This window comes from Nocardiopsis sp. LDBS1602 (genome assembly GCF_035818715.1).
Lineage (GTDB): Bacteria > Actinomycetota > Actinomycetes > Streptosporangiales > Streptosporangiaceae > Nocardiopsis > Nocardiopsis alba.
In genome coordinates, this window is record NZ_JAYLVW010000004.1 from 171,015 (window position 1) to 228,685 (window position 57,671).

45 protein-coding genes and 3 tRNA genes (2 of these 48 cut by a window edge) are annotated in these 57,671 nt (G+C 70.3%); 16 read left to right on the top strand and 32 right to left on the bottom strand.

The window, feature by feature from the left end:
• Together tig and U9J66_RS15955 are read right to left on the bottom strand one after the other, a co-directional pair.
• A protein-coding gene (gene tig / locus U9J66_RS15950; RefSeq protein WP_326338054.1) for a trigger factor crosses the window boundary here: on the bottom strand, positions 1-534 show its 5' portion. Its footprint begins 906 nt before the window's first position; the window shows 534 of its 1,440 coding nt (coding positions 1-534); the start codon lies at positions 532-534; its stop codon lies off the left edge, out of view.
• A 225-nt stretch (positions 535-759) separates the two neighbouring features.
• Positions 760-834: transfer RNA gene (locus U9J66_RS15955), tRNA-Pro, on the bottom strand.
• Positions 835-950: 116 nt separating this feature from the next.
• Here U9J66_RS15955 and U9J66_RS15960 point away from each other — a divergent pair.
• The 3 genes from U9J66_RS15960 to U9J66_RS15970 all read left to right on the top strand — a co-directional run bounded on the left by U9J66_RS15960 (position 951) and on the right by U9J66_RS15970 (position 3,966).
• Positions 951-1,024 (top strand) — tRNA-Gly (locus tag U9J66_RS15960).
• A gap of 470 nt (positions 1,025-1,494) precedes the next feature.
• Positions 1,495-1,998 (top strand): adenylyltransferase/cytidyltransferase family protein, encoded by a 504-nt coding sequence (locus tag U9J66_RS15965; protein WP_161110363.1) that lies wholly within the window; start codon positions 1,495-1,497, stop codon positions 1,996-1,998.
• A 105-nt stretch (positions 1,999-2,103) separates the two neighbouring features.
• On the top strand, positions 2,104-3,966 hold the full coding sequence (locus tag U9J66_RS15970) for an ABC transporter ATP-binding protein (protein ID WP_326338137.1): 1,863 nt from the start codon (positions 2,104-2,106) through the stop codon (positions 3,964-3,966).
• Between the two features lie 44 nt (positions 3,967-4,010).
• Here the strand turns inward: U9J66_RS15970 and U9J66_RS15975 are convergent, their stop codons facing one another.
• The 9 genes from U9J66_RS15975 to U9J66_RS16015 form a co-directional block, all read right to left on the bottom strand.
• On the bottom strand, positions 4,011-4,523 hold the full coding sequence (locus U9J66_RS15975) for a (2Fe-2S) ferredoxin domain-containing protein (RefSeq protein ID WP_161110364.1): 513 nt from the start codon (positions 4,521-4,523) through the stop codon (positions 4,011-4,013).
• A gap of 163 nt (positions 4,524-4,686) precedes the next feature.
• Positions 4,687-4,887 carry an antitoxin gene (locus U9J66_RS15980; RefSeq protein WP_014911582.1) on the bottom strand — a complete coding sequence of 67 codons (201 nt, stop codon included), beginning with the start codon at positions 4,885-4,887 and terminating at the stop codon, positions 4,687-4,689.
• Positions 4,888-5,008: 121 nt separating this feature from the next.
• Positions 5,009-6,349, bottom strand: coding sequence for a magnesium transporter (mgtE, locus tag U9J66_RS15985; protein WP_036567792.1), 1,341 nt, complete (start codon positions 6,347-6,349; stop codon positions 5,009-5,011).
• Positions 6,350-6,724: 375 nt separating this feature from the next.
• Entirely contained in the window at positions 6,725-7,828 is a 1,104-nt protein-coding gene (locus U9J66_RS15990; RefSeq protein ID WP_014912092.1) for a PP2C family protein-serine/threonine phosphatase, read from the bottom strand.
• A gap of 477 nt (positions 7,829-8,305) precedes the next feature.
• Positions 8,306-8,773 (bottom strand): ribose-5-phosphate isomerase, encoded by a 468-nt coding sequence (locus U9J66_RS15995; RefSeq protein ID WP_014909552.1) that lies wholly within the window; start codon positions 8,771-8,773, stop codon positions 8,306-8,308.
• A 105-nt stretch (positions 8,774-8,878) separates the two neighbouring features.
• A complete protein-coding gene (locus U9J66_RS16000) occupies positions 8,879-9,025 on the bottom strand; it encodes a hypothetical protein (protein ID WP_014912823.1) in 147 nt (48 codons plus the stop codon).
• Between the two features lie 125 nt (positions 9,026-9,150).
• On the bottom strand, positions 9,151-10,572 hold the full coding sequence (locus U9J66_RS16005) for an aldehyde dehydrogenase family protein (protein ID WP_017533764.1): 1,422 nt from the start codon (positions 10,570-10,572) through the stop codon (positions 9,151-9,153).
• 96 nt (positions 10,573-10,668) lie between these two features.
• A complete protein-coding gene (locus U9J66_RS16010) occupies positions 10,669-10,824 on the bottom strand; it encodes a hypothetical protein (protein WP_014911338.1) in 156 nt (51 codons plus the stop codon).
• A gap of 19 nt (positions 10,825-10,843) precedes the next feature.
• The gene (locus tag U9J66_RS16015; RefSeq protein WP_014908312.1) at positions 10,844-11,476 is read right to left on the bottom strand and encodes a mycothiol-dependent nitroreductase Rv2466c family protein; all 633 of its coding nucleotides are present in this window, start codon (positions 11,474-11,476) and stop codon (positions 10,844-10,846) included.
• Between the two features lie 207 nt (positions 11,477-11,683).
• Between U9J66_RS16015 and pepN the strand changes: the two genes are divergently transcribed.
• Positions 11,684-14,227 (top strand): aminopeptidase N, encoded by a 2,544-nt coding sequence (gene pepN / locus U9J66_RS16020; RefSeq protein WP_326338057.1) that lies wholly within the window; start codon positions 11,684-11,686, stop codon positions 14,225-14,227.
• A gap of 66 nt (positions 14,228-14,293) precedes the next feature.
• Here the strand turns inward: pepN and malQ are convergent, their stop codons facing one another.
• Positions 14,294-16,330, bottom strand: coding sequence for a 4-alpha-glucanotransferase (gene malQ, locus U9J66_RS16025; RefSeq protein WP_026124855.1), 2,037 nt, complete (start codon positions 16,328-16,330; stop codon positions 14,294-14,296).
• 161 nt (positions 16,331-16,491) lie between these two features.
• Here malQ and U9J66_RS16030 point away from each other — a divergent pair, with 161 nt between their 5' ends.
• The gene (locus U9J66_RS16030; RefSeq protein ID WP_014911636.1) at positions 16,492-17,895 is read left to right on the top strand and encodes an MFS transporter; all 1,404 of its coding nucleotides are present in this window, start codon (positions 16,492-16,494) and stop codon (positions 17,893-17,895) included.
• On the opposite strand, the gene U9J66_RS16035 is transcribed toward U9J66_RS16030, so the two are convergent.
• Complete coding sequence (locus tag U9J66_RS16035) at positions 17,792-19,231, bottom strand: amidase (protein WP_017533762.1); 1,440 nt, start codon at positions 19,229-19,231, stop codon at positions 17,792-17,794. The two genes, U9J66_RS16030 and U9J66_RS16035, sit on opposite strands and share 104 nt — an antisense overlap.
• A 212-nt stretch (positions 19,232-19,443) precedes the next feature.
• Between U9J66_RS16035 and U9J66_RS16040 the strand changes: the two genes are divergently transcribed.
• Both U9J66_RS16040 and ilvD read left to right on the top strand, forming a co-directional pair.
• Entirely contained in the window at positions 19,444-20,220 is a 777-nt protein-coding gene (locus U9J66_RS16040; RefSeq protein WP_014911421.1) for a nuclease-related domain-containing protein, read from the top strand.
• Positions 20,221-20,430: 210 nt separating this feature from the next.
• Positions 20,431-22,293 (top strand): dihydroxy-acid dehydratase, encoded by a 1,863-nt coding sequence (gene ilvD / locus U9J66_RS16045; RefSeq protein WP_014911384.1) that lies wholly within the window; start codon positions 20,431-20,433, stop codon positions 22,291-22,293.
• A 72-nt stretch (positions 22,294-22,365) separates the two neighbouring features.
• On the opposite strand, the gene U9J66_RS16050 is transcribed toward ilvD, so the two are convergent.
• The gene (locus tag U9J66_RS16050; protein ID WP_014909920.1) at positions 22,366-22,572 is read right to left on the bottom strand and encodes an FmdB family zinc ribbon protein; all 207 of its coding nucleotides are present in this window, start codon (positions 22,570-22,572) and stop codon (positions 22,366-22,368) included.
• A gap of 132 nt (positions 22,573-22,704) precedes the next feature.
• Positions 22,705-23,205: an HNH endonuclease gene (locus tag U9J66_RS16055; protein ID WP_014909715.1), complete on the bottom strand. Its 501-nt coding sequence runs from the start codon at positions 23,203-23,205 to the stop codon at positions 22,705-22,707.
• A 378-nt stretch (positions 23,206-23,583) separates the two neighbouring features.
• Here U9J66_RS16055 and U9J66_RS16060 point away from each other — a divergent pair, with 378 nt between their 5' ends.
• Positions 23,584-25,677 (top strand): prolyl oligopeptidase family serine peptidase, encoded by a 2,094-nt coding sequence (locus tag U9J66_RS16060; RefSeq protein WP_017533760.1) that lies wholly within the window; start codon positions 23,584-23,586, stop codon positions 25,675-25,677.
• A 163-nt stretch (positions 25,678-25,840) separates the two neighbouring features.
• Positions 25,841-26,263 (top strand): acyl-CoA thioesterase, encoded by a 423-nt coding sequence (locus U9J66_RS16065; RefSeq protein WP_017533759.1) that lies wholly within the window; start codon positions 25,841-25,843, stop codon positions 26,261-26,263.
• A 16-nt stretch (positions 26,264-26,279) separates the two neighbouring features.
• Here the strand turns inward: U9J66_RS16065 and U9J66_RS16070 are convergent, their stop codons facing one another.
• From U9J66_RS16070 to cobT, 8 genes are all read right to left on the bottom strand, one after another.
• Positions 26,280-26,828: a globin gene (locus U9J66_RS16070; protein WP_017533758.1), complete on the bottom strand. Its 549-nt coding sequence runs from the start codon at positions 26,826-26,828 to the stop codon at positions 26,280-26,282.
• A gap of 131 nt (positions 26,829-26,959) precedes the next feature.
• A complete protein-coding gene (gene ettA / locus U9J66_RS16075) occupies positions 26,960-28,624 on the bottom strand; it encodes an energy-dependent translational throttle protein EttA (RefSeq protein WP_014911447.1) in 1,665 nt (554 codons plus the stop codon).
• A gap of 100 nt (positions 28,625-28,724) precedes the next feature.
• Positions 28,725-29,870 carry a DUF4192 domain-containing protein gene (locus U9J66_RS16080; RefSeq protein ID WP_161110365.1) on the bottom strand — a complete coding sequence of 382 codons (1,146 nt, stop codon included), beginning with the start codon at positions 29,868-29,870 and terminating at the stop codon, positions 28,725-28,727.
• 87 nt (positions 29,871-29,957) lie between these two features.
• Positions 29,958-31,310 (bottom strand): GGDEF domain-containing protein, encoded by a 1,353-nt coding sequence (locus U9J66_RS16085; RefSeq protein ID WP_014910312.1) that lies wholly within the window; start codon positions 31,308-31,310, stop codon positions 29,958-29,960.
• A 418-nt stretch (positions 31,311-31,728) separates the two neighbouring features.
• Positions 31,729-34,365: a YfjP family GTPase gene (locus tag U9J66_RS16090; RefSeq protein WP_326338058.1), complete on the bottom strand. Its 2,637-nt coding sequence runs from the start codon at positions 34,363-34,365 to the stop codon at positions 31,729-31,731.
• A complete protein-coding gene (locus tag U9J66_RS16095) occupies positions 34,362-36,245 on the bottom strand; it encodes a dynamin family protein (protein ID WP_017533754.1) in 1,884 nt (627 codons plus the stop codon). The genes U9J66_RS16090 and U9J66_RS16095 overlap by 4 nt, the downstream gene beginning before the upstream one ends.
• 73 nt (positions 36,246-36,318) lie before the next feature.
• Positions 36,319-37,599 (bottom strand): uroporphyrinogen-III C-methyltransferase, encoded by a 1,281-nt coding sequence (gene cobA / locus U9J66_RS16100; RefSeq protein ID WP_161110367.1) that lies wholly within the window; start codon positions 37,597-37,599, stop codon positions 36,319-36,321.
• A 266-nt stretch (positions 37,600-37,865) separates the two neighbouring features.
• Complete coding sequence (cobT, locus tag U9J66_RS16105) at positions 37,866-40,292, bottom strand: nicotinate-nucleotide--dimethylbenzimidazole phosphoribosyltransferase (RefSeq protein ID WP_326338060.1); 2,427 nt, start codon at positions 40,290-40,292, stop codon at positions 37,866-37,868.
• A 492-nt stretch (positions 40,293-40,784) separates the two neighbouring features.
• On the opposite strand from cobT, the gene U9J66_RS16110 reads away from it, so the two are divergent.
• Together U9J66_RS16110 and U9J66_RS16115 are read left to right on the top strand one after the other, a co-directional pair.
• Positions 40,785-41,903, top strand: coding sequence for a peptidoglycan recognition protein family protein (locus tag U9J66_RS16110; RefSeq protein WP_326338061.1), 1,119 nt, complete (start codon positions 40,785-40,787; stop codon positions 41,901-41,903).
• Between the two features lie 168 nt (positions 41,904-42,071).
• Complete coding sequence (locus U9J66_RS16115) at positions 42,072-42,659, top strand: GNAT family N-acetyltransferase (protein WP_326338062.1); 588 nt, start codon at positions 42,072-42,074, stop codon at positions 42,657-42,659.
• Between the two features lie 24 nt (positions 42,660-42,683).
• Here U9J66_RS16115 and U9J66_RS16120 read toward each other — a convergent pair whose 3' ends face one another.
• Positions 42,684-42,971 carry a DUF6504 family protein gene (locus U9J66_RS16120; RefSeq protein WP_014912338.1) on the bottom strand — a complete coding sequence of 96 codons (288 nt, stop codon included), beginning with the start codon at positions 42,969-42,971 and terminating at the stop codon, positions 42,684-42,686.
• A gap of 324 nt (positions 42,972-43,295) precedes the next feature.
• Here U9J66_RS16120 and U9J66_RS16125 point away from each other — a divergent pair, with 324 nt between their 5' ends.
• Both U9J66_RS16125 and U9J66_RS16130 read left to right on the top strand, forming a co-directional pair.
• Positions 43,296-45,506 (top strand): serine/threonine-protein kinase, encoded by a 2,211-nt coding sequence (locus tag U9J66_RS16125; RefSeq protein WP_326338064.1) that lies wholly within the window; start codon positions 43,296-43,298, stop codon positions 45,504-45,506.
• 21 nt (positions 45,507-45,527) lie between these two features.
• Positions 45,528-46,493, top strand: coding sequence for a quinone oxidoreductase family protein (locus U9J66_RS16130; RefSeq protein WP_161110371.1), 966 nt, complete (start codon positions 45,528-45,530; stop codon positions 46,491-46,493).
• Positions 46,494-46,556: 63 nt separating this feature from the next.
• Here U9J66_RS16130 and U9J66_RS16135 read toward each other — a convergent pair whose 3' ends face one another.
• The 3 genes from U9J66_RS16135 to U9J66_RS16145 all read right to left on the bottom strand — a co-directional run bounded on the left by U9J66_RS16135 (position 46,557) and on the right by U9J66_RS16145 (position 51,312).
• Complete coding sequence (locus tag U9J66_RS16135) at positions 46,557-47,639, bottom strand: SPFH domain-containing protein (RefSeq protein ID WP_326338066.1); 1,083 nt, start codon at positions 47,637-47,639, stop codon at positions 46,557-46,559.
• Positions 47,640-47,840: 201 nt separating this feature from the next.
• Positions 47,841-48,323 carry an NfeD family protein gene (locus U9J66_RS16140; RefSeq protein WP_014913583.1) on the bottom strand — a complete coding sequence of 161 codons (483 nt, stop codon included), beginning with the start codon at positions 48,321-48,323 and terminating at the stop codon, positions 47,841-47,843.
• 154 nt (positions 48,324-48,477) lie between these two features.
• Positions 48,478-51,312, bottom strand: a complete 2,835-nt coding sequence (locus U9J66_RS16145) for a penicillin acylase family protein (RefSeq protein ID WP_199806166.1) — start codon at positions 51,310-51,312, stop codon at positions 48,478-48,480.
• A gap of 356 nt (positions 51,313-51,668) precedes the next feature.
• On the opposite strand from U9J66_RS16145, the gene U9J66_RS16150 reads away from it, so the two are divergent.
• Positions 51,669-52,175: a hypothetical protein gene (locus U9J66_RS16150; RefSeq protein ID WP_014912389.1), complete on the top strand. Its 507-nt coding sequence runs from the start codon at positions 51,669-51,671 to the stop codon at positions 52,173-52,175.
• A gap of 92 nt (positions 52,176-52,267) precedes the next feature.
• On the opposite strand, the gene U9J66_RS16155 is transcribed toward U9J66_RS16150, so the two are convergent.
• Both U9J66_RS16155 and U9J66_RS16160 read right to left on the bottom strand, forming a co-directional pair.
• Complete coding sequence (locus U9J66_RS16155) at positions 52,268-53,509, bottom strand: MFS transporter (RefSeq protein ID WP_326338068.1); 1,242 nt, start codon at positions 53,507-53,509, stop codon at positions 52,268-52,270.
• Between the two features lie 152 nt (positions 53,510-53,661).
• Entirely contained in the window at positions 53,662-54,609 is a 948-nt protein-coding gene (locus U9J66_RS16160) for a cobalamin biosynthesis protein (protein WP_326338069.1), read from the bottom strand.
• Positions 54,610-55,121: 512 nt separating this feature from the next.
• Between U9J66_RS16160 and U9J66_RS16165 the strand changes: the two genes are divergently transcribed.
• Positions 55,122-55,197 (top strand) — tRNA-Arg (locus tag U9J66_RS16165).
• Between the two features lie 149 nt (positions 55,198-55,346).
• The gene (locus tag U9J66_RS16170; protein ID WP_326338070.1) at positions 55,347-55,802 is read left to right on the top strand and encodes an NUDIX domain-containing protein; all 456 of its coding nucleotides are present in this window, start codon (positions 55,347-55,349) and stop codon (positions 55,800-55,802) included.
• A gap of 454 nt (positions 55,803-56,256) precedes the next feature.
• Here U9J66_RS16170 and U9J66_RS16175 read toward each other — a convergent pair whose 3' ends face one another.
• The 3 genes from U9J66_RS16175 to U9J66_RS16185 form a co-directional block, all read right to left on the bottom strand.
• Positions 56,257-56,703 carry a MarR family winged helix-turn-helix transcriptional regulator gene (locus tag U9J66_RS16175; protein ID WP_161110374.1) on the bottom strand — a complete coding sequence of 149 codons (447 nt, stop codon included), beginning with the start codon at positions 56,701-56,703 and terminating at the stop codon, positions 56,257-56,259.
• A 95-nt stretch (positions 56,704-56,798) separates the two neighbouring features.
• Positions 56,799-57,098 carry a YciI family protein gene (locus tag U9J66_RS16180; RefSeq protein WP_161110375.1) on the bottom strand — a complete coding sequence of 100 codons (300 nt, stop codon included), beginning with the start codon at positions 57,096-57,098 and terminating at the stop codon, positions 56,799-56,801.
• Positions 57,095-57,671, bottom strand: partial view of a Gfo/Idh/MocA family protein gene (locus U9J66_RS16185; RefSeq protein WP_161110376.1) — the 3' portion only. It continues 533 nt past the right edge of the window; the window shows 577 of its 1,110 coding nt (coding positions 534-1,110); its start codon lies off the right edge, out of view; it ends in the stop codon at positions 57,095-57,097. The genes U9J66_RS16180 and U9J66_RS16185 overlap by 4 nt, the downstream gene beginning before the upstream one ends.

Below are 57,671 nucleotides of genomic sequence, written 5' to 3' on the forward strand. Positions count from 1 at the left end.
GAGCTTCTCACCGTCGATCGAGGCCGACAGGTCGATGGACAGGTGGTCGCCGTCCTCGACGGGACGGTCGGCGCCCACGAGGGTCGAGAAACGCTCGCGCAGGGTGCCGATCTGCTCATCGACCTGCTCCTCGGTGACGGTGGCGTTGTCGACCGTCACCTCGATGCCCTTGTAGTCCTTCACCTCGAACTTGGGTCGGATGTCGACCTCGGCGGTGAAGGCGAGCTCCTCGTTGTCCTCCAGCTTGGTGACCTCCACGTCGGGCTGGCCGAGCGCGAAGATCTCCTCCTTCTGGATGGCTTCGTTGTAGAGCTCCGGAACGGCGTGGTTGACCGCTTCACTGATCACCGCGCCGCGGCCGACATAGCGGTCGATCAGCCGCGCCGGCGCCTTGCCCGGGCGGAAGCCCTTGATCCGAACCTGCTTGGCGAGCGACTTGTAGGTCACGTCGAAAGCGTGCTCGAGCTCCTCGAAGGGCACCTCGATGGTCAGCTTGACCCGGGTCGGGCTGAGCTCCTCGACATCGGTCTTCACGGGGCGGTACTCCTAGGTTTGCCGGCTGGTGTCCGCGTCGGCCCGCAGGCGCACCACACAAACGGCGAATGCACGCGCGCACCCCGGTCGGTGATGACACGTTCTACTGGGGTGCCCTGCGACGGGCTGGGACTTACAGTTTCCTGCTGATCGCACCAAGTCTAGGGCAGATACACAGGGGGCCACGGCGTCCGGCCGAGAGCCGGACGACCGAGGACGGTTTCGTCGGGGTGGCGGGATTCGAACCCGCGGCCTCATGCTCCCAAAGCATGCGCGCTAACCAAGCTGCGCCACACCCCGTGACCCGGCGCCGCCGCACCAATCCACAACGGATGTGCGACCAACGCCTTGGAGACTGTACTCTTGTCTCCATCGGCTCCACGAGTCTAGAGGAAACTCGAAGTCTCCGGCGCCATGCGGGCGTAGTTCAATGGTAGAACCCCAGCCTTCCAAGCTGGTCATGCGAGTTCGATTCTCGTCGCCCGCTCCACTCGAGGCGAGCTGTGTTCCTAGCGGAACCGGCTCGTTTCGCCATTTCAACCGGGGGACGACCCCCGAACCCCCACACCACTCGAGACGAGCCGTGGTCCTACCGGAACCGGCTCGTTCCACCACTTCAACCGGGAAATCGGCGGGCGGGTGTGACGCGGGGGCTCCATGTCCGCTTCCGGCCGTTCTCGACCCCACCCGATCGGCCCTCACACGTTCAGAGCCGGCCGGACGGGCATGGGGAAGGGCCGCCCCCTTCGAAGATCACGCGACGCACTCGTCTCCGTGATGGGACTCACGCTCCACCCATGCAACTCAAAGTGGCGCGCGTCACAATAACGCCGGCCCCTTACGGTTCCCGCGTCCCCGAAAGCGGAATACCCACCTCGAAGAGGTACGTTGACCTTTCGGGCGGTCCCGTCGGCCCGGTCGGGCACGGGCGCCTCTCGGGTTCGGTGAAACGGGGGCCAGATGACGGACACGGACGGGACGCACGAGGCGGGCCTGCCGCTCAGAGCGATCTGGTTCCGACGACCGGAGCCGCTGGAGGGCCCCGTCGTGGTCACGGGGGTCTTCGACGTCCTGCACGTCGGCCACGTGCGCTTCCTGACCTCCATCGCCGAACGCGGACTCCCCCTGGTCGTCGGGATCGAATCCGACGAACGGGTGCGCGCCTGGAAGGGCCCCGGACGCCCGATCAACCCCGCCGAGGAACGCGCCGAGACCATCGCGGCCCTCTCCTGTGTGAGCGGCTCCTTCATCATCGAGGGCCCTCCCTCGGTCGCCGACTGGGCCGCCTACGCCGATCTGCTGCGTCCGCTCTCCCCCGCCGCCCTGGCCTTCACCGCCGGCGATCGCTACACCCAGGCGAAGATCCGCGGCGCCGAGGCCCTCGGAGCCCAGGCCTGGGAGCTCCCCTTCACCCCCGGCCGCTCCACCACCGCGGCTCTGGGACGGCTGGCGCACTCCCTCTAGGCATCAGGCCTCCTCGGCTCATCACGGCCTCCCGCCTGGGAAGGCGCGCGCCCTCTCCGGTGTTGACCCATGCGTGGCGAACCGATGTACGAAACGAGGCTGCCGATGATGTCAGGGAGGCCCTCCTACAGGGCGCTGGTCAACGACGGGAGCGCCCGAGGCCAGGAACTCCCCCCGGGGATCCCCCGACGTGTCATGTCCTACGCGTCCCCGCACTGGCGCTCCATCCTGCTCTTCCTGATGGTGACCGCTGTGGGCGCGGGCATCGTCGTGGCCAACCCCCTGCTCCTGCGGGCCATCATCGACCAGGGCATCCTTCCCGGGAACACCTCGTTGGTGATCTGGCTGGCGATCGCCGCCGGGGTCCTGGCGCTCATGGAGGGCGTCATCACCCTCACCGGCCGGTGGCTCTCCTCACGGATCGGCGAGGGGGTCATCTACCTGCTGCGCACCCAGGTGTTCACCCACGTGCAGCGGATGCCGATCTCCTTCTTCACCCGAACACAGACCGGTTCCCTGATCAGCCGACTGAACACGGACGTGGTCGGCGCCCAGCGCGCCATCACCTCGGTCCTCCAGTCGGTGGTGTCCAACCTGATCAGCGTGGTCGCGGTGCTCATCACCATGCTGGCGCTGTCGTGGGAGGTGACCCTACTGGCGCTGGCCATGGTGCCGTTGTTCGTCCTGCCCGCGAAGTTCCTGGGCCGCAGGCTCGCGAACATCTCCCGCGAGGCGATGGACAACAACGCGGCGATGAGCTCCCTGATGACGGAGCGGTTCAACGTCGGCGGCGCCATGCTGGTCAAGCTGTACGGTCGCCCTGAGGAGGAGTCCCTGAACTTCTCCACGAAGGCCGCGCGCGTGCGCGACCTGGGGGTCCGTCAGGCGGTGATCGGCGGTCTGCTGTTCACTCTGTTGGCCACCATCACGGCGTTGGCCATGGCGATGGTCTACGGCGTGGGCGGTGTGCTCGCGGTGGAGAACGCCTTCGAGGTCGGCACCCTGGTGGCGCTGACCACCCTGCTGGCCAGGCTGTACGGTCCGATCACCACCCTGTCCAACGTGCACGTGGAGATCATGACGGCCCTGGTCTCCTTCGACCGGGTCTTCGAGGTGCTGGACCTGGAACCGCGGATCAAGGAGAGCCCCAACGCCCTGCCGTTGCCGAAGGGCCCGTTGAGCGTCGAGTTCGACCAGGTGTCGTTCCGCTACCCGGGAGCCGCGGAGTCCTCGGTGGCCTCCCTCGAGCTCACCCCGCACACGGAGGCGGCCGAGGAGACCCAGGTTCTGAGCGAGGTGTCCTTCCGGGCCGAGCCGGGCCGGATGGTGGCGTTGGTGGGCCCCTCCGGGGCGGGCAAGACCACCCTCACCCACCTGGTCTCTCGTCTGTACGACCCGAACGAGGGCGAGGTGCGTCTGGGCGGCCTGGACCTGAAGGAGGTGACCGGGGAGTCCCTGCGCGCCTCGGTGGGCGTGGTCACCCAGGACACGCAGCTCTTCCATGACACCGTGGGCGCCAACCTCCGTTACGCCCGGCCCGAGGCGACCGAGGCCGAGATGGAGGAGGCGCTGCGAATGGCGCGGTTGGGTCCGCTCCTGGAGCAGCTGCCGAACGGTCTGGACACCATGGTCGGCGACCGCGGCTACCGGTTGTCCGGCGGGGAGAAGCAGCGGCTGGCCATCGCCCGGTTGCTGTTGAAGGCCCCGTCGGTGGTGGTCCTGGACGAGGCCACCGCGCATCTGGACTCGGGTTCGGAGGCCGCGGTCCAGGAGGCTCTGGCCGTCGCCCTCCAGGGACGCACCTCGCTGGTGATCGCCCACCGTCTGGCGACGGTGCGTGAGGCCGACCAGATCCTGGTGCTGGAGGACGGTCGGATCCTGGAGCGCGGTACCCACGACGAGCTCTTGTCGGCCGGGGGCCTGTACACGGCCCTGTACCGGACCCAGTTCGCCTCCCAGGACCGCTGAGGGACTCGCGCGCGTCCCCGCTCGGGCGGGGGCGTGGCGCGGTCTCAGGCGGCCCCCGCCCCCTTACCCGCCTTCTTCTCGCGTTTCTCGGCCTTGGCCTTCTTCTCCTTCTCGCGCTTCTTGTCCTTCTTGCGCTTCTTCTTCTCGGCCTTGGAGTGCTTGGCGCCCTTGGGTTTCTTCGGCTTCTTCGCGTCCTTGGACGTGACGTGGTCGACGAGCGCCTCGGGCAGGGGCGCGAGTCCGGGGCCGCCCTCGAAGATCCAGTCGTCGATGGCCTCCAACAGCTCGTCGTCGGTGATCCGACCGAGCCAGACGGGGCGTCCGCCGGCCGCTCGCCCCGTTCCGGAGGGTTGGACCACCACCACGTCGGCCTGGAAGCAGATGCCCAGACACTTGCTGGTGCGCATCGGGACACGGCGGGCGGCGTGGTCGTCGATGGAGCCGAGGCGGGCCAGCTGTGCCTCGTGATCGACGCCCGGGACCTTCTTGCGGGTGCCGCAGCAGCATCCTCGGCAGACGGTGAGCCTGCAGGGCGCGTCGTCGATCGTCCTCACCACCCCGGGGTCCTGGGTAAGGTTCGCCTCACACGATCAGGATAGTCCTCTCGAAACCTATCCTCACCTGCGAATACACACTTTCTTCCGAGGCCGTCGATCGTGCTCGGAAGCACGGAGCGGAGGGGGATCTCCCCCTCCGCTCCGTGTGCCGGGTCCTCCCCGGTCAGGACTTCTTGTTCTCCTGGGCGCGCTTGCGCAGGTACTCGGTGGCCGCTCCGGCCCCCTTGTCGATCTTGTCGTCGTGGGCGCCTCCGGTGGCCTTCTTGGCGGCGTCCGCGGCCTTTCCGACGACCCCTTCGACCTTGTCGGCGTTGTCTCCGACGGCCTTCTTCAACCGGTCGAACGCCTCTCCGGTACCGGACATGGGAACCCCCCTGGATCGGTCCTGACTTCTGACGCGATACCCGCTTCACCCCCGGTTCATGCGGTGAGAGGAGACACGGAGATCACACGGGCATCGAAAGCGCCTCTGGGCTCTCTCTTTCCTAGATACCCAGAATCATCCGGGCGATCGAGAAGTAGATGAGCAGACCGGTGGCGTCCACGAGGGTCGCGACCATCGGCGAGGAGACCACGGCCGGGTCCACGCCGACCTTGCGTGCCAGCAGGGGCATCGACGAGCCGATGACGGCCGCCCAGGTGCAGATCGCGATCACCGAACATGCGACCACCACGGCGATGTCGGTCCCCACCAGGAGGGAGCCGATCACCAGGGCGATGCCCGCGAGCATGAATCCGAGCAGCAGCCCGACCCGGCCCTCCTTCCAGATCACCCCGGGCAGGTCGCGGACGCGCACCTCGCCGACGGCCAGGGCGCGCACGATCGCCGTCGCCGACTGGGCCCCGACGTTTCCGCCGGTTCCGATGAGCATCGGAACGAACATCGCCAGCGCCGTGACCTCCTCCAGGGTGGCCTCGTACACCTGCATCACGTTGATGGTGAGCGTGGCCGCGACGATGAGCAGCATGAGCCAGACCGAGCGGGCGCCGACCAGACGCAGCACCCCGACGGAGACGTAGTGGTCGCCGACCGGGCTGGCACCGGACTGACGGGCCATGTCCTCGGAGTCGGCGGCCTCGATGACCTCCAGGGCGTCGTCGAAGGTGAACAGACCGACGAAGCGGTCCTCGGAGTCCACCACCGGCAGGGAGACCAGGTTGGCCTCCTGGATCAGTCGGGCGGCGTCCTCGACCTGTTCGTTGGCGCGCACCCGGGGCGCGAGCACGTCGACCAGGTCCTTGAGGATCCTGTCGTCGTCACTGACGACCAGGTCGCTCAGGGTGATGGTGCCGACCATGCGGCGGCCGTCGCTGACCACCGGAAGGATGTAGATCGTCTCGGCGTCGGCCCCTCGGGCCCGCACCACCTCCAGCGCGCGCCCGACGGTGAGGTCGCGGTGCAGGATGACCGTCTCGGGGGTCATGTACCGGCCGACCGAGTCCTCCGGGTAGCCCAGGAGGGCTGCGGTCATCTTGCGTTCGGCGGGGCTCAGACCGGCCAGTGCCCGGGTGGCGATCTTGGCCGGGGCCTCACCGATGAGACGGGCCCGGTCGTCGGGCTCCATCTCCTCCAGCAGGTCGTGGAAGTCGGTCCCGCGCAGCCCCAGGAGGATGTTCTGTTGCTGACTCGGATCGAGTTCCTCGAACACCTCCAGCTCCCGGTCCTTGTCCAGGAGCCGGAAGGGGATGATCGCCTCGCGTCCCGGCATACGGGCCAGTTCGTCCGCGATCTCGTGGGGTCTGTGTTCGGCCAACCAGAGCCTGATCCCTGTCAGGTCGCTGTTCTCGACCAGATCGGTGAGTTCTTCAGCGCGCTCGCCGTCCATGCGAAGCACCCCCTTGCGTCTCCAGAGCCCGACGGACACGCCTGTCGGGCCGGCAAAATCCGGAAAGGTCCGGGACCTCGGGGATCCCGGGTCCGGCCCCTCGTCACTGGTGTGGTGGACCGTGCGGAGTCGGCGCCCAGGGGGCGGAGAGGGAGGGCACGGCGATCCTGGGACGTGTACGAACGACCTCGTACCGGGGTCGGGGAACATGTCGACCCTACCGGCAGGAAGGGCCGACGCGGCTCACCGCCGTCCCCGTAGGCGGGGTCGGCCCGGATCGGCGGGTCGCTCCGAGAGGTGTCGGGGCGGCCTCGGGGAGAGGCCTCCGAAGCGGGGAAGCGCCGGTCGGAGGGGTGGTGAGGGTTTCCTCCCGGCTCAGGAACGCCAGAGGACGACGAGGGCGCAGTCGTCGTTCTTGTCCTTGCTGAGTGTGTCGACGACCTCACCGGCCCCGGTGGCGAACCCCTGGGTGACCAGGATGTCGGCCGTGCCCAGGAGACGGTCGATCCCGGCGTCCAGGTCCTCGCCCGGCGTCTCGATGAGCCCGTCGGTGCAGAGCATGATGGCGTCTCCGGGCCGGAGCCTGCCCTCGACGAAGCCGTAGGTCATCTCGGGGATGACACCCAGGACGACGCCCTTGGCGTCGGTGGCGCTCCAGGAGCCCGCTCCACCGTCGTAGTGCAGGGCCGGCGGGTGTCCGGCGGAGGCGACCTGGTACTCGCCGGTGTCGGTGTCCACGCTCAGGTGGACGGCGGTCACGAACCCCTCACCGCCGCTGTTGCGCATGAGGTAGTCGTTGCAGTGGGCGAGGAAGTCCCGCGCGGGCACCGCGCCGATCAGTCCGCTGAAGGCACCGGACAGCATCAGGGCGCGGGTGCCGGCGTCCACCCCCTTGCCCGACACGTCCACCACCGCGATGTCGAGCCGGTTGCCGCGGAGTATGGACACGACGAAGTCGCCGCCGAAGGAAGAGCCGCCGGCCTGGCGCAGGACGGCGGTGCGTCCCCAGCCCTCGGGGAGTTCGGGGAGCCTGCCCTGGTGGCGGAGCCGGTCGCGCAGGTCCAGCAGCATCATCTCGCCGCTCAGTCCTTGGACGCCGAGGCGTTCGCGCACCCCGGACAGCAGGTAGGACAGGACGGCGGTGACCCCGATGGTGACCAACAGGCCGGGGCCCACCTGGCCGACGTCGAGGCGGGAGGCGACGAAGAGCAGGACCGCGGCGACCACGGCGAGCAGGAAGGCCAGGCTCTTACGTTTGAGGAGCAGCCCTCCGGCCAGGACGGTGAGGATGGTGGAGCTCGGTGGGAACCAGCCGGCCGGTCCCCACACGGAGCCCACACCGATCCCGACCGCCAGGGCGACGAGGGTGATGAGGACGAGCCGGTAGCGGAAGAGCACCTTGCGCTTGAGCACCGCGATGAATCGCTGCGCGGCGGAGCGCAGCATACGGGTGGCCTTGGCGGTCGGTGTGGGGTTCATTGATCCTCTGGCTCGGCGCGCCCGCTCGCCGGCGGGGGTCACTCCTGGTCGTCGTAAGGCGCACCGGTGCGGCCGGGGTCGCGTCGGGGCCTGTCCGTGTCGGCGGGCCGGACGGTGTGGGGACATGGTGGCCGGTGAAGAGGCGGCATCGCTGCGCCGCGGACGGCCATGGCCCGCCGCTGTGCACGAACTGTAGCGCTTGGAGTACCGACGTGGCACGTGCCACAGGTGCCGTTCCACCCCATAACCCCGGGTTTGGGTTCCGCCTAAACCCGCGCGGAAGCCCTGTTCACCGGCGTTCGGTGGACACGGCCGCGAGACATGATCCCCTACAACGGCCGGTCGCGCCAGGGTCTTCAGGCCCGATTCGTCACCTATTCCACTTTCAAGCACGACAAAGCCCCCGTACAACACGCACGGGGGCCTTGTTCCGTTCATGTCGGGAGAGGCCTCGCGACCCCGACCAGGACGGGAATGTTACGGAAGCGGAGGAAGCTCTCCGGTCCGCTCGTAGGTGGAGAGCATCGCGATACGACGGGTGTGCCGCTCTTCGTCACTGTACGGAGTCGCCAGGAAGAGCTCCACGAAACGCGTGGCCTCCTCCAGGGAGTGCATCCGCCCACCGATGCCGAGCACGTTGGCGTCGTTGTGCTCGCGCGCCAGCTTCGCGGTGTCCTCGCTCCAGGCCAGGGCGGCACGAACGCCCTCGACCTTGTTCGCGGCGATCTGCTCGCCGTTGCCGGAGCCTCCGATGACGATGCCCAGGGAACCCGGGTCCTTCGCCACGCCCTCGGCGGCGCGCAGGACGAACGGAGGATAGTCGTCCACCGCGTCATAGACGGCCGGTCCGGCGTCCACGACCTCGTGGCCCCGCTCCTTCAGCCAGGTGACGAGGTGTTCTTTGAGCTCGAAGCCCGCATGATCTGATCCAAGGTAAACACGCACTTCACCAGTGTGGCACCTTCGGGGCGCGAACGACGCCGCGCCCCGGCCCGGGAGCGGGCGGGGCGCGGTGAGAGCGCTGCGGTGTACGTCTCGGCGTCGACCTGATCAGGCACCGGCCGCGGCCGCGGCGACGCTCAGACCCAGGGCGGCGAAACCCACCGCGGAGAGGATCGCGATCAGGTTGTACACGATGATGGCCTTGACGTCCTTGCCGAGGGGACCTGCCTTGGAGACCGCGGGCTTGTTGCTCAACTCACACCTCGTTTGGGTTCGACCGGGGAATGACCAGTCGGAATCTTTCCACACCCCACAACGCCTCCGTCACCGGGGCCGATTCCTCGCCGATGAGCCGATCCCGGGTGATACCGAGCACAGGATCAGGTCTGCACGGCCTTGACCTCGCAGAACTCCTCCAGGCCGGGCAGCCCCCACTCACGGCCGTTACCGGAACGCTTGTATCCGCCGAAGGGCGCGCGGGGGTTCAGCGCACCCCCGTTGAGCCGGACCTGACCGGCCCTCAGGGCACGGGCCACGGCCATCCCCTGCTCCGGTTCCGCCGACCACACGGAGGCGCTGAGGCCGTAGACGGTGTCGTTGGCGATCCGCACAGCCTCCTCCACGGTGTCGTAGGGGATGAGGGACATGACGGGGCCGAAGATCTCCTCTCGCGCGATACGCATGTCGTTGCGTACGTCGGCGAAGATGGTCGGAGCGACGTAGTAGCCGCGCTCCATGCCCTCGACCGGGCCGGAGCCGCCGGTCACCAGACGGGCCCCCTCCTCCACACCGAGGTCGATGTAGGCGCGGACCCGCTCCAACTGGGCCGCGGAGACGAGCGGGCCCAGCCGGGTGGACTCGTCGGTCGGATCCCCGGGGACGTACTTGGCCGCGGCGGCGACGGCCAGCTCCACGGCCTCCTCGTAGGAGTCGCGGTGGATCAGCGTGCGGGTGAGCGCGTCACAGCTCTGCCCGGTGTTGCGCATGACGTCGGCGACCCCGCGCTTGATCGCCTGGGTCAGGTCGGCGCCGGGCAGGATGACGTCGGGCGACTTCCCGCCCAGTTCCAGGGCGACCCGCTTGATCGTCGCGGCGGCCACCTCGGAGACCCGCGTCCCGGCCCGCGTGGAGCCGGTGAAGGAGACCATGTCGACCTTCGGGTGCGCGGCGATCGCCTCTCCGACCACGGGCCCGGCGCCGCTGACCAGGTTGAACACACCGGGGGGCAGACCCGCCCCGTCGAACACCTCGGCCAGGGCGTAGGCGCTCAGAGGGGCGATCTCGCTCGGTTTGAGGACCACGGTGTTGCCCGCCAGCAGGGCCGGGACGGCCTTGAGCACGATCTGGTGCAGCGGATAGTTCCACGGGGTGATGGCGCCCACCACACCGACGGGCTCGTGCACCAGCAGGGAGTTGCCGACCCGCTCCCCCGTGAAGTAGCGCTCCCCGTGCTCCTCGACCAGGTCGATGTAGGTGCGGAACATCAACGCGGGCAGCCCGGCCTGGACCTTGCCGGAGAAGGTGACGGGGGCGCCCATGTCCCGCGTCAACAGGGCGGTGATCTCGTCGAGACGCGCGGAGAACAGCTCCAGCGCCTTGGCCAGATGGGTGACGCGCTGTCCGGAGGAGAGGGCCGCCCAGGCCGGGAAGGCGGCCGCCGCGGCCTCGACCGCGGCGTCGACGTCGTCGGTGGTGCCGGCCGGGACGCGATCGATGACCTGTTCGGTCGCCGGATCGATCACGTCCAAGGCCTCGTCGGAGGAGGAGTCTCGCCAGGTGCCGTCGATGTAGAGGGATCGCATGGGCCCACTGTCCCAGAGCCGCTTCGGCCTTGACCAGGGCATCGAGGAAGATCGCCCCGACGTCCGCGGGTCGCGGGCGCCGGGGCGGGGGGACGTTCAGCCCCAGTGCGGGGGCCGGTCGGCGATCAGCCGCGCGGTGGAGTCCTCGTCGGAGTCTCCCCACCCTTCGGAGCGTTCGTCACCGGTGATGTCGGGCAGGATCTCGAGGTCGTCGAGGAAATCGACACGGCGGTCGTCGTCAGGCCCTGGCATGGGGTCCCTCCCGGGTGGATCAGTCGAAGACGGGCTCACGGGTGCGGGTGCGCTTGAGTTCGAAGAACCCGTCGGTCCCGGCGACCAGACGCACACCGTCCCACAGCCTTCCGGCGTCCTCGCCGCGCGGGATCGGAGTGACGACCGGACCGAAGAACGAGACGCCCTCGACCTGGACGACGGGGGTACCGACGTCCTCTCCGACCAGTTCCATCGCCTCTCCGTGCGAGGCGCGCAAGGCCTCATCGTATTCGGTGGACCCCGCCGCGTCGGCCAGGTCGACGGGCAGCTCCGCGTCGGCCAGGGCCGCGCGCACCGTGTCGATGGTCCGGGGCTCCCCCTTGTCGTGGAAGCGGGTGCCCATGGCGGTGTACAGACGCCCCAGGACCTCGGGGCCGAAGCGCCGTTCGGCCGCGATGCACACGCGCACCGGCTCCCAGGCGGTCTTGAGGAACTCCCGATAGTCCGCGGGGATGTCGCGGTCCTCGTTGAGCACCGCCAGGCTCATCACGTGCCAGTCCACCCGGACCGGACGTACCTTCTCCACCTCCAGAAGCCACCGGGAGGTGATCCATGCCCAAGGGCACGCCGGGTCGAACCACATGTCCGCCCGGATCGTCCCCTGGTCGCGCCCACCGTCGTCCTGCGTCATCGACTACTCCTGTTCTCCAAGGCCGAAAACTTCGCCGCGTAGGTCACCAACCACGCACATCGGTTGCGCATTCCACCCCCGCGCGTGGCAGGATCGAAGCCGATTGAGACGACCTTCGGCCCGACGACGCCCACCCTTGTCGGCAGGCTCGCCGTGGTCGGTAACGATTCCGGCCGGCGACGACGGCGGCCGTGAAGGGAGCTTTGCGTGGCAGGGAACCTCACACGGGACGAGGCCCGGGGGCGGGCGCGGATCCTCAGCGTCGACTCCTACGCCGTGGAGCTGGACCTGACCACCGGGGACGAGACCTTCCGGTCCACCACCACGGTGCGTTTCTCCAGCTCGGAGACGGGGGCGCGGACCTTCATCGACCTGGTCGCGCCCAAGATGCACGGCGCGACCCTCAACGGCGAGGCGCTCGACGTCGCCGAGCTGTTCGATGGTGAGCGGCTCACCCTTCCCTCCGTGGCGGCCGAGAACGAGCTGACCGTGGTGGCCGACGCCGCCTACATGCGCACCGGCGAGGGCCTCCACCGCTTCGTGGACCCGGTCGACGACTCGGTCTACCTGTACAGCCAGTTCGAGACGGCCGACGCGCACCGCATGTTCACGTGCTTCGACCAGCCCGACCTGAAGGCCTCCTTCGAGCTGACCGTGTACGCGCCCCCGTCGTGGGAGGTCGTGTCCAACAGCGCCCCCGACGTGGAGCGCGAGGCCGCCGGCGACGAGCGCGTGCGCTGGCACTTCCCGGCCACCCCGGTGATGTCCACCTACATCACCGCGCTGATCGCGGGCCCCTACCACGTGGTGCGCGACGAGCACGACGGCATCCCGCTGGGCCTGTACTGCCGCGCCTCGCTCGCCGAGCACCTGGACTCCGACGCCCTGTTCGAGGTCACCAAGCAGGGCTTCGACTTCTTCCACGACCTGTTCGACGTGCGGTACGCGTTCGGCAAGTACGACCAGCTCTTCGTGCCCGAGTTCAACGCCGGGGCCATGGAGAACGCCGGCGCGGTGACCTTCCTGGAGGACTACGTCTTCCGTTCCCGTGTCACCGACGCCCGCTACGAGCGTCGCGCCGAGACCATCCTGCACGAGATGGCGCACATGTGGTTCGGCGACCTGGTCACCATGCGCTGGTGGGACGACCTGTGGCTGAACGAGTCCTTCGCGACCTACGCCAGCGTCTACTGCCAGGCCAACGCCACCAAGTGGACCGACGCCTGGACGACCTTCGCCAACGTCGAGAAGGCGTGGGCCCTGCTCCAGGACCAGCTGCCCTCGACCCACCCGATCGCCGCCGACATGGTCGACATCCAGGCGGTCGAGGTCAACTTCGACGGCATCACCTACGCCAAGGGGGCCTCGGTCCTCAAGCAGCTCGCGGCGTACGTGGGCGTGGACGCGTTCTTCGCTGGCGTGCGCGCCTACTTCAAGGAGAACGCCTACGGCAACACCGAGCTGAAGGACCTCCTCAAGCACCTGGAGGCCGCCTCCGGCCGTGACCTCTCCGGCTGGTCCCGTGAGTGGCTGGAGACCACCGGCGTCAACACGATGCGCCCGGAGTTCGAGGTGGACGCGGACGGGAACTTCACCTCGTTCGCCGTGCTCCAGGAGGCCGCCTCCGAGCACCCGACTCTGCGTTCGCACCGCCTCGCGGTGGGCCTGTACGACCGCACCGAGAACGGCATCGTGCGCCGCGAGCGTGTGGAGCTGGACGTCAGCGGTGAGCGCACCGAGGTCGCCGAGCTGGTCGGCAAGGCCCGCCCGGACCTGGTGCTGATCAACGACGACGACCTCACCTTCACCAAGATCCGTCTGGACGAGCGTTCCCTGCGCACCGTGGTCGAGGGCGTCGGCGAGATCCGCGAGTCCCTGCCGCGCGCGCTGGCCTTCGGCGCCGCCTGGGACATGACGCGCGACGGCGAGATGGCCGCCCGCGACTACGTCGAGCTGGTCATCTCCGGGATCAGCGGCGTGGACGACGTGATGGTCGCCCAGACCCTGCTGCGGCAGGCCGCGGGCGCGATCGTCAACTACGCCGACCCGGCCTGGCGCCCGATCGGCTTCGAGAAGCTGGGCTCCCGCCTGCGCGAGCTGCTGTCCTCGGCCGAGCCCGGCGGCGACCTCCAGCTGGCCTACGTCAACGCGCTCGCCTCGGTGGCCGTGACCGAGGCCGACCTGTCGCTGCTGCGCGGTCTGCTCGACGGCGCGATCACCGTGGACGGTCTGACCGTCGACACCGACCTGCGTTGGACCCTGCTGCGCCGTCTGGTCTCCACCGGTGAGGCCGGCGAGGCCGAGATCGACGCCGAGCTGAAGGCGGACCCGACCGCGGCCGGTCAGCGCAACGCCGCCGGCGCCCGGGCCGCGATCCCCACCTCCGAGGCCAAGGAGGCCGCGTGGGAGCGGATCGTGGGCGGCGACCTCGCCAACGCCGAGTTCCGTTCGGTGCTGGTGGGCTTCACCGAGCCGCTCCAGGCCGACCTGTACCGTCCCTTCCTGGACCGGTACTTCGCCCGGCTCGCTCCGGCCTGGGAGAGCTGGACCGGTGAGTTCGCGCAGTCCTTCGCCGAGATCGCCTACCCGAGCCACCTGGTGGAGGAGGCGACCCTGGAGCGCACCGACGCCTACATCGCCGAGAACTCCCCCGCTCCGGCGCTGCGTCGTCTGCTGATCGAGGGTCGGGCCGGGGTGGAGCGCGCCCTGCGCGCCCGCGCCACGGACATCGCCGCCGGCGCCGAGAGCTGATCTCGGACCGTTCGGTCGACCGTCACGGCGGCCCCGGGGTTCCTCCCCGGGGCCGCCGTCGTGTTCCTAGTCCCGGGTCCAAAGACCCAGGGGGCCCAGGGCCCTGCGGATGCGGCCCACCATGCGCGGGTCGGCGGACAGTTCGTCCACCAGGACCGGTTCCCCTTCGCCGCTGGTGAGCGGGATCCGCCAGTTCGGGTACTCCGTGGAGGTCCCGGGTTGGTTCTGCATGCGCCGCTCCCCCACCACGTCGGTGAGCGCGACGCCCAGCATCCGCGCGGGGGTGGCCTTCAGGTAGGCGTGCATCGCCGCGACCACCGCCGGGGGGTCGGCCATAGGATCCACACCGGCGTCCAACAGGCCCAGTTCGACGAGGAGGTCCCGCCAGCGACCCACCCGCTCCTCGGAGTCGGCGAGTTCCTCCTTCAGAGGACGGTCGAGCAACCCCAGACGGGCGCGCAGGTCGACGTGTTCGGCGGACAGGTGGGAGGCCACCGGCGGGAGGTCGTGCGTGTCGACCGTGGCCAGACAGTCGCGACGCCACCGACCGGGGGCGATCGGGCGTCCGTCCTCGTCGTTCTCGAACCAGAGCACCGAGGTCCCGAAGACGCCCCGGTCGGACAGGTGCTCGCGCACCCACGGCTCGACGGTGCCCAGGTCCTCGCCGATCACGATCGCGTCGGCCCGACGCGCGGCCAGGAGCAGGGCCCCCACCATGCCCTCGTGGTCGAACCTCAGGTAGGTGCCCTGGTCCGGGGAGGCGCCCTCGGGGACGCACCAGAGACGGAAGAGACCCATCACGTGATCCATCCTCAGCCCGCCCGCGTGGCGCAGGTTGTGGGCGAGGATCTCCTGCAACGGCCGGTAGCCCGTACGGGCGAGTTCGGTGGGGTGCCACGGAGGCTGCCCCCAGTCCTGCCCGAGCCGGTTGAACTCGTCGGGCGGTGCCCCCACGTGCAGGCCCCGGACCAGGGCGTCGCCGTACATCCAGGAGTCGGAACCGCCCGGCCGGACCCCGACGGCCAGGTCGTGCACGATGCCCACGCTCATCCCGCCTTCGAGGGCGTTGCGCTGGGCGTGGGCGAGCTGTTCGTCCAGGATCCACTGGAGCCAACGGTGGAACTCCACCCGATGCCACCGTCGCAACGCCTCCTCGCCCACCGCGAGCGCGCCGACGTCGCGCAGGTGGGCGGGCCAGGTCCGGTGGTCGGGGCCGTACTCCTCCGCCAGCGCCGACCAGGTCGCGAACTCGACCAGGGGGCGGCCCTCCCGTTCCAGGTAGGAGCGGAGCCGCTCCTCCCGTACCGGGGTCCTGGGCACCTGGAAGAGCACCTCCAGCGCGGCGCGCTTGGCCTCCCAGACCGCGTCACGGTCCAGCAGGTCCGCGGTCCTGCCGCGTTCGCGCAGGGGGCGGGCCAGACGCTGCACGCTCTCGCGCCGGGTCGGGTCGAGGCGCGCGTACTCGGGCACGTCCTCGACCCGGATGTAGAGGGGGCTGGTGTAGCGCCGGCCGACCGGGAGGTAGGGCGAGGCCTCGATCGGGGGAACGGGCTCGGTGGCGTGGAGGGGGTTGATCATGGTGAAGTCGGCCCCCAGATCGCGGGCGCTCCAGTCGGCGAGTTCGGCCAGGTCGCGCAGGTCGCCGGTCCCCCAGGAGGCCCGGGATCGCACGCTGTAGAGCTGGGTCATCAACCCCCACAACCGGGGGTTCTCCCGGAGCGCGGTGGGTTCGATCCGATCGGGGACGACCAGCAGCGGGGCGGTGTGCTCTCCGTCCCGGTCGGTCACCCGCAGAGTGTGCGTCCCCAGTGGCAGGCCCGGGTCGAAGGGCAGCAGGGAACCGTCGGCGGTCTCCACCGTGCTGCGGACCCCCTCCGGCAGCACCGGGTCCGGGGCCTTGCCCTCACGGACCACGACGGCGGGCGGGAGCGGTCCGCGGCCCGTCTCCGGGGAGGACCCGGGGTCGGACGGATCCACCCCCAACGCCTCCAGGACATGGCGGATCGTCTCCGGGGAGACGGACACCCGCCGTCCCCGCCAGTCCTCGTATGCGGTCGCGACCCCGTACCGCTCGGCCACCCTGGCAAGCTGAACGTCCTTCACAGAGAACGATCATGCCCCACCTGGGCTTCCGTACACCGGAGGCCGACCCGGCGTGGGGGCGAAAGATCGCCCCCGAGCCGTCGACGAGGCCCTCGGGCGCTCTCCGGAACGAGTCCGATATCCCATCGCGCCCGAGACGGACGAACTGCATAATCGAAAGCGTGCTCGCCAACTACCGGCGCCTTTTCGCCGTGCCCCACGTCACGTCCCTTCTCGTGTGGTCCCTGACCGCCAGGTTCTACACGCCGGGACTGATGATCGCGGTCACCTTCCTGGTGGAGGGTTGGACCGGTTCCTACACCCTCGCCGGTCTGGTCGCGGGCGCCTTCACCCTGGGGATCGCGCTGGTGGGACCGTTGCGCGGACGGATGGCCGACCGCGGCGGCTCCGACCGGCTGGTGCTGGTGTGCGGTGTGGTGTTCACCCTGGGCCTGTTCGCCCTGGCCCTGTTGCCCGCCTCGCTGTGGTGGCTGTCGTTGCCGTTGGCCCTCGGAACAGGGCTGTTCGGCACCCCCGCCAACCAGATCGTGCGTGCCCTGTGGCCACGCCTGACACGAGGCCCCGAACGCCAGGCCATCTACGCGGCCGAGGCCACCACCCAGGAGCTCCTGTTCGTCTTCGCCCCGGTCCTGACCGCCGCCGTGGTCGCCATGGCCGGTCCCCGCCAGGCCCTGCTGATGCTGGGTGTGCTGGGGCTGTTGGGCGCGGTGGGGTTCGCCTGGGCGTTGCGCCGTGCCGGGGTGACCGGGCCCGCGCCGGTCGAGGAGGCCCTGGAGGGAGAGGCCGCGGAGAAGGGCGACAAGGGCCCTCGTGGGAGCCTGCTGTTCCATCCCGCCCTGTGTCTGCTGTTCGCGATGTGCCTGCTGATCATCTCCGGTGTGGTCGGGATGGACCTGGTCATCGTGGCCTGGGCCAACGAGCTCGGCGCGCCCCAGTACGTGATGGTCCTGGCCTCGGTCTGGGCCCTGGGTTCGCTGGTGGGCGGTGCGGTCTCCGGCATGTTGAAGGGGGCCCCTCGGCTCACTCTGCGGGCGTTCGCCGCCGCGCTGGGCATGGCGGTCCTCATCCCCTTCGTCCCGCCGATCTCCCACCTGCCCACCCCGCTGCTGATCACCCCGCTGCTGTTCGTCTCGGGGCTGGCCCTGGCCCCGACCCTGGCCGCCATGATGGGAAGGCTCGGCGATACCGCCCCCTCCCACCGTCGCGCGGAGGCGTTCGGCTGGATGTCCACCGCCATGAGCACCGGGGCCGCGGTCGCCGGCCCGCTCACCGGAGCCCTCGTGGACACCAACGGCATCGCGGGAGGGACGGTGGGCGCGGCCTCACTGGTCCTCCTCGCCGCGGTGCTCACCCTCTTCCTCCCCCGCACGGGGGCCTCCACCGCCTCTCCCGCGGACGTTCCGGAAGAGCCGGCGACCGACGGGACGGCCGTCCCCCTCGCGACGGACGGAGGCGATCGGATCAGTCCGTCCAGCCCTCGGGGACACGGTGGGCCCACGGTCGGGCCCGTTCCAACTGAGCGGACAGGGACAACAGCGTCCCCTCCCCGCCCATCCTCCCCGTGAACATCGAACCGATCGGCAGGCCGTCCTCGGTGTGGTGCAGCGGGACGCTCACCGACGGCTGCCCGGACACGTTGTAGACCGAGGTGAAGGGCGAGAACCAGGTCATCAGCCGGAACTCCGTCTCGGGGCCGTCCCCGGTGAAGTGGCCGACGGGGACCGGGGGCGACGCCAGCGTGGGACTGAGGACCACGTCGTAGACCTCATGGGCCGTGAGCATGGAGCGCGCCCCTCGTTGCAGACGGCCCCAGGCCGCGACCAGGTCGGGGGCGGCGGTGGAGCGGGCGCGCTCGCGCAGCCACCGGTTGATGGCGGTGAGCTCGCCCTCTCGGGCCGGGTCCACGGGGATGGTCGAGGCGACGGCCTCCCACAGGTACTGGAAGTCACGGGCGTAGGAGCCGCCGAAGTGGGCGTCGGTGGGGGTCTCGATCTCCTCCACCTCGTGCCCCAGGTCGGTCAGGATCCTCAAGGTCCTTTCGTGCGCGGCGAGGACCTCGGCGTGGACGGGGATCCCCGCCGTCCCGGTGTCGGCGTAGTGTCCGATCCGCAGCCGTCCCGGTTCGCGGAGGACGTGGTCGGCGAAGCTCGTACCGGGGGCCGTCGGCGGGGCCGGGTAGACGTCTCCGGGGGCGCTGTCCGCCATGACGTCCAGGAGCAGGGCCGCGTCCAGGACGGAGCGGGTCAGGGGCCCCGAGGTGGAGAGTCCGAACAGCTCGGCCCGGTCGGCTCCGGTGGAGATCCTGCCTCGGGTGGGCTTGAGGCCGAACAGTCCGCAGACGGAGGCCGGGATCCTGATGGAGCCCCCGCCGTCGCTCGCGTGGGCGACGGGCGCGAGTCCGGCCGCCACCGCGGCCGCGGCCCCTCCGCTGGAGCCGCCGGGCGAGAGCCGTGTGTCCCAGGGGTTGCGCGTGGGCGGGGCGACGTCGTTCTCGGTGTAGCAGGTCGACCCGAATTCGGGGGTGTTGGTCTTTCCGAGGAGGACCGCCCCCGCTTCGCGCAGTCGACCGACGACGGCGGAGTCGTTCGGGGCGACGAGATCGGCGTGGAGTCGTGAGCCGAAGGTGACACGGGCGCCCGCGAGGGGGTCCAGGTCCTTGATCGGCAGAGGGATCCCGAGAAGCGGGGGGAGTTCCTCCGGCGTGTCGCGAACGATCCGGTTTCGGGCATTACGGGCCTGTTCCAGGGCACTTTTCTCAAGGACCGAAATATAGGCACCGTAACGGTCGTCGAGACGGTGAATCCGGTCCAGATAGTGCTCAGTGATCTCAACAGGCGACAGTTCACCACTGCGGATCGACGCCGCGAGCCGATGAAGGGGAAGGTCGTGAATCCGTGTCATGCCGATCGAGATTAACGGGGTAGGGCAACGGGCACCACGGCGAATGAGGTAGGTCTTCTCTAGAGAGACAGAGAAAAGGAAATCCTTCCCCGCCCGAGGTATCCGAACACATGGAGGACCACGAGTACCAGGGAGGGAAAGTGTGAGATCCAATGCACTAGGACTCGCTTATGGATGGAACTACCCTGTCCGACGTGGAATCGGCAACCAGAGTGAACAGTCGTAGCCCATCGTCCGGCGGTTCGGATCCCGACCCGCCCGAAGCCCTCTTCTTCCCCAACCAGCGCAAGGAATCCAGCACCAAGGCCCTCTACGGTGCCCTCAAGGCCAACGACGCCATGCGTCGGTGGATCATCCGGAGCACCGTGGCCGCCCTGGTCGCGGGCGGCTGCGGCATGCTCACCGGCGACTGGCGGGTCGGAGTCACCCTCGGACTGATCACACTGGTCTCGGTCATGGTGTGGAGCTCGCGCAGGGAATCGGAGATCCCACGCTGGCGTAAGCCCTCGGCGGCACAGCGTCGCACCGAGGCCCAGCTCAAGGTCATGAAACAGCTCGGCTACCGGGTCCTGCACGCTCGCGCCGTGCCCGGCGGCAACGGTCAGATCGACCACTTCATCGTCGGTCGACGCGGCGCCTTCGCGATCGACTCCGAATCCTGGGACAAGCGCCTGCCCCTGCGCAACAAGCTGGAAAAGCTCTACCACGGGCGGTTCAGCAAGAACGAGAGGATCGACGAGGCCCTGGAGGAGGCCAAGCGGGCCGAGGAGCTCATCAGCGAGGAACTCGGCCGTGACATCAAGGTCCGGGCCTCCCTGGCCATCTACGGGCCCGGCATGCCCTGGGACAGCCACCGGCTGCGGGGCGTGGACATCATCACCGGGACCAAGGTCCGCAAGTGGCTGCGCACCGGCCGCGACCGGCTCAGTGAGACCGAGATCGAGGAGATCTATCAGGCCGCGAAGAAGGCTCTGCCACCCCGTTACTGACCCCGACCCCCTGTCCGCCCTCGGGCCCGGAGCCCCCGTACCACGGAGCCTCCGGGCCCGACGCATGTCCGCTCACCCCAGGGCGAACCAGGGCGAACATTCCCCGATGTCTCAGAATACGGAACAGCCGTCTCCCCGAGCGAGACCGAAGCTGTCCGCGAGGGGGGCTACCATCGTGGGGAAACACCTGTAACGAGGGGAGCCCAACCCATGCCGGCCCTACGCTCACGCACGGTCACCCACGGCAGGAACATGGCAGGCGCACGCGCCCTCATGCGCGCCACCGGTGTAGAGCGTGAGGACTTCGGCAAGCCCATCGTGGCCGTGGCCAACAGCTTCACCGAGTTCGTCCCCGGTCACGTGCACCTGCGCGAGGTCGCCGCGGTCGTCGCCGACGCCATCCGCGAGGCGGGCGGGGTCCCCCGCGAGTTCAACTCCATCGCCGTCGACGACGGCATCGCCATGGGCCACGGCGGCATGCTGTACTCGCTGCCCAGCCGCGAGCTCATCGCCGACTCCGTCGAGTACATGGTCAACGCCCACTGCGCCGACGCCCTGGTGTGCGTGTCCAACTGCGACAAGATCACCCCGGGCATGCTGCTCGCCGCGATGCGGCTGAACATCCCCACCGTGTTCGTCTCCGGCGGCCCGATGGAGGCCGGCAAGGTCACCGTCGTGAACGGCACCGCCACCACGGTCCGCAAGCTCGACCTGATCAACCCCATGATCGCCGCCGCCGACGAGAGCGTCTCCCAGGCCGAGCTGGACGAGATGGAGGAGAACGCCTGTCCGACCTGCGGTTCCTGCTCGGGCATGTTCACCGCCAACTCGATGAACTGCCTCACCGAGGCGATGGGCCTGGCCCTGCCCGGCAACGGCACCGTCCTGGCCACCCACACCGCCCGCCGGGCCCTGTACGAGGACGCCGGTCGCCTGGTCGTGAAGGCCGCCAAGCGTTACTACGAGGACGACGACGCCTCGGTGCTGCCCCTGTCCATCGCCACCCCCGCCGCCTTCGGCAACGCGATGGCCCTGGACGTGGCGATGGGCGGCTCCACCAACACGATCCTGCACCTGCTGGCCACGGCCACCGAGGCCGGTGTGGACTTCGGGCTGCCCGAGATCGACGAGATCTCGCGCCGGGTCCCCTGCCTGTGCAAGGTCGCGCCGAACACCGAGAAGTACCACATCGAGGACGTCCACCGGGCCGGCGGCATCCCCGCCATCCTGGGCGAACTGGCCCGAGGCGGTCTGCTCGACACCTCACTGCCCACCGTTCACGGCGAGACCATCGGCGAGGTGCTCGACCGCTGGGACATCGTCTCGGAGACGGTGAGCGAGGAGGCCCTGGAGCTCTTCCACGCCGCCCCCGGAGGCCGCCGCACCACCAAGGCCTACTCGCAGAGCGTCCGCTGGGACACGCTGGACACCGACCGCGAGAAGGGCTGTATCCGCTCCGTGGAGCACGCCTACACCAAGGACGGCGGGCTGGCCGTGCTGTTCGGCAACCTCGCCCCGGACGGCGCGATCGTCAAGACCGCCGGCGTGGAGGAGGAACTGTGGACCTTCTCCGGCCCCGCCAAGGTCTTCGAATCCCAGGAGGACGCGGTCGACGGCATCCTCAACAAGCGGATCGTCCCCGGTGACGTGGTCGTCATCCGCTACGAGGGCCCCAAGGGCGGCCCCGGTATGCAGGAGATGCTGTACCCGACGAGCTTCCTGAAGGGACGCGGTCTGGGCAAGGCCTGCGCGCTCATCACCGACGGCCGCTTCTCCGGCGGCACCTCGGGGCTGTCCATCGGCCACGCCTCCCCGGAGGCCGCGGCCGGGGGCGACATCGCCCTGGTCGAGGACGGCGACGTCATCGAGATCGACATCCCGAACCGGGGCATCGCGCTGCGGGTCCCCGAGGACGAGCTGGACACCCGACGCGAGCGTCTGCTCAAGGAGCTGGGCCGGTTCCGGCCGCGCGACCGCGAGCGTCCGGTGACCGCCGCGCTGCGCGCCTACGCCGCGATGGCCACCTCGGCCTCCACCGGCGCGGCCCGCGACATCTCCCAGATCGAGCGCTGACCGACCCGGGACCCACTCCCGAAGGACGTGGGCCCCGGGGACCCGACGTGGTCCCACCGGACCGTGGTCGGTTCAGGAACAGCAGCCGCCCCCGCAGCACCCGCCACCGGTGGGGGCGGCGGGGGCGGACGCGCGTCCGCCCACCGCGACGGTGGACAGCAGGCGCACCGTGTCGTCGTGCCCTCGCGGGCAGTCCGCCGGGGCGTCGGAGTCGGCCATGGGCCGGGAGAGCTCGAAGGTCTCGCCGCACTCGCGGCAGCGGAAATCGTATCTGGGCATGGGCTCAGGATAGATCCGCGCTCGAGGTCCCCGGCAGGGCGACGCCCCCGGAGCCGGGCCGGGGAAGGGCTCCGTCTCCGAGGGCGTTCACGGGACCGGGTGGGACGCGTGCCCCCGACCCCGCGGGCCGCCTCAGGCGGCCAGATGCGCCATGTACGGCTCCCACTGGGGGTCGCCGTGCAGGTCACCGTTGATCAACCGCCAGTGGGGTCCCTTGGGCACCTTGGGGGTGATGTGCAGTTCCCAGCCGATCTCGTCCAGGAACTTGTCCGCCTTGCGGTGGTTGCAGGGCTTGCAGGCCGCCACGACGTTCTCCCACACGTGGGCACCGCCCCTGCTTCGAGGGATGACGTGGTCGATCGTCTCGGCCTTCTTACCGCAGTAACCGCAGGTGTGCCTGTCTCTGCGCATGAGCGCCACTCGGGTGAGGGGCACCCTGCGGCTGTACGGAACACTGATGTAGCGCCTGAGCCGGATCACCGACGGCACGTCGTAGGAGCGGGTGGCCGAATGCAGCATCGCCCCCGTGCCGTCCTCGTGGACGACCTCCGCCTTCTCCCGCAGAACGAGCAGGATCGCTCTGCGTAGCGGAAGCGTCGTCAATGGTTCGAAGCTGGCGTTGAGCAGCAGCACGTGGCGGCGGGCGGTGCCTGGACCACCCTCCCGGCTGCGTCGGGCGCTCATCGCGTCACCCCGACGGTCGTCGCCGACCGCCGTGTCTCCTTCCCGGCCGGCCGTTCGGCCGCCCGGGAAACCTCCCTGTGCACCGGTTCGAAGACCGATGTCTCCTTACGCCTTGCCACACGGACCTCCCGGTGGTTCCCGCCGAGTTGCGTCCCGCATTCAGTTTGCTGGGTGGAACCGTCCCGGCGCCACCCCAATTTACGTCGGGCGTCCAGAAAACCGCTCGTTGTCGCTTTCTGGAACCCATTGTGCGGCCGAGAAGCCGGGTTTCACGTTGCCGCCGCGCCGAACACACACGGTGAGATATGGGTGGATAGGGTGCGAAGTATGAGCGAACTCCGCTATCCCCCGGCCCAACGGCTGGACATCCAAGAGAACCTGCACGGCCACATGGTCCGGGACCCCTACCGATGGTTGGAGGAGGCCGACTCCCCCGACACCAAGGAATGGTCCGACGCCCAGGACGACCTGTACCACCGACTCGGCTCCGAACACGTCGCCCGCGACCCCTTCGCCGAACGGCTCCGCTCACTCATGGGTGCCGGGAACGTGGGGGTGCCTGTGTGGCGGGGCGAGCGCCGCTTCAGCACCCGTCTCGGCCCCGGCCAGGAGCACTCCGTACTGTCCGTCCAAGACGGCGACGGCCCCGAGCGCACCCTGATCGACCCCGGGGTCCTGGACCCGAGCGGAACGACCACCCTGGACTCCTGGAGCCCCTCCCCCGACGGCCGTCTGCTGGCCTACCAGCTCTCCGAGGGAGGCGACGAGGAGTCCCTCCTGCGCCTCATGGACGTGGACTCGGGGGAGCTCGTCGACACCCCCATCGACCGCACCCGGTACAGCCCGGTGGCCTGGCTGCCGGACGGCTCGGCCTTCTACTACGTGCGCCGGCTGTCCACCGACCTGGTCCCCGAAGGCGAGGAGAGCTACCACCGCCGCGTCTACCTGCACCGGTTGGGAACCCCCGCCGAGGAGGACGCGATCGTCTTCGGCGAGGGCCGGGACAAGACCGAGTACTACGGCCTGTCCATCAGCACGGACGGCCGTTGGCTGGTGCTGTCCTCGGCCAAGGGCACCTCCGCCGCCATCGACCTCTGGGTCGCCGACCTGCACGAGGGCCCTCTGGAGAGCCCCCGCCTGGTCACCGTTCAGGAGGGCGTCGACGCCGACACCGGCGCCCGGGTCGGCCGCGACGGTCGCCTGTACCTGCTCACCGACCGCGACGCCCCGCGCGGACGTCTGTGCGTGGTCGACCCGGCCTCCCCCGGGTACGAGAACTGGACCACCCTGATCCACGAGGACGAGGAGGCGGTGCTCCAGGGACACGCCCTCCTCGACGGCGAGGAGCTCGACTCCCCCGTGCTGCTCGCGGTCTGGAGCCGGCACGCGATCAGCGAGATCACCCGCCACGACCCGGCCTCCGGAGAGCTCCTGGGCACCCTGCCCATGCCCGGGTTGGGGAGTCTGGCCGGTCTGACCGCCCGCCCCGAGGGCGGCCACGAGGCGTGGTTCGGCTACACCGACAACACCCACCCCTCCTCGGTCTACCGCTACGACGCCCGCGCCGACACGGTGGAGCGTTGGGCCCAGGCCCCCGGCGAGGTCGACCTGCCCGAGGTCCGCACCGAGCAGGTGTCCTTCACCTCCAAGGACGGCACCACGGTCCGGATGCTGGTCGTCTCCCCGGTCGCTCCGGCGGACGGCCCCCGGCCGACCATCCTGTACGGCTACGGCGGCTTCCAGATCCCGATGACCCCCTCCTACTCCGCGACGATCCTGTCCTGGGTCGAGGCCGGCGGCGTCTACGCCGTGGCCAACCTGCGGGGCGGCCTGGAGGAGGGCGAGCAGTGGCACCGCGACGGCATGCTCGGGAAGAAGCAGAACGTGTTCGACGACTGCGCGGCGGCCGCCGAACACCTGATCTCCTCGGGTGTCACCGACACCGACCACCTGGCGATCATGGGCGGCAGCAACGGCGGCCTGCTCGTGGGCACCATGGTCACCCAGCGACCGGACCTGTTCGCCGCCGCCGTGTGCTCGGCCCCCCTGCTGGACATGGTGCGCTACGAGAGGTTCGGGCTCGGACAGCTGTGGAGCGTGGAGTACGGCAGCGCCGACGTGCCCGAGGAGCTGGGCTGGTTGCTGGGCTACTCCCCGTACCACAACGTGCGTGAGGGCACCCGCTACCCGGCCGTCCTCTTCACCGTGTTCGACAACGACACGCGTGTGGACCCGCTGCACGCGCGCAAGCTGTGCGCGGCCCTCCAGCACGCCACCTCGTCGTCGATCGAGGAGAGCCCGGTGCTGCTGCGCAGGGAGGGAGAGGTGGGGCACAGCTCCCGTTCGGTGAGCCGCAGCGTGGAACTGAGCGCCGACCAGCTCGCCTTCCTCGCCCACCACCTGGGACTCTCGGTCGGCTGACCATCGACGCGGGCTCCGGGTGGGAGAGCAAGGACACAGGACCACCCGGGGCCCCGTCCGGTCCTCTTTGGAACAATGAGGGGTCGTGCCCCGACGTTCCCCGCCGGGCGCACCCGAGCGCAGGAGCCCCTCCGGGGGTGACCCGAGGGAGAGGACCCGCAACGTGACCCCGACCGAGACCACCGCCGAGACCAAGCGGTACGTGCACCACGCGCAGGTGCGCTACGCCGACCTGGACCCCCAGCAGCACGTCAACAACGTGCGGATGCTCACCTACCTGGAGGACGCCCGGGTCTCGTTCCTCAACCTGGGCTCGGTGGCGCGGGGCGATGGCTTCGGGGCCATGGTGGTGGCCCGTCAGGAGGCCGACTACGTCGCCCCGCTGCTGCCCCGGACCGACCCGGTGCGGGTCGAACTGTGGGTGACACAGGTGCGCAACGCCAGCTGCACCCTGGCCTACGAGATCCTCGACGACGAGCGCGTGTACCTGAAGGCCTCGACCGTCCTGGTCGGTTTCGACGTGGCGACGCAGAGCGCCCGGCGTCTGAACGACACCGAGCGCGCCCTGCTCGCCGAGTACTCCTGAGCGGAACCGCCCCGGCTCAACGCTTCAGTGAGATGGTGATGGCCTCGCCGTCGTCGTCACCGTCGTCCGAGCCGCCCGCGCGCACACCGCCGTCGGGTCCGACCGTCACCGAGGTCGGCTCGGCCACCTCCGGAGGCGTGGCCTCCTCCGGGACGTTGACCATGCTGTGCGCGGCCATGACCATGTACTCCCAGAGACGACGCTCCAGGCTCTGGGGCAGCTCCAGGGAGTCCACCGCGGCGCGCATGTGCTCCAGCCACAGGTCGCGCTCGACGGCACCGATGCGGAAGGGGAAGTGCCGCATCCGCAGACGCGGGTGGCCGCGCAGCTCGTTGTAGGTGCGCGGCCCTCCCCAGTACTGGATGAGGAACAGCCGGAGCCGTTCCTCGGCGGGGCCGAGGTCCTCCTCCGGATACATGGGTCGCAACACGGGGTCTTCGGCCACACGCTCGTAGAAACGGCGTACCAGGCGGGTGAAGGTCTCCTCCCCGCCCACGGCCTCGTAGAAGGTCGTCCGCACGGGCTCGTCGCCCGCGCTCTGGTGGTCATCACGCGCGGAAGTCATCGCCCCCAGGGTATGCGACGTCCCCCGTTCCGTCAGGTCGAGCCCTCCGGAGGGAATAGATCGACCATCGGGCACGAAAGGGCCCCGCCCTCCGAGGCCGGAGGGCGGGGCCGAACACAAGCGTTCCGCGTCTAGTCGCGGGTGAGCTTGCGGTGGGTGACCGCGTGCGGACGCGCGGCGTCCGGGCCCAGGCGCTCGACCTTGTTCTTCTCGTAGGCCTCGAAGTTGCCCTCGAACCAGAACCAGTTGGCACCACCCTCCCAGGCGAGGATGTGCGTGGCGACGCGGTCCAGGAACCAGCGGTCGTGGGAGGTGATCACGGCGCAGCCCGGGAAGTCCAGGATGGCGTTCTCCAGCGACCCGAGGGTCTCCACGTCCAGGTCGTTGGTGGGCTCGTCCAGGAGCAGCAGGTTGCCGCCCTGCTTGAGCGTGAGCGCCAGGTTGACGCGGTTGCGCTCACCACCGGAGAGCACCCCGGAGGACTTCTGCTGGTCCGAACCCTTGAAGCCGAAGGCGGCGACGTAAGCGCGGCTCGGGATCTCGACCTTGCCGACCTCGATGAAGCTCTCGCCGTCGGAGATGGTCTCCCAGACGTTCTTGGTGTCGTCGATACGACCCCGGTACTGGTCGACGTAGGAGATCTGGACGGTGTCACCGACGTTGATGGTGCCCTCGTCGGGGGTCTCCTCGCCCACGATCATCTTGAACAGCGTGGTCTTACCGACACCGTTGGGGCCGATGATGCCGACGATGCCGTTGGGCGGCAGCGAGAAGCTGAGGTTCTCGATGAGCACCCGGTCGTCGAAGCCCTTGGTGAGGTTCTTGACCTCGACCACGGTGTTGCCCAGACGCGGACCCGGCGGGATCTGGATCTCCTCGAAGTCCAGCTTGCGGGTCTTGTCGGCCTCGGCGGCCATCTCCTCGTAGCGCTGGAGACGGGACTTGCTCTTGGTCTGACGGGCCTTGGCGTTGGAGCGGACCCACTCCAACTCCTCCTTGAGACGCTTGGCCTTCTTGGCGTCCTTCTGCCCTTCGACCTTCAGGCGGGCCTGCTTGGTCTCCAGGTAGGTGCTGTAGTTGCCCTCGTAGGGGTAGAACTGTCCCCGGTCCAGCTCCAGGATCCAGGTCGCCACGTGGTCCAGGAAGTACCTGTCGTGGGTGATGGCGATGATGGTGCCGGGGTACTTGGCCAGGTGCTGCTCCAACCAGTTCACGCTCTCGGCGTCCAGGTGGTTGGTGGGCTCGTCGAGCAGCAGCAGGTCGGGGGCCTCCAGCAGGATCTTGCAGAGGGCGACCCGGCGCTTCTCACCACCGGAGAGCTGGGTGACGTCGGCGTCCCCGGGCGGGCAGCGCAGAGCGTCCATCGCCTGCTCGAGCTGGCTGTCCAGGTCCCAGGCGTTGCGGTGGTCGAGCTGCTCCTGGAGCTTGCCCATCTCCTCGAGAAGATCGTCGGAGTAGTCCGTCGCCATCTTCTCGGCGATCTCGTTGAAGCGGTCCAGCATCGCCTTGGTCTCGGCGACGCCGTCCTGCACGTTCTCCAGGACGGTCTTGGTCTCGTCGAGGTGCGGCTCCTGGGCGAGCAGGCCCACCGTGAACCCCGGCATGAGTCGCGCCTCGCCGTTGGACGGCTGCTCGATGCCGGCCATGATCTTCAGCAGCGTCGACTTACCCGAACCGTTGGGTCCCACGACACCGATCTTGGCTCCGGGCAGGAACGAACCCGAAACGTTGTCCAGGACGACCTTGTCGCCATGCGCCTTGCGCACGTTTTGCATGGTGTAGATGTACTCCGGCATGCCTCCAGCCTAGGGCGTCGGGAGATGTGCCGGGGCCACGAGTTCCGTGCGACCTCCCCCGCCCCACAGGGGTTCGCGACCCCTCCTGTCCGATTCATCCCTATGGGCGCCCTTCCGGTGGGTCGTCGGGTTCGGGTTCCCGCTCCAAGGTCGCCCGTGTCAGGCCCTCGGCTCCCCCGTGTTCGGCCACGTATCCGGCCCAACGGTCGGCGGGCAACCCCCAACTCAAGGCCCGTTCCATCAGCACCGCCATCGCGTACCCGGGGGCGGCCTCGGTGGCGACCCGCAGGGCGGCCCTGGCCAGAGGTTCGTCGTCCAGCTGCCAGGCCGCGACCGCGAGCAGGGCCGCCGGAGCGGCCCGATGGCGTTCGGGGACGTGGCGGGCGACCCTGGACCACAACCCGAGGTGGAGCCGGGCCGTCTCCGGGGTGATCCCGGCCCAGACCGCGTCCCGAGCCCGGAGATCGAGCAGATGGACCCCGAGCGCCGCCAGGGCGCCGGGGTCGGTGACACGCCCCTCCCGCTCCCTCCGGACCGCCCTGAGCACCGAGGGGACACGACCCGCGGCCCGGGGGTCCTCGCGCCGCGCGCGTTCCTCCTCGGCCGCGGCGGCCCGTTCCGCCGTCGCGCGGGGCGTGCCCTCGACCGGTTCGAGCAGGGCCCGGATCCGGGCGTCTCGTACCGGTTCCCCGGGTTCCGGGCCCGGGAGGGGGATCGGTGCGGGTCGAGGGGCGAGGGGGTGCCCTTCCTCCGGGCAGCAGTCGGCTCCTCGGCACAGGTAGGAGAGGTAACGACCGTCGGTGATCCGCAGCGCCTCCGGCACCGCCAGGCCCGCCGTCCCGGCCGCCACGAGCAGCGAGGTCACGTGGGGGTCCACCCGTTCCGCCGGGCCGAAGGCGATCACCAGGATCGAGTCGGCCGAGGAGCGCAGGGCGATCTCCACCGCGCTCGAACCGCCGTGTTCGGTCGCCGAGGTCCGCTCCAGATGGTCGAGGGGGCCGTACAGCACCCCGAGGACCTCGTGCCGGTCCAGGACCAGGGTGACGACCGCGTCGACGAGCGGTCGGCGGACCAGGCGGGGCAGGATCGCCAGGAGGTCGTTCGCGTCGTTCAGCCGTAGTGGGGGGCCGAGGGTCGGCGGTCGAGGGCCGGGGCCGGCGCCCCCTCCGTCGAAGGTGGCGGGGCCGTCGGTGGGTCGGGGAAGGTCGTCGGGGTCCGGGGAGGGTTCGTACCGATCACGAGGCATGTACTCACGTTCGGTCACCGGGCGGTGACGGCGCAAGCACGGGTGTCGGAGCCTGTGGACAACCCGCGCGCCTCCCCGACCCGCCGCTCAGAGTTGATCGGCCGAACCGCCGGCCCGGTGGGTCTCCCCCTCGCGGGGGCCGGGGATCTTCCCGCTCACCTCGGGCCGCCCCGCGGGCAGGCAGACCCGGTCGCGGCCGGTCTCCTTGGCCCGGTAGAGCGCGAGGTCGGCCGCGGTGAGCAGCTCGACGAGATCGTCGCCGTGGTCGCCGACCACCGCCACACCGATCGAGATGGTGATCGACACGGGGACGTCGTCCACCGCGATCTCCATCCGGCCGACCTGGGAGCGCAGTCGTTCCGCCGCCTGCCATGCCTCGGTGGTGTCCGCGCCCGGCAGCAGGACCACGAACTCCTCGCCCCCGAAGCGACCGAGCAGGTCGGACTGGCGCAACTGCTGGGAGATGGTGGTGGCCACCCCCAGCAGGACCTGGTCGCCGAAGAGGTGCCCGTAGTTGTCGTTGACCCGTTTGAAGTGGTCGATGTCGACGATGAGCACGGCGGCCTGACCGGACGAGGAACGCGCGCGGGCGATCTGCGCCGCCGCCTCCTGTTCCCAGGTGGGGGCGTTGAGGAGCCCGGTCTTGGGGTCGGTACGGGCGGCGGTCTGCAACTGCTGGTAGACGAGGCTGCGCTGGAGCAGGAGCACCGGGGGAACGGCGATCACCAGCAGGAACAGGGAGAGCTGCGCGAGGATGGCGACGGTGACGCCGACACATAATTCGACGGAGTCCACCAGGAGCGCCTCACGGTCCCACATGCTCGGCGTGCTGCCGGCCCCGGTGCTGAGCCGGGCCGCGAAGAAGACCAGGAGGGTGTTGAGCAGCGTGAAGACGGCGCAGCAGGCCAGGGCCAGGAAGACGCCGTTGACGGTGGTCAGGGTCTCGTGCGCGGAGGAGGTGCCGCCGATCCCGGCGATCGGTCCGTTCTGCCCGCTGTTCCAGAGCACCGAGGCCAGGAACCCGGAGACGCCGACCGAGGCGGCGTTGAAGACCCTGCGGTGCAGGAGCGCCCGCCTGCTCCTGCGTTGCAGGATGAGGAAGACGGGCGCGGGGATCAGGAGCGAGTACAGCGGCGGCAGCAGGAGCATCGCCGGTAGCCACCAGGCGCCCAGCAGGTCGCGGCTCACGCCTTCGGGGATCCCGATGCGCCGGATCGCCTCCACGCACACCACGGCGCACAGTGTGAGGGCGACGAAGAGCGTGAGGTCGTAGGCGGTGAACACCGTCTGCGCGGCGGCCACCCCGAACAGGAACAACGCGACGAACACCAGTAGGACCAGGTAGACGACCAGCCCCGGAGGCTGTCGGAAGACCGGCCAGGACCGCCAGGCCCCCGGCGGGCTCCCCTCGGGCGCCATCGGCTTCTCCGAGATACTCACCGTTCCGTCCTCCCCCCTCGTTCCGCCCTCTGCCCTTCGGCCTCTGGGACTCTGATGTGCCCACCGCCTCTCACGGTTCTCCCTTCGACGAACCGGATTCGCCCCGCGTTCCCCCGCGATACCGTTCGGTCACCGGAACCGGCGAACAACCTCCCTGGTCGGCGCCTCGGCAAGCACACCCTCCCCACTTTACATTACTTTGGGTAATAACTTAATCGCCGATTGTATGTGACTCGTGGGTTGGGGACACGGTAGCCCTCACCCTGTGTCCCAAGGGAGTTGACAAGAGTCACGATTTGCCTTCTACCAGCCTGAATTCGCTCCAATACATACGAACGGGGACGAATCGCCCTTAGGCGATCCGCCCCCGATCACCCGTCGTCCCCGAGACATCACCCTCGGACGACGGTTTCGATCCTCACTCCTCGTGCGCCCCGTGCCGTCGGCCGGCCCGCCGATCCCCAGGCACCGCCGCCTCGTAGGCCTCCCGGAAGGCGCGATAGCGCTCCAGTTCCTCCTCCATCGGGGCCACGACCCGCTGCGCGGCGATCTCCCGGACCCGCTCCAAAGCGGTCCGTTCGACCTCCTCGCGGCGCTGGACCGCGGCCACCTCGACGAGGTTCCCGCAGCCCACGCCGGTCAGCCATCCCACCACCAGGCCGGCCGCCACCACGGCACCCGAGTAGGCGATGAAGAGCGGATCGTCGAACATCCGCAGTCCGGTGATGCCACCGCCGATCAGACTCACCGACGACACCAGGGCCCAGAGAAGGCCGATACCGGCCACCGTCAGCAGCGCGTACTGCACCGCCCGGGCCGGACGCCACCATGAGGGACTGCGATCCGGGTCGCCGACCGCGCCGGAGACCGCCTCGCCCAGCTCCGCCGACAGCTCGGACAGCCCCGAACGGGCCGCCGCGCGCATCCTCCGACGCCAGAGCGAGGGCATCTCCCGCGAGATCTCGTCCGCCGCCTCGCCCAGGGCCGTCTCCAATTCGGCCTCGTGGGCGTCGACCGGGCCGCCGACGCCGGGCTCGGCCCGACGCAGGAAGTCCAGCTGGACGGCGGCCAGCGGGTCCTTGCGCAGGCTGGAGGCCCGGCGCGCCACCGGCCAACCGACCCGACGTTTGCCACGACGGACCTCGTTGGTCTCGACCACGTCGGCCACCGCCGCCACACCCGCGGCGTCGGCGAGCCCCTCCTGGACACGGGAACGCACCCGCTCGGAGACGGTCCGGGGGATCTCCCCCGTCCCCCGGAACTCCTCGAACGGCTCGACGACCTGGTCCAGGTCGGCGACCAGACGGTCCACGAGGGCGCGTCGCTCTCCGACCGTCTCTCCTAGGAACCCGCGCAGTTCGTCGATGCCCTGACCGGTGAGGGTCGAGGTGGTGATCACCCGGGGGTGCACCCCCGACTCCGTCTCCAGGAGACGGCGCAGGTCCGTGAGTAGCTCCTCCAGCTCCTCGGGTTCGACCTTGTCCACCTGGTTGAGGACCGCGACGGTGACCGCGCCGTGCCCGGCCATCTTGGCCAGGTAACGGTGGTGGACGGCCGCGTCGGCGTACTTCTGCGGGTCCAACACCCACACGAGCAGGTCCACCGAACCGATCAGCCGATCGGCCTCGGCCGTGTGCACGCTGCGCACCGAGTCGTGGTCGGGCAGGTCGAGCAGGACCAGGCCGGTCAGCGCCGAGTCGCCCGTGTCCAGGACGCTGGTGCGCGAGTGTCGGTAGCGGGTGGGCACGCCCAACCAGCTCAGCAGGGCGTCGGCGCCCTCGTGTCCCCACACGCAGGCGTGCGCCTTGGACGTGGTGGGTCGGGTGACCCCGATCTGGGAGAGCTCCAGTCCGCACAACGCGTTGAACAGGGAGGACTTACCGCTCCCGGTGCCACCGGCCAGGGCCACGACCGTGTGTTCGGCGGACAGGCGCAGACGCGCCCCCGCGTGGTCGAGGAGCTGTCCGGCCCGGCCCGTCGCCTCCTCGGGCAGGTCGTCCCCGCCCAGTTCGACGAGGGTGCTCAGGGCCTCCAGCCGCCCGATGAGCTCCGAGCGGGTGGTGGCCCCGGCCGTGCTGGGACGGTCGTGGTCGGTGAAGCGGTACTCCTCCTCGACCTCCTCGGTCCTCCCGGTCGCCTCCTCCTCGGTGGGGCGCTCGGGGACCGTGGTGTCGGGCCCGATGGCGCGGAAGGCGCCCGAGACCGCGGAGGGTCCGGGGACCCGGCGGGGCAGAGGCTCCGGTTCGTCCGGCTCCTTCACCGCCCCGGTCTCCTCCGGGACACGGTCCTCCGCGGACGGCCCCCCGGTGTCCTCGCCCTCCTCGTTCTCGTCCCCGTCCTCGTCGGTCTGCGGGTCGGGGACCCAGGTGGCCTGGGAACGGGGATCGCCCGCTCCGGGCGCGGGACGGGCGCCTCGACGATCGGGTTCCTGTTCGGCCACGGCCTCATCGGGCTCGGCCTCGGCCTCGGCGGGCTCGGGTTCCGGGTCGACCTCGGGCTCGGGCCGGATCGCCGGGAAGGCCCCCGTGTGACGGCCCGCGATACGCGCGTCGTCGGCGGCCTCGGTGAGGCTGCCGACCCAGCCCGCGAGGTTCTCGGGGTCGTCGTGGTCGCCCTCGACCGGGGCGCGCCGCGCCTCTCCGGTCAGGCGGGCGTGCCGCCCGGAACGACGCCTGCCCTCGCCTCGCGTCTCCTCGGGCTCGGCCTTCGAGGCGGCGGGTTCACGACGCGCCTCCGTGCCGCTCTGGAGGGCTCCGTGCGCCGCGCCGGCTCCGGAGGGGTCCGGGTATCCGGTGATCCCGTCGTACGCGGGCTGGTCGTCGACGCCCCTGATCCGCTCCTCGGCGTGCTCGGGATGTTCGGGGACCGGCATGGTGTAGCCACGCCAGGGGCCGCTCTGCTGCTCACGCACGCGGGGCGCGGTGGGTTCGGGCGCGGGGTCGTCGACCCACGGCCCGGGACCCGCCGTACTCTCGCGTTCGGTGTCCTCACCGGTGGGGCGAGGTTCCCCGCCACCGGTGTCCCCCGCCTGCGCGGGGTTCCATTGAGTCGTCATCGTGCAATCTCAAGGTTGTACGTGGCCTGGTAGAGCTGGACGGCGCTGTCGTCGGACGGGATGTCCGCGCCGGACAGGGCGGTGTCGAAGGGGACCCGCTCGTACGCGAGCAGGCCGAGGACACGTCGACGCAGGTTCTCCCGCGCCGATCCGCCGATACTGCGCAGTGACTGCGCGCCGAACAAGCCCTTGAGCAGGCGTTGTGGGGAGGGGCCGGAGGACTCGGCCGCGTGGGCTCCGCCTCCGGAACGGGTCTGTTCGTAGCCGAGCAGGTCGATGATCATGACCAGGGCGACGACGTCGTGGTCGAAGGAGACGAAACGGGCCACCGAGCGTTTGGTGGCGCCGTCCGCGGCGGTCAGCTCGGCGATCTCGCGCTGCCACTCGCCGATCTCCTGGCGCATCTGGCGGGCGAGGTCCATCCCGCCGGGGTTGGCCAGGGCCTTCTCGACCAGGGCGTCGCCCCCGGGCACCTTGCGCCACCGCTGTTCGACCCGCTCGGCGGCGCGTTCCGCGGCGGAGACCACAAGGGCCTCCAGGGAGTCGCGCACGGCGTCCTCCAGGGCACCGACCCGACGACCGCGTTCGGCCTGTTCGGAACGGCCCTTGCGGGAGCGCTTGCCCCGAGGACGCATGCTCTTGGCGAGGTCGCCTCCGGCGGTGACCTCCTGCCAGCGGGCCAGCAGGGAGCCGCGCAGGAGCGACCCGTCGCCCAGGGAGGTGTCGATACGGTCCTGGGCGTCGGAGTAGGCGTCGTCGACGACGGCCCCCAGGGCGTGGCCCGTCTCGATCTGCCGTTCCACCTGGCGGGCAAGTTCGGGGACACGGGTGCGGAAGCTGTCGATGACACCGATGAAGGTGCGACGGGACACCCGGTCGCGCTGTTCGGCCTCGCCCGCCACGTCCGCGAGGTACTCGCGAATGTGGTCGGCGACGTTGGAGGTGAAGCGCTCTCCCCGGATCTGGTCGGTCTCGGGGATCGCGAACCTGGCGGCGTGGCCGAGGCCGTTGGCCTCCAGCATCGCGCCGAAGTGGTCGAGGAGACGACGACGCCCCCTGCGCGGCACCCGGGAGAGCACCACGGCCATGGAGGTGTCCCGGTCCCGGGCCACCTGGAGGAACTCCCACACCCGGGCGTCGGCGTAACGGCCGCTGGTGGTGACGAACACCCACAGGTCGGCGGCGTCCAGGAACTTGGCCGCGAACTCGTGGTGGGCGGAGACGGCGGAGTCGACGTCGGGGGTGTCCAGCAGGGCCACGCCCTGAGGCATCGCCTCGGTCGCGGCCAGGACCAGCATGCCGTCCTTGCCGGGCATGGCCAGACCCTGCTGGCGCACACGGGGCAGGGAGGGGATGAAGGAGGCCTCGCTGAACCAGTCCACGTCGGCCGGGTTACAGGCCAGCACGGGGCTGTTGGTGGTGGGGCGGCGCACGCCTGTGGTGGTCACCTGCTCACCGACCAGGCTGTTGACCAGCGTGGACTTGCCGGCACCGGTGGAACCGGCCACGGCGATGAGCAGAGGGATATCGGGGCGTCGTACCCGGGGCAGGACGTAGTCGGAGAGCTGGGCCAGGACGTCCGCCTTCAGGGCCCGTCCCTCTTCGGCCCCGTCCAGACCGTCGGCGAACTCCAGGTCCAGGACCTGCTTGCGCAGAGTCTCCAGAACCTGTTCGAAACGGCTGTCCTCGCCGGTGGGGGCACGGTGTTTGGCCTGCCCGGAGGGTAGAGGGACGGTGGGTCCTCGACGTTCTCCGTCGAGGTCGTCGGCCGCGGGGCCGAGGCCCGGGCCGGTCTGGTCTGAGGTGGCGTCCGGTCCGGCTTCGAACCGGTCCGGGGCATCGGATTCCGAGGTGTCCGATGCTGCCGACGGCCGGGTCATGATCGGTATGCCCTCCTCATCGGTGCTGAGATCCCCTCGTCGGCGCGGCGAACGCGCGCCTGGATCGAAGGTGTCACGGAAGATCGCGCCCGGTCGCCAGTCGCTCCGGCTCGTACTGGGCACCCGTGTGCAGTATGTCAAGATCCCGAGCCGTTTTGACCACTTCTCCGATGATCACCACGGCGGGGGGCCGCACGCCGGCCGATCGGACCGTTGCGGCGATGTCCGCCAGCGTACCCGTCACCGTTCGCTGTCCCGGCAGGGTCGCCTCCTGGACCACCGCGACGGGGGTGTCCTCCGACCGACCGTGCGCGATCAGCGCCTCGGTGACGGCCTCGATCCGTTCCACCCCCATGAGGGCGACGACCGTACCGTGGGCCCGGGCCAGCCCGGCCCAGTCGACGGTGGAACGCGGGTCGTCGGGGGCCACGTGCGCGGAGACGATGTGGATGTCCTGGGCGACGCCCCTGTGGGTGGCGGGCACCCCGGCGGCGGCGGGCGCGGCCAGGGCGCTGGTCACCCCGGGCACCACGGTGACCGGGATCCCCGCGGCGGCGCAGGCGGCGGCCTCCTCTCCCCCTCGTCCGAAGAGGAAGGAGTCCCCGCCCTTGAGACGGACGACGAAGAGGCCCCGGCCCGCACGTTCGACGAGCACCTCGTTGATGGCCTCCTGCGGCATGGAGCGGCCGTAGGGGATCTTGGCGGCGTCCACGATCTCCACGTCGGAGGGCAGTCCGTCCAGGAGCGAGGTGGGCGCCAGACGGTCGACCACCACCACGTCGGCCTGGGCGAGCAACTGCCGCCCCCTGACGGTGATGAGGCCCGGGTCACCGGGGCCGCCGCCGACCAGCGCGACCCCGCGCAGGCGCTCCCGGCCGCGGCGGGCGTCCAGGGTGCCGTCGGCGAGGCCCTCGGTGATGGCGTCGCGCAGGCCCGCCGCGCGCCGAGGGTCGCCCGAGGCCAGGACACCGACGGTGATGCCGTTGGCGGAGCCTCCCGCCGGTGTCCACGCGGAGGAGGTGTGCCGATCGTCGGCACGCACGCACCAGACCCGGGCGCCTTCGGCCTCCTCGGCCACCTCGGCGTTGATCCCCGGGTCGTCGGTGGCGGCGTGCACCAGCCAGAAGGCGGGAGCCTCGGGCCCCGAGACGTCCCCCGCCCGCCAGGCACGACGGAGCCAGGTGATCCGCCCGGCGGCGGCCAGATCCTCCAGGGCCGGGGAGACCTCGGGGGATATGAGGGTGATCCGGGCCCCCGCCTCCAGGAGCACGGGGACACGGCGCTGGGCGACCCTGCCCCCGCCGACGACAAGCACGTCACGGTCCCGCATGCGCAGGCCCAGGAGATAGGTCACGGATCGCACCCCTCATGGTCGTCCGTGCCGGCCCCCGACGTCGGCGGCGGGGTGCGCGCGCGGGGCCCTGCCTCGGCGCGCCGCCGGCGATGTTCGGCGATTGGTTCAAATTACCTTGCCGAAACGGTGTCACGTGGAGGTCAAGGAGCGGGCACGGGAGAGGTGATTCACACCGTGCCCGTCCTCACGTCCGGGCGTCTCACGCGCCCGGTCCGGGCCGCCGGAGACCGTTCCCGTCGGGGTCGGGTTCCGGCGGCCCTTCGGTCTCACGGGGCGGTGGAGACCCCGGCGGTGTCGAAGGTGGCGACGTCGCGCAGGGCGCGTGCGGCCGCCTGCAACAGCGGCAACGCCAGCAGGGCGCCCGAGCCCTCGCCCAGACGCATCTCCAGGTCGATCAGAGGACGCAACCCCAGGTGTTCGAGCACGGCGTCGTGCCCGGGCTCTGTGGAACGGTGCCCGGCGAAGCAGGCGGCCATGGACTCCGGGGAGATCGCCGCCGCGGCGGCCGCGGCGGAGCCGGCGATCACCCCGTCCAGCAGCACCGGGACGCGCAGGGCGGCGCCGCCCAGGATGAAGCCGGTCAGGGCCGCGTGCTCCAGACCACCGAGGGAGGCCAGGACGCCGATCGGGTCGTCGAGGTCCGGCGGGTCGACCGTCAACGCCTGGCGGACCACCTCGACCTTGCGTCCGTAGGTGGCGTCGTCCACCCCCGTTCCGCGACCGGTGACCAGAGCCGGGTCGGCCCCGGTGAAGGCACAGATCAGCGCGGCGGACGGGGTGGTGTTGGCGATGCCCATGTCACCGGTGAGCAGGCAGCGCGCGCCCGACGAGACCAGGTCGCGGGCGACCTCGATACCGGTCTCCAGAGCGTGGAGCGCCTGTTCCCGGGACATGGCCGGTCCGCGGGCGAGGTCGGCGGTGCCCCGCGCCACCTTGCGGGACAGCAGGCCCGGTCGAGGGGCGAGGTCCTCGATGACGCCGACGTCCACCACGGTCACCTCGGCCCCCACCTGGGCGGCGAAGGCGTTGACCACGGCTCCCCCGTCGAGGAAGTTACGGACCATCTGCGCGGTGACCTCCTGCGGCCAAGGCGTCACACCTTGGGCGTGCACGCCGTGGTCACCGGCGAAGACGGCGACGGCCGCGGGTTCGGGGATCGGCGGAGGGGACTGTCCGGCCAGCCCGGCGAGCCGGATCGACACCTCCTCCAGGACCCCCAGGGAGCCCGGGGGCTTGGTCATACGGGCCTGCCGGTCGCGGGCCTCCTCCACGGCGCGGTGGTCGAGCGCTCCGATGGCGGTGATGGTCTCCTCCAGGAGGGTCGTGGGCTCCTGACCGGGCAGACCTCGACGACCGTAACGGTCACGGTGCACCACCCACGCCAAGGGGCGTCCCCGGGTCCGTCCGTCGTCCTCGGTGTCGGTCGTCGGTGATTCCTCAACGTAGCCGACGCAGAGGTAGGCGACGACCTCCAGGTGGGAGGGGAGGTCGAGGGCGTCGGCGACCTCTCGTTCGTCGACGAGCGAGACCCAACCGACGCCGAGCCCCTCGGTGCGGGCCGCCAGCCACAGGTTCTCGACCGCGAGCGCAGCGGAGTAGGAGGCGGGTTTGGAGTGCCGCCCCGGTGTACGACCGCCCCGGGTGGGGTCGACCGTCACCGCGATGTTGGTCGGGCTCTGGGCGATGGCCTCGACCTTGAGGCCGGAGAGGGCGTGGGCCCGGGTGTCGGGGTGGGCGTCGTCGTAGGTGGCGCGCTCGCGCTCGGCGAGGTCGCGCACCCGGGCGCGCAGCTCCGGGTCGTCGATGACCAGGAAGTCCCAGGGCTGGGTGTGGCCGACCCCGGGCGCCTGGTGGGCGGCCTCCAGGACACGGGTGAGCACGTCGGCCGGGACGGGGTCGGGGCGAAAGCCCGCGTGGACGTCACGGCGTTCGCGTATGGCGCGGTAGACGGCGGCGCGTTCGGTCTCGTCGAAGTCCCCTTCGGAGGCGCGCGGAGCGTCGTCGGAGGGACTCCGGGGCGTCTCGGGGCTCGGTCGGGGGCGGTCCGCTTCGACGGCCTCGTCACTTCGGGGGCTCGCCTGGTGCGGCGGTTCCGGAAGAGGGTCGAGCGTCTCGTGCGCGCGCTCGACGCCGTCCCGGACCGTCGGCCGGACCGACATCGGCGGTTCGTCCACCTGACCGTGGTCCGTGCTCGCCCCACCATGGTCCGTGCTCGCCCCCGTGTCCCACTGCGGGCGGGGAGGTGCGGAACGGGGAGGCTGGGCGCCGCCCCGGAAGGGGATGACGTTGGGCCGCAGCTCCTCGGCCCGCTCCTCGGCGGCCGGAACGCGGCGCCCCTCCATCGACGGACGCGGTGCCGGTTCGCTCCGGGGGGTCGTGCCCGACGGGTGGCCGGCCGTTTCACCGTGGTCGTGTTCCGGACGCCTGGAGACGTGCTGTTCCGGGCGGCTCTCCTCGTACATCGTGTGCCGTTCGGGGCGGACGGGGTTCATGGGCGCCCCCTGGGGTTCCTGGAGGACCCGATGGGAGGGGTCTCCCATCGCGTCCCGTCCCCGGGGCCCCTGACCGGTTCCAGGGAGGCCCTCGAACAGGCCGCCCAGAGCCGGGCCGAGGCCGGGGGCGGTGCGTCCGCCCATCCATTTCGGCCCCTCGTACTCCCGGTGACGCGCGTCCTCGCGGTCGTGGTCGGTCATATCGCTCCCCGCAGCAGAAGTCCGTGGGCTGCCCGGTCTCATCCGGTCCGGTAGGGGTTCGGACCGACGTCGTCCCCGGTGTCCGCACCGTTCGCACAGGTCCCCCGACCCTGGGCAGCCTGCCCCCGCAGAGCGCAGGGGCCTCAGGTCATCACCAACTCTGCCAGAGACCACCCCCGTACGTGGTGGCCTTCGGGGTTCCGCATACCCCCTGGTACCGAGGACCGATAAGGCCGGAGGGGGCACGACCCGACCGTGATATCGGCGGCCCGCACCCTTCCTCGAACACCTCTCACTCAGCGGTCTCCCGTTCTTCGAGGCTTTTCGGTCGGGCCGAACACGCGTCGCGGTGGGTCCGACACCCGGGGTTATCGTGTCGCAAGTCACATGCCTGTGGCAGGCTGTTCCGGTGCCGAGCCGCGTCTATCCACAGCACGCGCTTCACGCCCCTCTCATGGGGCACTCTCATCCCCTAGAACAGATCGGACACGCATGCGCAGGCGTACCTTCCTGACCAGCGCCACGGCGGTGGCGGGCCTGAGTTCCCTCGCCCCCTCGCTGCTCACCTCGGCGGCCTCGGCGGAGACCACCGACGGACTGAAGGCACCCCGGGTGCTCGCGGAGCGGGCCACCGCCACAGGAGAACTCGTCCGCCCCGAACGGCGCTTCGACCTCATCGCCGTCGCACGGCCTCCCGAGGCCGTCTCCTCCGAGACCGCCGTACGCTTCGAAGGCCCCGACGGCCTCGGCCCTTGGCGGGAACTGGACTTCCACACCGAGGGCCCCGACCACCACGAGCCGGTCGCCACCGCGATGGCGCTCGCCCCCGAGGGCGCCACCGGCTACCAGGTCCGCGGCGCGGACGGCGCCGAGCTCACCGCCCTGAACACCCGTGACGGCGAGGAACTGAACCTCGGCGGCCCCGAGCGGGTCGCCCTGTCGGCGGAGGACGAGGGGATCCGATCCTTCTCCGGCCCCACCGTCCTGCGCATGCGCAGCCGCGCGGGCTGGGGCGCCGACGAGTCCCTGCGCTTCGATGAGGACGGCACCGACCTGTGGCCGGCCGTCTTCCACCGGACCCAGGCCCTGACCGTGCACCACACCGCGTGGGAGACCACGGACGACCACGCGGCCGACATGCGGGCCGTGTACCGATACCACGCGGCCGACCTGGGCTGGGGCGACATCGGCTACCACCTGCTCATCGACCCCGAGGGCACGATCTACGAAGGACGGCACTCGGGCGAGGACGGCGTGCCCGTCTTCTCCGGTCCGCCCCTGCCCGGTCTGGCCCGCTCGGTGACCGCGGGTCACGCGGTCGGGTTCAACCACGGGAACGTCGGTGTGTGCCTGCTCGGCGACTTCACCGACGGCCTGCCCACTCAGGCCGCTCAGGACTCGCTGGTCTCTCTGCTCCGCCTGCTGTGCGCGCTGACCGGGATCGATCCGGGCCGGGACATCGAGTACGTGAACCCGGACACCGGGGTGGTGACCCCGCAGGAGGCGGTCGCCCGCCACCGGGACTGGCTGGACACCGCCTGCCCCGGCGACGCCTTCTCCGAGGTCTTCGACACCCTGATCCGGGAGCGGGTGGCCCGAGGCCTGCTCTGATCCCGTACGCGTTCGGCCCGGCGCCCTCCGTCGGGCCGAACGCGCCCTCGACGGGCGGCCCGATCGGCCGCCCCGCCCTTGCGCGTCTCCCGGAACGAACACATAGGGTGATCGGACCCCGCGCCGCCCATAACCCGTGTACCTGGAGAAAGAGGGACGAGAGCCACTATGACCAGCGCCCGGAGCACGCCGATCATGCCCGCGGTCATCCTCGAGACCGAACGGCTGCGACTGCGATCCGCGCTCGAAAGCGACATCGATGACGTGTACGCCTCCTGCACCGACCCCGGGCTCCAGCGATGGATCCCGACCCCCGCTCCGGGAGAGCCCTACACCCGCGAGTCGGCCGAACACTTCTGCCTGACTCTGGCCCCCTCCATCCGCACCTCCGGGGACGGCCAGCACTGGGCGATCCTGGAGCGCGAGAGCGGGCGTTTCATCGGTTCGATGTCCCTCCTGCGCACGGAGTGGCCCGCGATGGTCACCGAGATCGGCTACTGGATCTCCCCCTGGGGCCGTGGAAGGGGCTACGCCACCGAGGCGACCGTGGCCGTCTCCCGCTGGGCCCTCGGCCAGGGGTTCCAACGGATCGAGATCAAGGCCGCCACCGGCAACACCGCCTCCCGCCGGGTGGCCGAGGCCGCCGGTTTCGTCGCCGAGGGCGTCGAACGCAACGCGATGCCCCTGCACGAGGGACGCGCCGACCTGGCCGTGTACAGCCTCGTCCCCTCCGACGTACGGCCCGAGGCCGACTGAGGCACCCCGGCACGAGCGTCCGGGTCAGCCCCAGACCCGGGCCAGGGTCCACTCCCGCGTGATGGTGTCGTGCCGCAGTTCGTACACCCCCTGGGAGTAGGCGGACCCCGCCTCCACCCTCCAGTGCCGACATTCGGGCGCCCAAGAGCCTTCGCCCGGCTTCCGTAGCGAACTCAGGGTCACCCAGTGGTCGAGGATCCTGCGGATCCCGTAGACCCTTCCGTTCCAGACGAACCTGGCCGGACGCCCCTCGTCCTCCACGACGGTGACGTCCGCCCCGTAGTACCGCCCCACGACGACTCCCCCCGGCATCGACCGACCTCCAACGACGTCCGATGGTGCTGAGTCGAGGGCACACCACCAGGTGCCCACCCGTGGGGAAGTACGGCCGGGCATTCGAACAAGCATTCGAATACTAGCGAAGGAGGCTCCGGTCCGGAACCGTTTCCGCTCAGGAGACGTCCCCACCTGTGACACCATCGCCGGAACCCGGCGTTCCCGCCTTCGAAGGTGTACGAGAGTCATGGGCGGCGCCGATCCCACCACCGGGTCGAACCCCCCGCCCGAAACGCGCCCGGGCGGGGCGTCGATACGCTGTCAGGCGCGAACCACACGATCTACGAGGGACCCCCTACTGTGACGTCCAAGGGCCACGAAAGCGGCAAACCCCTGCGCGCGGGGGACCCGCGTGAACTCGACGGTTACCGCGTCGTCAGCCGACTCGGGCGCGGCGGCATGGGAACCGTCTACCTCGCCGAGGATCCCGCCGGCCACCCCGTCGCCGTGAAACTGATCCACCCCGATCTGGCCGACGACGAATCCTTCCGCAGGCGCTTCGCCCGCGAGGTGGACGCCGCCCGACGCGTGGCCCGTTTCTCCACCGCCGGCGTCATCGACGCCCGCCTGGAGGGCGAGCCCCTGTTCATCGTGTCGGAGTACGTTCCCGGTCCCAACCTCGACGAGGCCGTACGGCACGGGGAGCCCATGCGCGGCGGCACCCTGGACGGCCTGGCCATGGGCGTGGCCGCGGCGCTCACCGCCATCCACGGTTCCGGGGTGATCCACCGCGACCTGAAACCGGCCAACGTCCTGCTCTCCCCGGTCGGACCGAAGGTCATCGACTTCGGGATCGCCCGCGCCCTGGACGATTCCAGTGGCGGCATCACCCGCTCCAGCCAGCTCATGGGCACCCCCTCCTACATGGCGCCGGAGCTGATCCTCGGCGAGCAGGCGACCCCCGCCGCCGACATCTTCGCCTGGGGCTGCCTGGTCGCCTTCGCCGGCACCGGACGCGCCCCCTTCGACGCCGCCACCGTGCCCGCCGTCCTGCACAACATCTCCTCCGCGGAACCGAGGTTGGACGGCCTGGACCCGAGCCTGCTCGACCTGGTCGGCTCCACCCTCGACAAGAACCCCGACAACCGCCCCACCTCCCAGCAGCTCCTGGCCCGGCTCACCGGGCAGGAGTCCCCGGAGGAGTCGGTGGTGCGACGCACGATCAGCACCTCCTGGGCCCCGCCGAGTTCGGCCCCGGTCGCGGGCACCCCGCCCCAGGAGACGGTCGAGGAGCTCCCCCGGGAAGAGGCGGCACCGCCACCGACCGCGGTCGCTCCCACGCTTCCCGCGCCCGACCAGGGGCGGGTCCCCACGGGAGGGTCCACCCCTCCCGGCGGGCAGAACGCCGCTCCTCAGCCCCACATGCCGGGTCCGTACGCCCAGCGACCGCCCTCCGGCCCCCAGGAGGCACCGGCCCATCCGCCGCAGGCCGGTCACCCCTACGGAGCCCGACCGCAGGGCCCGGGTCAGGGTCAGGGCCCCTACGCGGGGGTCCCACAGGGGCCCGGCCACGGCGGATGGCACAACGGCGGCCACCCCGTGCCGACCCATCAGGGTGGGCACCCCGGCCCCTCCCCCGCCCACGGTCAGCCCGCCTTCGGCGCCCACAGCGGTCCCGGCGGCCCGGGTGGTCCCGGCACGCCCGGTGGTCCGGGCGCCACCCCTGAGAACGGCGGATCCGGTGGGCGACGCCGGCTCATGCTCATCGGCGGCGGCGCGACCGCGCTGGTCCTGGTGGCGGTGATCGGCGGCGCCGTCCTGTTCTCCGGTTCCTCCGCGCCTCCGGAGAACACCACCAGCCTCTACTCGCACGACTTCGCCACCGACCCCGGCTGGTCCTCCTACGAGTTCGACCCTCAGGACCCGGACACCGGCCAGGTCTCCTACTGGGGCGCCCAGAACGCCATGATGCTCTGGCTCGATCCCGAGTCCGGCCCCTCCCGGGGCTCGGTCGTCCCCTACGAGCGCGAGACGCCCGACGGGATCCTCGTCCGGACCACGATGATCGCGCTGGAGGGGCCCGGGGAGTCCACGTCGGGGGTGCGCTGCTGGGACCAGGAGGACGACGAGCGCACCACGTACGAGGCTCTGCTGCGCTTCGACGGCGCCGAGGCGCAGATCCGCCGGGTGACGGAGGAGAGCGGTGACAACGCGCTCGCCTCCACCACCGACGTCGGCGGTTTCCGCACCTACGATCTCTTCGATGAGGAGAGCGACGTCGAGGGGCTGCCCTACCGGGCCGACCTCGGTGACCTGGTCACCAACGAGATCGCCCTCTCCTGCGAGTACGTGGTCGAGGACGACCAGGACCCCTACATGGACCTGCGCATGTGGGTCAACGACGAGCTGGTCCTTCAGACCAAGGACGACCAGCCGCTCCCGGACGACTCCTCTCTCGACGACGAGGAACGCCGTCGGGTCGGGATCGTGTTGCGTCCCGGTGCCGCCAATGACCCGATCGGCGCCGCCTACACCGACTACTCTCTCTACCGGATCGACCCCGAGGACTGACCCCATCCCAGGAGGAACGACATGCGCGCCATCGTGATCGAGGAGTTCGGTGGACCCGAGGTCCTGCGCCCGGCCGAGTTGGACGACCCCGCCCCCGGTCCCGGTCAGGTCCTGGTGGACGTATCGGCCAGAGGCGTCAACTTCATCGACGTATACCAGCGCGCCGGCGCCTACCAGGTGCCGCTGCCCTATGTCCCCGGTATGGAGGCCGTCGGCACGGTCGCGGCCCTGGGCGAGGGGGTCGACTCCCTGGCGACGGGCGACCGTGTCGGCTGGGCCATGGCTCCGGGCGGCTACGCCGACCGGGCCGTGATCGACGCCTCCCGGCTCGTGCCGGTGCCCGACGACGTCACCGACGAGCAGGCGGCCGCCGTACTGCTCCAGGGGATGACCGCCCACTACCTCACCCACTCGGTGCACCCCGTGGCCGAGGGCGAGACCGTCCTGGTGCACGCCGCCGCCGGCGGTACCGGTCTGCTCATCGTCCAACTGGCCAAGGCCCGAGGCGCCCGGGTGATCGGCACGGTCTCCACCGACGCCAAGGAGGCCGTCGCCCGTGAGGCGGGCGCCGACGAGATCGTCCGCTACACCGAGACCCCGGTGGCCGAGGCCGTCCGCGACCTCACCAAGGGGGAGGGCGTGGCCGCCGTCTACGACGGGGTCGGCCGGGACACCTTCGACGCGAGTCTGGCGTCGCTGCGACCGCGCGGTGTGCTGGCCCTGTTCGGCCAGTCCAGCGGAGCGGTCGAACCGGTGGACCCCAAGCGGCTCAACGGCGCCGGTTCGGTCTATCTCACCCGACCCTCGCTCGCGCACTTCGTCGCCGACCGCGACGAACTGCTGGGGCGCGCCCGCGACCTGTTCACCCTGATCGGCGAGGGGCGGCTGAACCTGCGGATCGGGGGCCGCTACCCGCTGGAGGAGGCGGGCCGGGCCCACGAGGACCTGACCTCGCGCGGCACCACCGGCAAGCTGCTGCTGGTCTGACCCTCGACGAACCGGAGGCGCCCTCGTCGAGGGCGCCTCCGGGCGTTCGTGGAACCGATCTCCTCACTCGCCGTCGCGCGGTTCCGGAGTGCCGAGCCCCGCGCCGGCCCTGCGCACGTCGTCTCGGGCGTCGGCGACCGCCCGCTCCGCGGCCTCGGCCGCCTGGGCCGCGGCCCGGGCCGAGGAGGAACCGGCCGGATCGGGTCCGGTGATCTGCGCCGGACCGCTGTCGGCCCCCTCGTCGGCCGTCTTCTCCGTGGAGGGCGTGGACGCCGCCGCCTCGCCGGCGAAGGCCTGACTGACGTTCTTGACCGCCTCGGTGAGCTCGCCCGGGATCACCCAGAAGGTGTTGTTGCCCTCGCCCTCGGCCAGGCTCGGCAGGGTCTCCAGGTACTTGTAGGCGAGCAGCTTGGCGTCGGCGTTGTTGGCGTGCACCGCCTGGAAGACCCGCTCGATCGCCTGGGCCTCACCGTCGGCCCGCAGGATCGCCGCCTGCTGGTCTCCCTGCGCCTCCAGGATCGCCTGCTGACGGGCGCCCTCCGCCTTGAGGATGCGGGACTGACGCTCACCCTCGGCGTGCAGGATCGCCGCGCGCTTGTCGCGGTCGGCCCGCATCTGCTTCTCCATCGCCTCCTTGATGGTGGGAGGCGGGTCGATCGCCTTGATCTCGACCCGGTTGATCCGGATCCCCCACTTGCCGGTGGTCTCGTCCAGGACCCCGCGCAGTCGGGTGTTGATCTCCTCGCGGGAGGTCAGGGTGCGCTCCAGGTCCATGGAACCGATGACGTTGCGCAGCGTGGTGACGGTGAGCTGGTCTATGGCCTGGATGTAGTTGGCGACCTCGTAGGCGGCCGCCTTGGGCTGGGTCACCTGGTAGTAGAGGACGGTGTCTATGTTCACCACGAGGTTGTCCTCGGTGATCACCGGTTGCGGCCGGGAACTGAACACCTGTTCACGCAGGTCGAACTTGGTGTTGACGCGGTCGACCCCCGGGATGATGAAGTTCAGTCCGGGGTCGAGCGTCCTGATGTAGCGGCCGAAGCGCTCGATGTTGTAGGCGCGCGCCTGCGGCACGATACGGATCGCCGACAGCGCGGCGGCGACCAGGATGACCGCGATGATGATGAGCGGTATGGCTGATTCCATCTTCTGCACCTGTCCTTCGGTCGTGTCCTCGTCGATCGTCGCCCGCTCGTCACGGACCGGCTCCGCCGGTGCCGCGAGAGCGTCGACGAGAACACTCCCTCGTTCGGGGGATGCGGCCGCCGTCCGTGGCCGGTCGTCGGTCCCCGTCCCCGATGTGGACGGAAGCGGTCCCGCCGGCCGACCCGCCGCGGTGTCGGCCGGTCAGTCCTGCTCGGGTCTGTTCTGTTCCGGCGGTTCGGGCCGTTCCGGCAGGGCCTCGCGCGGATAGACCACGGCCGTCGCGCCATCGATCTCCATGACGTCGACACGCGCCCCGACCGGGACCACCAGGTCCTCGTCCAGGCAGCGCGCCGACCACTCCTCACCGTTCAACTTGACGAGCCCGCGATCGGCGTCGACCTCCTCCAGGACCACCGCCGACCTGCCCACCAGGGCGGCGGTTCCGGAACGGACGTCGGGGCCCCGGTTCATCTGCCGGTCCATGAGCGGCTTGACCAGGACGAGCCCCGCGGCGGCGGCCGCGGCGAACCCGATGATCTGCACGACCACGGGAAGCCCCAGCGCGCCCAGCAATCCGGCCACCAGAGCGGCGGCGGCCAGGAGACCCAGGACGAAGGTCAGCGTGAAGAACTCGGCGACGCCGAGAGCGGTCGCGAGAATGATCCAGATCAGCCAGACCGGCATGTTCCTGTGGCCCTCCCCGCCATGGTTCCGGGTAGTCCTTAAGCTACCCACACAAACCCTCCGCACCACAAGATCCCCTGAACGGATACACGATCGCGGCCCGCGGCTCCCCCGAGGGTCGGGGTGTGCCGCGGGCCGCGTCCGTTCCGAGCGGCTAGCGTCCGCCGGAGAACTCGTAGACGAGCTGATAGGTGGGTCGGTTCTGCCAGTGGATCGGCCACATGTCGATCCCGCCCACAGACTGGTGGATCACCGTGTCCGCGCAGAGCTGGTCGCCGGCCGAGCAGTTCCCGTCACCCGGGTAGACCTCGCCCGCGGGGACCGCCGCCGCCTGGGCCAGGCTGTCCAACAGCACCGTCCGGCAGTCGCCGAGGTCGCCCTCGCCGCAGTAGGCCCGGTCACCGAGCGTGCCGTCGACCTCTCGATCCAGGACCGTGCGCAGGTCCTTGTCCACGTAGGACCACCATCCGTACTGGAAGGCCGAGCCCACGTGCCCGTTGCGCGCCGGGGACTCGTCGACCGAGGCGGCCCGGGTGATCTGGGTGAACAGATCCTCGCCCAGGCCCGGTTCGAACTGGGCCCGCACCAGGATCGGCCACCAGGCGTCCAGGACCCGGATGGCGTCGGCGTGGTCGTAGTAGCCGGCGTCGCGGTGCGGTTCGCGCCGCAGGGCTCCGCCGTCGACCCAGGCCCGCAGGGAGTCCACGGTGGCGGCCAGCTCCGGGTCGTCGACCTCCTCGGAGTCGATGACCTCCAGCAGGAGCGGAAGCACCTGCTCGGCGCGCAGGTCGGCGACCCCGGCCTCCATCATCGTCGCGGTCAGGGAGGCGGTGGTGAACCGATGCCCCTCCCCGATCAGACCGGACACCCGGGCGTCCAGCAGGTCGTTGCGGTGCACCGAACCGGTCGACCAGCCCGAGGTGTACCCCTGCGCCGGCTTGTTGTTCCAGTTGACGATGTAGTCCGGGTTGATCTGCTGCGGGTGGTCCTCCTTGGGGTGGTAGTCGGCCTCGTTGGTGGCCGGGTCCCAGCCCGACCAGCCGGCGGACGAGGAGGCGTCGATCGGCAGGTTGGGGTTGGTGCCCTCGAGCCGCATCGGGTTGGAGCCCGAGTTGATGAAGGCGATGTCCTCGTCGTCGACGTAGTGCCAGTTGAAGGCGTAGCCGATGTCCCCGGCGGCCTCGGTGAAACTCTCCGCCGAGGTGATCTCGTCGGGGTCGTTGAACCTCTGGAAGCCGAGGATCGAGTCGACCTCGCGCATGTAGGTCGATCGCAGCTCGGTGAAGGCGACCGGAGCGCCGTCGACGGTGGCGAAGGAGCGCACCAGGCCGTGGTCCGAACGCAACGAGGTGAGCGTGTAGCCGCCCTCGGGGGTCTGGTCGGCGATGGTCGGGGTCCAGTCGTTGCTGACGCTCAGCGACTCGAAGTCCACGCAGTCACCGGAGGCGTTCACGTAGGAGCGCGATGAGGTCGTGGGCGCCGAACCGTCGGTCTCGCACAGTTCGACCGCGAAGGTGTCGGTGATGTCCTGGCCCGCCGAGGTGGCGCTCCAGGCGTAGTCGACCCCGCGTCCCATCTGGACGTAGAAGCTGACACCGGCGAAGGAGGCGCCGCGCGCGCTGATCCCGGGCCCCTGGAGCTCTTGGAGCATGAGCAGCTGCGGAGAGAAGTACCCGGTCTGGGGACCCATCACGGCGACGGGGTTGCCGCTCTCGGTGTGCTCACCGGAGACGAGCAGGGCGTTGGACATGCCCCTCGGGTCGAGGAAGCCCTCGGGGAGCACGCCGTCGTCGAAGATGCCCTCGACGGCGGACAGGTCGCCCTCCTCGGCCATCTCCTCCAGCTCGGCCCGCTGCTCCTCGGTGAGGTCGTCCACGGTGGGGGCGTCGGCCCCTGGGACCTCCTCGTCGGAGACCGACTCCGCCGCGGCGACGGAGGCGTCGGAGGCCGCCGAACCGTACTCGTCGTGGACGATGTCGTAGGGCTCCACCGATCCGGCGTCGGGGATCACCTCGCCGACCGGGTCGTCGGGGGTCTGGCTGTAGGGGAACTCACCGTCGACGCTGACCGAGGCCTCGGGGTCGTTCTCCATCCGCCAGGCACGCCAGAGCTCCAGCCCCTCCTCGGCGCCGTAGCGGTCCTGGAAGTTGGCGAGGACGATCGCGGACTGGACCTCTCCGCCGCCCCCGCCGCCGAAGATCCCGCCGACCATGGCGGCGATGCCGACGACGTCGGTGGGGGTGAAGGGCTCGATCTCGCCCGCGTTGGTGATGGCGTTCTTATGCCCGGTCAGGACGTACTCGCCGGGGAAGTAGCGGCCCTTGTCGGACTCGGCGATGTAGGCGTTGACGCCTTCGAGGTAGGAGTCGACGTCGGCGAGGGCCTGAGCGCCCCGTTCTCCGCTGTCGGCGACCCGATCGATCTGGGCCTGCTTGTCCTCCTCGGTGTAGGGCGCCGTGGCCCACAGGTCCTGTTCCAGACCGCGGTTGCCCTCGGCGCCTCCGGCGAAGGAGGTGAGTTCGCCCCGGCCGACGCGACGCAGGACGTCCATGAGGAAGAGGCGGTCCTCTCCGGCGGCGTATCCGGCGCCGAACATGGTGCCCTCACGGGTCGTTCCCTCGATGTGCGGGATGCCGTGGCGGGCGTCGCGGGTGATGGTGACGTCCTCGCGCGGCCGGTACTCCCGGTCCACTCCGGCGTCGCCGACCCCGAAGGTGGCGTCCTGGAAGAACTCGTCCAGACGCTCTTCGGTGAGGTTGTCGTACTGGTGCACCAGCTCGTCGTACATGTCGAGCTGGCTGGAGGAGTAGGCCGGACGGGTGCCGAAGACCTGGTGGCCGAGGATCTCGACCAGGGTGGCGCTGCCGTTCTGGCCCGGCGGGAGGATGTCCAGGCACCCGGCGGGCGCGCAGTAGTCCTCGTAGGCGACGGGTTCGGCCAGGGCGGGCGCGACCGGCACCGCGGAGACGGTGGAGGCGACGACCGCCATGGCGGCCCCCACCGCGCCGGCACGGAACCGGCGCCTTCGGGCAGGGGGGCTGAGGGGCGGAGGGGAGGGAGGCATGTGTAGCTGTCACCACCTGGGGGTGCGGGCGATGGATCAGCCGCATGTTACGTAGGGGCGCGCAAATCGCGAAAGTCTTTCACGTTTTCGGGAGCGTCCTGGACAGAACGCCCCGAACCCTCATGTTTGAACGTGACGGGGGACACACCAGGGGCGATACTCCGAACGCACCGCACACGGTCCCTCACACCCACCCCCTCGAATGGCCACAACCGGCCACAACCTCCCCCGGCCGTGAGACGGCGCCCCTCGAACGGGCGGGCCTTTGACACAATCCCCCCATGAACGAGCACCCCGAACCCGGACGTCCCTGGCAGGGTCCCGGCAACGGCCCCGCCGGCTGGGGCCTCCCACCGGGCCCCCACGGCGGCGGACTCGACCCCTACACCCCCTCCACCGGCGGCTACATGCCCGCCGAGGGCGCTACACCCCTCCCCGGCGAACCCACTCTCCTCACCATCGGGGACATCGCGGTCACCCAGAACACCGTGATCACCCCGGCCGGACGCTTCCCCATCAAGGGCACCGTCTGGACGGTGACCGACATGAGCCGCGCCGAACAGCACACCCCCACCTGGGCGATCGTCGTCGCGATCCTCGTCTTCTGGTGGACCTGCCTGCTCGGCCTGCTCTTCCTACTGGTCAAGGAGACCAGGGTCAACGGCCACGTACAGGTCACCGTCCAGGGCGCGGGCCACCACCACTCGACCCTCGTCCCGGTGAGCAACCGCGTGATCGTGACCCAGGTCAACCATCAGGTCAACCACGCTCGCTCCCTCGCGGCCTGAACGGCGCCCGCCCGACGACGGACGTGATCGAGAGGAGGGGCGCGGGGGACCGACGCCCGCCCCGGCCGCGGGCCGGGGCGGGAAGGGCGCGATCAGACCCCGTTCGCGGCCTTGGCACGCGCCGACCAGACGATGACCGGCAGGACCGCCAACGCGAGCACACCCCCGCTCAGGGAGAGCAGGGCATAGCTCCCGGCCGCCACCACCATCCCCGAGGCCAGACCTCCACCGGCGCCCGCGATCGCGATCGCCACGTCCACGGTGCCCTGGACCTTCGCCCGGGTGGCGGTCGGGGCCGCGTCGGTGATGATCGCCGTCCCCGACACCAGACCGAAGCTCCACCCCAGCCCCAGCAGGGCCAGCGCCAACGCCAACAGCGGCACCGACGCGGGCGGGGCCAGGGCCGCCACGATCCCCGCCGCCACCAGGGTGACCCCCGAGGCCGCCGCCACGGGCAGCCTTCCCACCCGGTCGACCAGCAGACCGGAGATCGGTGAGGGCAGGTACATCGCCGCGACGTGGACGGCGATCACCAGACCGGCCGCGCCCACCGAATGCCCGTGACCGATCATGTGGATCGGGGTCATCGTCATGATCGCGACCATGACGAGCTGGGACAGGACCATGACGGTCGCCCCCAGGAGCAGCATCCGCCGGTCGCCGTCCGACCCGGCGTCGTCCTTCACCGCGACGCCCTCGACACCCGTCTCCCGGGCCAGGGCCGTGAGCAGCGGATCGGGACGCAGCAGGAGCCACAGCACCAGACCGGCCGAGGCGTAGGCCGCGGCGGCCAGCAGGAAGGGGCCGGACAGCTCCGGGATCCCGATCGACCGTGCCAGAGCCCCTAGTTGTTCGACCAGGTTGGGGCCCACGACCGCGCCCAGGGTGGTCGCCACCATCACCGTGCTCAGGGCCCGCCCTCGGCCGCCCGGCGTGGCCAGGTCGGCGCCGGCGTAACGGGCCTGGAGGTTGGTGGCGGTCCCCGCCCCGTACACGAACAAGGACACGAACAGCAGCGCCACACTGTCCGCCATCGCCGCGGCGACCACACCCAGAGCACCGACCGCGCCCACCGCGTACCCGGCCGCCAGACCGGTACGCCGCCCCAGACGCTGCGAGGTCCGACCGATCAGGGCGGCGGCCACCGCCGAACCCACCGTGAACAGGGCGCTGGGCAGACCGGCCCAACCCGCGCCGCCGAGCATCTCCTGGGCGAGCAGGGCCCCCACGGTGATGCCCGCCGCCAGACCGGCGCCACTGAGCACCTGCGCGACGACCAACACGGTCAGGACACGTCTCTGGTCGGGATGGGGCGAGGACTCGATGGAGGTCATGTCGGGGCCTTGTCTCGATGGGGTCGGCGAAGGGGGGTGGCGGGCGACGGCGAATCCGACGTCCGAGCGCCGCTTCGGCCCTTCGAACATCGGAACGGCGTCACGTCCGTGGAAGCGCGGCGGAAGCACGGCGTCGTAGGAGAGTAGACGACTCACCTCCGGCCGGCGACGGCCCCCCGACGTCGAAGGCGGCCACCCGGCGCGCGCCCCTTACCGAACCCCGCGCCGACCACCGCCACCGCGAGCGCGCCCACGTTCACCGCCCGCGCCAACCGCACCGCCCGCCGGATGTCGGCGACCCCCACCTCGGGCCCCTCCCCCATCCGGGGCCGGTGCTCCACCCGATCCCCGTAGGTGTTGGTCCCGCCCAGCGTCCGCCCCAGCGCGCCCGCGAACGCGGCCTCGCACTGTCCGGCGTTCGGACTCGGATGGGCACGACGGTCGCGCCGCCATACCCTCCAGGCCTTCCCCATGTCCCCGCCCACCAGCGGCGACGCGGCCACCGCGAGCAGGGCCGTCAACCGGGCGGGCGCCCATCCGGCCACGTCGTCCGACCGGGCCGAGGCCTTACCGAACCGCTCGTAACGCTCGTTCCGGTGACCGACCATCGCGTCCAACGTGTTGACCGCCCGGAAACCCACCAACCCCGGCGTTCCGCACAACGCGCCCCACACCAGCGGACCGACGACGGCGTCGGAGGTGTTCTCGGCGACCGACTCCACCACAGCCCGCGCCACCCCGTCCTCGTCCAGGAAGCTCGGATCACGCCCGCACAGGCCCCGCACGAGCGTCCGTGCCCGTTCCAGATCCCCTCGTTCCAAGGCGTCGGCCACCCGTTCGGCCTCACGCCCGAGCATGCTTCCGCCCAGGACCGCCCAGGTCGCCGCGGCGGTGGCCACCGGCCCCCGCAACCCACGACCCGCCACGACCACCGGCACCACGGCGGCGGCCGTGAACACCGCCCCCGCCGCCACCGAGTCGCGGTAGAGCCACCGTTCCAACCTCCCGGCCGCCGCGCCGAAGAGCGCCACCGGATGCCCCTCACGCGGATCCGGCACCAACCCGTCCAGCACGAACCCCGAGATCAATCCCCGTCTCATGCCCTCAGTCAACAGCACCGACCCGGGTCACCTGACCACGGCCGAATCGGTTTGACGCACCGCTCGTTCGTCCATACCCCTAGAGCCCCATACAGTCGGCAAGAGAGGCGAACACATGCTGGTCGAGCTCGCGTCAACGGAGATCTCCGCAGGTCAGTGGTGGGTCTTCTGATCGACCGGGCCGCCTCTCGGTGAGGGGCGGCCCCTCGCAGTTCGCGAAACACCGGCCGCGCAGCACCGCAACCGGGGTTAATCACCGGTAACGTGGGGCGGGAAGCCCATAGAGACCGATTTGGTGGAACGCGCGTGCTAAAGAGACGCAACTACGAATCCCCGTAGTCGATGAGGCTTTGCCCGGCTGTGGGCGACATCTGCCGAATACCCTAGAATGTCTGCTCGGGACAGCGGAGGCACCACCGCGCGGGCCCTCCCGCCAGAGGATCGCCCCTCTCGCCCCACCCCCGGTCACAACCCGGTCACGTCCGGCGAAGTCGGGCCACAATTGAATGCCGGCACCCGTAGCTCAGTGGATAGAGCACCGGACTTCTAATCCGACGGCCGCAGGTTCGAATCCTGCCGGGTGCGCCACGAAACCCCAGGCCAGACGGGGCACACGAGGACTCCGCAAGGGGTCCTCGTCGCGTTGTGGGGGGTGTTCTCCTGCCTGGCACGGGCGGAACGGTGACCCGCCCTCTCCGAAAGGTCCTTTCGTCTCTTCTCCCTCTAGGCTCGCGCGCATGGGTAACAGCACCGGAGATAGGCCGTCAACGCCGCTGCACTCCGTATCCGTCGCGGGGGCCGTCGTCCGCGAGGACGGTCGGTTCCCGGCGATCCGTCGTGCGGACAACGGGAATTGGGAACTCCCCGGTGGCGTCTTGGAACTCGCGGAGACCCCGGAGGAGGGAGTACAAAGAGAGGTCTGGGAAGAGAGCGGGGGCCATGTCGAGGTGGGACCGCTCAGCGGCGTCTACAAGAACACCGCTCGGGGCATCGTGGCCCTGGTCTTCCGGTGCGTGCCCTCCGGTGGCGATCTACGCACGTCGGACGAGTCGACCGCGGTCGCCTGGCTCACCCCCGAAGGGGTGGCCGAGCGTATGTCCGAGGTCTACGCGATCCGACTCCTCGACGCCCTGGACCCGAACGGCCCCCACATCCGCAGCCACGACGGGAAACGACTGGCACCGGCCGGGTGAGCGAACCCGACCGCGAGGCCCGGGCACTGATCATCCACAGGCGGCCCGTCACCCTGTTCCTCACCGGAGCGGAGAACAGGCAGGAGCGGCTCGTCCAGCTTGAAAGCAGTGTTCGCGCCAGAACCTCGCGAGTCACCATCGGACTCTTCCAGCCCTGTGTGCTCCGTTCGCGCTCCGCGGTTTTGGACCAGATCGGCACACCATGGAGTAACACATGGCGGACCCGGACACCGATCGCGTCCACCGCCCGCAGGATCGTCGCCGGCCACGGGGCCGCCCACGAGGCTTTCTGCGACCGTGTCTTCCACACCGCGGGGCGGCAGGGGTCCGGCGGACGGAACCGTCGAAGGAGCGCCCCGATCCACGTGGATCTCGGGCTGTGGCGTTCGACCGACGGCGGGGGTTCGGGAGATCAGCTCGATTCCACTCCCGAACGTACTCTACGAGCAGCCGCTCAGCCGCGGAGGAGGTTGTCGAACATGCGTTGGAGCAGGTCCTTGGCTTCGAACCTCTCCCGTTCGGAGAACCCCTGTGTCATCTGTGCCTCGGCCTCCGTCCACAGCTCTTCCGTCTTGGCGCACAAGTCCTCCCCCAAGGGGGTCAGTCCGACGCGAACGGCACGACCGTCGGTGGGGTCCTTGGTGCGTTCGACCAGACCTTTCGCCGACAGTCGGCGGACCATCTTGGTGACGGTGGGCGGTTCGATCTTCAGCGCGGCGCTCAGGGCCGAGGGCGACATCCGACCCTGCTCACGCAGTTCCAGCAACATGAACTCCTGACCAGGGAAGATTCCCAGGTCCGCCATCTTGTGAGCCACGATGGACCGGTGCTGGCGCGCGGTCGCCACCAGCGCACCCCCGATCGTCTCCAAAACGGCCGTCCGTTCCACCGAATCGTTCATGCCGGGTTCCTTGTCCCCTTGCTGTCGCCTACCTGGATGATAGGTCCAGGGCCGGGCTCGGACGGACCGGCCCGACCCTGTGTCCACGCGACCTCTCACTCCGCTCGGCCGGCCTGTACAGCGATGAGCAAAGGGGCGACATCTACTGCGAACACCCCGGAGAGTACGGCCGGGTCGTTATCGGTGACGCGACGTGCCTCGGTCTCGTCACCGGTGACGAGGACCGCCATCCCCCCGTCACGGTCGAGGAAGGGTCCACTGAATTCGAGCAGGCCCTTGCCCAGCAACTCTCTCTGGTACTCCGCATGCCCTTGGAGCGGCTGTTCGAACAGCGGAACACCCTCGACCCAGGACGGACCCGGTGAATAGTGGACGATGAAGCGATTCGGTGTCACACCGACTCCCAATGTTCCGACTTGTCACTTCTGCGTACGGCGTCGACCACGCGCATGACCTGGTGGCCATCATCGAGCGTCGGGAGTGCCCCATCCGCCCCACCTTGAATGTCGTCCAAGAAGAGGTCGGCGAGCCGATGCCACATGCGCAACCCGTGCTCCCGAGGGGTGTTCGCCCCAGAGGTGGAAGAGCCCTCGACCGTGATGTCCTCGGGTTCCCGGCCCGCACCCAAAAGCCGGACGACACCGCCGGCCCACTCCAGGGTGGCTTCCTCTCCGTGGATCTCGACGTGGTCACTCCGGCCACCGGCGGAGTGCCAGCTCTCCAGGAAGGAGAGTCGCGTTCCACTCCCCGTCTCGCCGAGGATCTCGTAGCCCGTGTCCACGGTGACCGGTACACCCTCCTCGACACGTCGTCCCCCTGAGTCCCCGGCGTAGGCGAAGGCGTCCAATACGTTGTGGAAACGGGGGCCCCGCTCCGCGACGGTCACGTCCCTGTGCAGGCGTCCCATCAGCCGCGAGAACTCCTCCCCGAGCAGGTAACGGACGCGGTCGAGCACGTGCGTGCCATGC

Bases quoted from the DNA above. Each gene is read 5' to 3' on its own strand.
- U9J66_RS15965 (WP_161110363.1), top strand. From the start codon at position 1,495: ATGACGGACACGGACGGGACGCACGAGGCGGGCCTGCCGCTCAGAGCG.
- U9J66_RS15970 (WP_326338137.1), top strand. From the start codon at position 2,104: ATGATGTCAGGGAGGCCCTCCTACAGGGCGCTGGTCAACGACGGGAGC.
- U9J66_RS15980 (WP_014911582.1), bottom strand. From the start codon at position 4,887: ATGTCCGGTACCGGAGAGGCGTTCGACCGGTTGAAGAAGGCCGTCGGA.
- mgtE (WP_036567792.1), bottom strand. From the start codon at position 6,349: ATGGACGGCGAGCGCGCTGAAGAACTCACCGATCTGGTCGAGAACAGC.
- U9J66_RS15990 (WP_014912092.1), bottom strand. From the start codon at position 7,828: ATGAACCCCACACCGACCGCCAAGGCCACCCGTATGCTGCGCTCCGCC.
- U9J66_RS16005 (WP_017533764.1), bottom strand. From the start codon at position 10,572: ATGCGATCCCTCTACATCGACGGCACCTGGCGAGACTCCTCCTCCGAC.
- U9J66_RS16010 (WP_014911338.1), bottom strand. From the start codon at position 10,824: ATGCCAGGGCCTGACGACGACCGCCGTGTCGATTTCCTCGACGACCTC.
- U9J66_RS16015 (WP_014908312.1), bottom strand. From the start codon at position 11,476: ATGACGCAGGACGACGGTGGGCGCGACCAGGGGACGATCCGGGCGGAC.
- U9J66_RS16035 (WP_017533762.1), bottom strand. From the start codon at position 19,231: ATGACACGGATTCACGACCTTCCCCTTCATCGGCTCGCGGCGTCGATC.
- ilvD (WP_014911384.1), top strand. From the start codon at position 20,431: ATGCCGGCCCTACGCTCACGCACGGTCACCCACGGCAGGAACATGGCA.
- U9J66_RS16050 (WP_014909920.1), bottom strand. From the start codon at position 22,572: ATGCCCAGATACGATTTCCGCTGCCGCGAGTGCGGCGAGACCTTCGAG.
- U9J66_RS16060 (WP_017533760.1), top strand. From the start codon at position 23,584: ATGAGCGAACTCCGCTATCCCCCGGCCCAACGGCTGGACATCCAAGAG.
- U9J66_RS16070 (WP_017533758.1), bottom strand. From the start codon at position 26,828: ATGACTTCCGCGCGTGATGACCACCAGAGCGCGGGCGACGAGCCCGTG.
- ettA (WP_014911447.1), bottom strand. From the start codon at position 28,624: ATGCCGGAGTACATCTACACCATGCAAAACGTGCGCAAGGCGCATGGC.
- U9J66_RS16080 (WP_161110365.1), bottom strand. From the start codon at position 29,870: ATGCCTCGTGATCGGTACGAACCCTCCCCGGACCCCGACGACCTTCCC.
- U9J66_RS16090 (WP_326338058.1), bottom strand. From the start codon at position 34,365: ATGACGACTCAATGGAACCCCGCGCAGGCGGGGGACACCGGTGGCGGG.
- U9J66_RS16095 (WP_017533754.1), bottom strand. From the start codon at position 36,245: ATGACCCGGCCGTCGGCAGCATCGGACACCTCGGAATCCGATGCCCCG.
- cobT (WP_326338060.1), bottom strand. From the start codon at position 40,292: ATGACCGACCACGACCGCGAGGACGCGCGTCACCGGGAGTACGAGGGG.
- U9J66_RS16110 (WP_326338061.1), top strand. From the start codon at position 40,785: ATGCGCAGGCGTACCTTCCTGACCAGCGCCACGGCGGTGGCGGGCCTG.
- U9J66_RS16115 (WP_326338062.1), top strand. From the start codon at position 42,072: ATGACCAGCGCCCGGAGCACGCCGATCATGCCCGCGGTCATCCTCGAG.
- U9J66_RS16120 (WP_014912338.1), bottom strand. From the start codon at position 42,971: ATGCCGGGGGGAGTCGTCGTGGGGCGGTACTACGGGGCGGACGTCACC.
- U9J66_RS16130 (WP_161110371.1), top strand. From the start codon at position 45,528: ATGCGCGCCATCGTGATCGAGGAGTTCGGTGGACCCGAGGTCCTGCGC.
- U9J66_RS16135 (WP_326338066.1), bottom strand. From the start codon at position 47,639: ATGGAATCAGCCATACCGCTCATCATCATCGCGGTCATCCTGGTCGCC.
- U9J66_RS16140 (WP_014913583.1), bottom strand. From the start codon at position 48,323: ATGCCGGTCTGGCTGATCTGGATCATTCTCGCGACCGCTCTCGGCGTC.
- U9J66_RS16145 (WP_199806166.1), bottom strand. From the start codon at position 51,312: ATGGCGGTCGTCGCCTCCACCGTCTCCGCGGTGCCGGTCGCGCCCGCC.
- U9J66_RS16150 (WP_014912389.1), top strand. From the start codon at position 51,669: ATGAACGAGCACCCCGAACCCGGACGTCCCTGGCAGGGTCCCGGCAAC.
- U9J66_RS16155 (WP_326338068.1), bottom strand. From the start codon at position 53,509: ATGACCTCCATCGAGTCCTCGCCCCATCCCGACCAGAGACGTGTCCTG.
- U9J66_RS16160 (WP_326338069.1), bottom strand. From the start codon at position 54,609: ATGAGACGGGGATTGATCTCGGGGTTCGTGCTGGACGGGTTGGTGCCG.
- U9J66_RS16170 (WP_326338070.1), top strand. From the start codon at position 55,347: ATGGGTAACAGCACCGGAGATAGGCCGTCAACGCCGCTGCACTCCGTA.
- U9J66_RS16175 (WP_161110374.1), bottom strand. From the start codon at position 56,703: ATGAACGATTCGGTGGAACGGACGGCCGTTTTGGAGACGATCGGGGGT.